At 68.8% G+C, this 54,032-nt stretch carries 59 protein-coding genes (2 of these 59 only partly in view); 26 read left to right on the plus strand and 33 right to left on the minus strand.

The features are described 5' to 3' along the window. A protein-coding gene (locus JTJ31_RS00520) for an ABC transporter ATP-binding protein (RefSeq protein ID WP_207536640.1) crosses the window boundary here: on the plus strand, positions 1-832 show its 3' portion. 167 nt of this gene lie to the left of the window's left edge; the window shows 832 of its 999 coding nt (coding positions 168-999); its start codon lies off the left edge, out of view; it ends in the stop codon at positions 830-832. 10 nt (positions 833-842) lie between these two features. Here the strand turns inward: JTJ31_RS00520 and JTJ31_RS00525 are convergent, their stop codons facing one another. Beyond that, positions 843-1,802 carry a Bug family tripartite tricarboxylate transporter substrate binding protein gene (locus tag JTJ31_RS00525; RefSeq protein WP_207536641.1) on the minus strand — a complete coding sequence of 320 codons (960 nt, stop codon included), beginning with the start codon at positions 1,800-1,802 and terminating at the stop codon, positions 843-845. A gap of 89 nt (positions 1,803-1,891) precedes the next feature. On the opposite strand from JTJ31_RS00525, the gene JTJ31_RS00530 reads away from it, so the two are divergent. Genes JTJ31_RS00530 through folK form a run of 3 tightly spaced genes read left to right on the plus strand, consistent with a single transcriptional unit; the run spans position 1,892 to position 3,592 of the window. Next, positions 1,892-2,554 (plus strand): sulfite oxidase-like oxidoreductase, encoded by a 663-nt coding sequence (locus JTJ31_RS00530; RefSeq protein ID WP_207536642.1) that lies wholly within the window; start codon positions 1,892-1,894, stop codon positions 2,552-2,554. Continuing rightward, complete coding sequence (locus JTJ31_RS00535) at positions 2,547-3,104, plus strand: glutathione peroxidase (protein WP_207536643.1); 558 nt, start codon at positions 2,547-2,549, stop codon at positions 3,102-3,104. Before JTJ31_RS00530 ends, JTJ31_RS00535 begins: the two co-directional genes overlap by 8 nt. Further along, positions 3,101-3,592 (plus strand): 2-amino-4-hydroxy-6-hydroxymethyldihydropteridine diphosphokinase, encoded by a 492-nt coding sequence (folK, locus tag JTJ31_RS00540; protein ID WP_207536644.1) that lies wholly within the window; start codon positions 3,101-3,103, stop codon positions 3,590-3,592. The genes JTJ31_RS00535 and folK overlap by 4 nt, the downstream gene beginning before the upstream one ends. On the opposite strand, the gene pip is transcribed toward folK, so the two are convergent. Next, complete coding sequence (pip, locus tag JTJ31_RS00545) at positions 3,589-4,536, minus strand: prolyl aminopeptidase (protein WP_207536645.1); 948 nt, start codon at positions 4,534-4,536, stop codon at positions 3,589-3,591. The two genes, folK and pip, sit on opposite strands and share 4 nt — an antisense overlap. A gap of 153 nt (positions 4,537-4,689) precedes the next feature. On the opposite strand from pip, the gene JTJ31_RS00550 reads away from it, so the two are divergent. Beyond that, positions 4,690-5,382 (plus strand): hypothetical protein, encoded by a 693-nt coding sequence (locus JTJ31_RS00550; protein WP_328805615.1) that lies wholly within the window; start codon positions 4,690-4,692, stop codon positions 5,380-5,382. On the opposite strand, the gene JTJ31_RS00555 is transcribed toward JTJ31_RS00550, so the two are convergent. Continuing rightward, complete coding sequence (locus tag JTJ31_RS00555) at positions 5,383-6,057, minus strand: GntR family transcriptional regulator (protein ID WP_207536647.1); 675 nt, start codon at positions 6,055-6,057, stop codon at positions 5,383-5,385. Positions 6,058-6,146: 89 nt separating this feature from the next. Here JTJ31_RS00555 and tcuA point away from each other — a divergent pair, with 89 nt between their 5' ends. From tcuA to JTJ31_RS24925, 4 genes are all read left to right on the plus strand, one after another. Next, positions 6,147-7,541, plus strand: coding sequence for an FAD-dependent tricarballylate dehydrogenase TcuA (gene tcuA / locus JTJ31_RS00560; RefSeq protein WP_207536648.1), 1,395 nt, complete (start codon positions 6,147-6,149; stop codon positions 7,539-7,541). A gap of 35 nt (positions 7,542-7,576) precedes the next feature. Further along, positions 7,577-8,740 carry a tricarballylate utilization 4Fe-4S protein TcuB gene (tcuB, locus tag JTJ31_RS00565; RefSeq protein ID WP_207536649.1) on the plus strand — a complete coding sequence of 388 codons (1,164 nt, stop codon included), beginning with the start codon at positions 7,577-7,579 and terminating at the stop codon, positions 8,738-8,740. Then, complete coding sequence (locus tag JTJ31_RS00570) at positions 8,737-9,696, plus strand: Bug family tripartite tricarboxylate transporter substrate binding protein (protein ID WP_207536650.1); 960 nt, start codon at positions 8,737-8,739, stop codon at positions 9,694-9,696. Before tcuB ends, JTJ31_RS00570 begins: the two co-directional genes overlap by 4 nt. Positions 9,697-9,864: 168 nt before the next feature. After that, positions 9,865-10,176, plus strand: a complete 312-nt coding sequence (locus JTJ31_RS24925) for a septal ring lytic transglycosylase RlpA family protein (RefSeq protein ID WP_328805617.1) — start codon at positions 9,865-9,867, stop codon at positions 10,174-10,176. Here JTJ31_RS24925 and JTJ31_RS00580 read toward each other — a convergent pair. The 3 genes from JTJ31_RS00580 to JTJ31_RS00590 are packed head-to-tail and all read right to left on the minus strand — an operon-like array spanning position 10,170 to position 14,059. Next, positions 10,170-11,279, minus strand: a complete 1,110-nt coding sequence (locus tag JTJ31_RS00580; RefSeq protein ID WP_207536652.1) for an S-(hydroxymethyl)glutathione dehydrogenase/class III alcohol dehydrogenase — start codon at positions 11,277-11,279, stop codon at positions 10,170-10,172. The two genes, JTJ31_RS24925 and JTJ31_RS00580, sit on opposite strands and share 7 nt — an antisense overlap. Positions 11,280-11,290: 11 nt before the next feature. Beyond that, a complete protein-coding gene (locus JTJ31_RS00585) occupies positions 11,291-12,247 on the minus strand; it encodes a Bug family tripartite tricarboxylate transporter substrate binding protein (RefSeq protein ID WP_207536653.1) in 957 nt (318 codons plus the stop codon). A gap of 3 nt (positions 12,248-12,250) precedes the next feature. Continuing rightward, positions 12,251-14,059: a CocE/NonD family hydrolase gene (locus JTJ31_RS00590; protein ID WP_207536654.1), complete on the minus strand. Its 1,809-nt coding sequence runs from the start codon at positions 14,057-14,059 to the stop codon at positions 12,251-12,253. Between the two features lie 88 nt (positions 14,060-14,147). Between JTJ31_RS00590 and JTJ31_RS00595 the strand changes: the two genes are divergently transcribed. Both JTJ31_RS00595 and JTJ31_RS00600 read left to right on the plus strand, forming a co-directional pair. Further along, positions 14,148-15,107 (plus strand): Bug family tripartite tricarboxylate transporter substrate binding protein, encoded by a 960-nt coding sequence (locus JTJ31_RS00595; RefSeq protein WP_207536655.1) that lies wholly within the window; start codon positions 14,148-14,150, stop codon positions 15,105-15,107. A gap of 154 nt (positions 15,108-15,261) precedes the next feature. After that, positions 15,262-16,254: a TAXI family TRAP transporter solute-binding subunit gene (locus JTJ31_RS00600; protein ID WP_207536656.1), complete on the plus strand. Its 993-nt coding sequence runs from the start codon at positions 15,262-15,264 to the stop codon at positions 16,252-16,254. Between the two features lie 67 nt (positions 16,255-16,321). On the opposite strand, the gene JTJ31_RS00605 is transcribed toward JTJ31_RS00600, so the two are convergent. From JTJ31_RS00605 to JTJ31_RS00620, 4 genes are all read right to left on the minus strand, one after another. Next, a complete protein-coding gene (locus JTJ31_RS00605) occupies positions 16,322-18,328 on the minus strand; it encodes a TRAP transporter permease (protein ID WP_207536657.1) in 2,007 nt (668 codons plus the stop codon). A gap of 80 nt (positions 18,329-18,408) precedes the next feature. After that, on the minus strand, positions 18,409-19,077 hold the full coding sequence (locus tag JTJ31_RS00610) for an amino acid ABC transporter permease (protein WP_207536658.1): 669 nt from the start codon (positions 19,075-19,077) through the stop codon (positions 18,409-18,411). Continuing rightward, positions 19,067-19,732, minus strand: a complete 666-nt coding sequence (locus JTJ31_RS00615) for an amino acid ABC transporter permease (protein WP_328805618.1) — start codon at positions 19,730-19,732, stop codon at positions 19,067-19,069. The genes JTJ31_RS00610 and JTJ31_RS00615 overlap by 11 nt, the downstream gene beginning before the upstream one ends. Beyond that, entirely contained in the window at positions 19,729-20,568 is an 840-nt protein-coding gene (locus JTJ31_RS00620) for a transporter substrate-binding domain-containing protein (RefSeq protein WP_207536659.1), read from the minus strand. Before JTJ31_RS00620 ends, JTJ31_RS00615 begins: the two co-directional genes overlap by 4 nt. A gap of 157 nt (positions 20,569-20,725) precedes the next feature. On the opposite strand from JTJ31_RS00620, the gene JTJ31_RS00625 reads away from it, so the two are divergent. Next, positions 20,726-20,935, plus strand: coding sequence for a hypothetical protein (locus JTJ31_RS00625; protein WP_207536660.1), 210 nt, complete (start codon positions 20,726-20,728; stop codon positions 20,933-20,935). 7 nt (positions 20,936-20,942) lie between these two features. Here the strand turns inward: JTJ31_RS00625 and mtnA are convergent, their stop codons facing one another. Then, positions 20,943-22,025 carry an S-methyl-5-thioribose-1-phosphate isomerase gene (gene mtnA, locus JTJ31_RS00630; protein ID WP_207536661.1) on the minus strand — a complete coding sequence of 361 codons (1,083 nt, stop codon included), beginning with the start codon at positions 22,023-22,025 and terminating at the stop codon, positions 20,943-20,945. A gap of 123 nt (positions 22,026-22,148) precedes the next feature. Here mtnA and JTJ31_RS00635 point away from each other — a divergent pair, with 123 nt between their 5' ends. Beyond that, positions 22,149-22,754: a LysE family translocator gene (locus tag JTJ31_RS00635; protein WP_207536662.1), complete on the plus strand. Its 606-nt coding sequence runs from the start codon at positions 22,149-22,151 to the stop codon at positions 22,752-22,754. On the opposite strand, the gene JTJ31_RS00640 is transcribed toward JTJ31_RS00635, so the two are convergent. Both JTJ31_RS00640 and JTJ31_RS00645 read right to left on the minus strand, forming a co-directional pair. After that, positions 22,755-23,231, minus strand: a complete 477-nt coding sequence (locus JTJ31_RS00640; protein WP_408015375.1) for a UPF0262 family protein — start codon at positions 23,229-23,231, stop codon at positions 22,755-22,757. It abuts the gene before it with no gap. After that, a complete protein-coding gene (locus JTJ31_RS00645) occupies positions 23,228-23,644 on the minus strand; it encodes a DUF983 domain-containing protein (protein ID WP_236019751.1) in 417 nt (138 codons plus the stop codon). The genes JTJ31_RS00640 and JTJ31_RS00645 overlap by 4 nt, the downstream gene beginning before the upstream one ends. Positions 23,645-23,713: 69 nt before the next feature. Between JTJ31_RS00645 and JTJ31_RS00650 the strand changes: the two genes are divergently transcribed. The 6 genes from JTJ31_RS00650 to JTJ31_RS00675 all read left to right on the plus strand — a co-directional run bounded on the left by JTJ31_RS00650 (position 23,714) and on the right by JTJ31_RS00675 (position 27,849). Next, positions 23,714-24,370, plus strand: a complete 657-nt coding sequence (locus tag JTJ31_RS00650) for an aspartate/glutamate racemase family protein (protein ID WP_207536664.1) — start codon at positions 23,714-23,716, stop codon at positions 24,368-24,370. After that, positions 24,367-24,768, plus strand: a complete 402-nt coding sequence (locus JTJ31_RS00655) for a ketosteroid isomerase-related protein (protein WP_207536665.1) — start codon at positions 24,367-24,369, stop codon at positions 24,766-24,768. The genes JTJ31_RS00650 and JTJ31_RS00655 overlap by 4 nt, the downstream gene beginning before the upstream one ends. Before the next feature lie 58 nt (positions 24,769-24,826). Then, on the plus strand, positions 24,827-25,849 hold the full coding sequence (locus tag JTJ31_RS00660) for an AI-2E family transporter (protein ID WP_207536666.1): 1,023 nt from the start codon (positions 24,827-24,829) through the stop codon (positions 25,847-25,849). Positions 25,850-25,904: 55 nt separating this feature from the next. Continuing rightward, entirely contained in the window at positions 25,905-26,357 is a 453-nt protein-coding gene (locus JTJ31_RS00665) for a c-type cytochrome (RefSeq protein WP_207536667.1), read from the plus strand. A 140-nt stretch (positions 26,358-26,497) separates the two neighbouring features. Then, positions 26,498-27,493 carry a Vgb family protein gene (locus tag JTJ31_RS00670; protein ID WP_207536668.1) on the plus strand — a complete coding sequence of 332 codons (996 nt, stop codon included), beginning with the start codon at positions 26,498-26,500 and terminating at the stop codon, positions 27,491-27,493. Continuing rightward, positions 27,490-27,849, plus strand: coding sequence for a c-type cytochrome (locus JTJ31_RS00675; RefSeq protein ID WP_207536669.1), 360 nt, complete (start codon positions 27,490-27,492; stop codon positions 27,847-27,849). Before JTJ31_RS00670 ends, JTJ31_RS00675 begins: the two co-directional genes overlap by 4 nt. A 15-nt stretch (positions 27,850-27,864) precedes the next feature. On the opposite strand, the gene JTJ31_RS00680 is transcribed toward JTJ31_RS00675, so the two are convergent. After that, positions 27,865-28,368 carry a YciE/YciF ferroxidase family protein gene (locus JTJ31_RS00680; RefSeq protein ID WP_207536670.1) on the minus strand — a complete coding sequence of 168 codons (504 nt, stop codon included), beginning with the start codon at positions 28,366-28,368 and terminating at the stop codon, positions 27,865-27,867. Between the two features lie 173 nt (positions 28,369-28,541). Here JTJ31_RS00680 and JTJ31_RS00685 point away from each other — a divergent pair, with 173 nt between their 5' ends. Continuing rightward, the gene (locus JTJ31_RS00685) at positions 28,542-29,213 is read left to right on the plus strand and encodes an ImuA family protein (RefSeq protein ID WP_207536671.1); all 672 of its coding nucleotides are present in this window, start codon (positions 28,542-28,544) and stop codon (positions 29,211-29,213) included. A 6-nt stretch (positions 29,214-29,219) separates the two neighbouring features. Here JTJ31_RS00685 and JTJ31_RS00690 read toward each other — a convergent pair whose 3' ends face one another. The 3 genes from JTJ31_RS00690 to kaiC are packed head-to-tail and all read right to left on the minus strand — an operon-like array spanning position 29,220 to position 32,658. Continuing rightward, positions 29,220-30,671: a sensor histidine kinase gene (locus JTJ31_RS00690; protein ID WP_207536672.1), complete on the minus strand. Its 1,452-nt coding sequence runs from the start codon at positions 30,669-30,671 to the stop codon at positions 29,220-29,222. Positions 30,672-30,673: 2 nt separating this feature from the next. Beyond that, on the minus strand, positions 30,674-30,982 hold the full coding sequence (locus JTJ31_RS00695) for a circadian clock KaiB family protein (protein ID WP_207536673.1): 309 nt from the start codon (positions 30,980-30,982) through the stop codon (positions 30,674-30,676). After that, positions 30,979-32,658, minus strand: coding sequence for a circadian clock protein KaiC (gene kaiC, locus JTJ31_RS00700; RefSeq protein ID WP_236019752.1), 1,680 nt, complete (start codon positions 32,656-32,658; stop codon positions 30,979-30,981). Before kaiC ends, JTJ31_RS00695 begins: the two co-directional genes overlap by 4 nt. A 187-nt stretch (positions 32,659-32,845) precedes the next feature. On the opposite strand from kaiC, the gene mgtE reads away from it, so the two are divergent. After that, positions 32,846-34,147, plus strand: coding sequence for a magnesium transporter (mgtE, locus tag JTJ31_RS00705; RefSeq protein ID WP_207536674.1), 1,302 nt, complete (start codon positions 32,846-32,848; stop codon positions 34,145-34,147). Between the two features lie 6 nt (positions 34,148-34,153). On the opposite strand, the gene mnhG is transcribed toward mgtE, so the two are convergent. The 9 genes from mnhG to JTJ31_RS00750 form a co-directional block, all read right to left on the minus strand. Then, positions 34,154-34,510 carry a monovalent cation/H(+) antiporter subunit G gene (gene mnhG / locus JTJ31_RS00710; protein ID WP_207536675.1) on the minus strand — a complete coding sequence of 119 codons (357 nt, stop codon included), beginning with the start codon at positions 34,508-34,510 and terminating at the stop codon, positions 34,154-34,156. Beyond that, complete coding sequence (locus JTJ31_RS00715) at positions 34,507-34,788, minus strand: K+/H+ antiporter subunit F (RefSeq protein WP_207536676.1); 282 nt, start codon at positions 34,786-34,788, stop codon at positions 34,507-34,509. Before JTJ31_RS00715 ends, mnhG begins: the two co-directional genes overlap by 4 nt. Next, positions 34,785-35,273, minus strand: a complete 489-nt coding sequence (locus tag JTJ31_RS00720; protein ID WP_207536677.1) for a Na+/H+ antiporter subunit E — start codon at positions 35,271-35,273, stop codon at positions 34,785-34,787. Before JTJ31_RS00720 ends, JTJ31_RS00715 begins: the two co-directional genes overlap by 4 nt. After that, positions 35,270-36,886 (minus strand): monovalent cation/H+ antiporter subunit D, encoded by a 1,617-nt coding sequence (locus tag JTJ31_RS00725; protein WP_207536678.1) that lies wholly within the window; start codon positions 36,884-36,886, stop codon positions 35,270-35,272. The genes JTJ31_RS00720 and JTJ31_RS00725 overlap by 4 nt, the downstream gene beginning before the upstream one ends. Continuing rightward, positions 36,883-37,227, minus strand: a complete 345-nt coding sequence (locus JTJ31_RS00730; protein WP_207536679.1) for a Na+/H+ antiporter subunit C — start codon at positions 37,225-37,227, stop codon at positions 36,883-36,885. Before JTJ31_RS00730 ends, JTJ31_RS00725 begins: the two co-directional genes overlap by 4 nt. Further along, on the minus strand, positions 37,227-40,154 hold the full coding sequence (locus JTJ31_RS00735) for a monovalent cation/H+ antiporter subunit A (protein WP_207536680.1): 2,928 nt from the start codon (positions 40,152-40,154) through the stop codon (positions 37,227-37,229). The genes JTJ31_RS00730 and JTJ31_RS00735 overlap by 1 nt, the downstream gene beginning before the upstream one ends. Positions 40,155-40,182: 28 nt before the next feature. Further along, on the minus strand, positions 40,183-40,635 hold the full coding sequence (locus JTJ31_RS00740) for a PTS sugar transporter subunit IIA (RefSeq protein WP_207536681.1): 453 nt from the start codon (positions 40,633-40,635) through the stop codon (positions 40,183-40,185). A gap of 488 nt (positions 40,636-41,123) precedes the next feature. Then, on the minus strand, positions 41,124-42,065 hold the full coding sequence (locus JTJ31_RS00745) for an NAD(P)/FAD-dependent oxidoreductase (RefSeq protein WP_207536682.1): 942 nt from the start codon (positions 42,063-42,065) through the stop codon (positions 41,124-41,126). 49 nt (positions 42,066-42,114) lie between these two features. Next, on the minus strand, positions 42,115-43,161 hold the full coding sequence (locus JTJ31_RS00750) for a hydroxyacid dehydrogenase (protein WP_207536683.1): 1,047 nt from the start codon (positions 43,159-43,161) through the stop codon (positions 42,115-42,117). A 63-nt stretch (positions 43,162-43,224) separates the two neighbouring features. Between JTJ31_RS00750 and JTJ31_RS00755 the strand changes: the two genes are divergently transcribed. The 3 genes from JTJ31_RS00755 to JTJ31_RS00765 all read left to right on the plus strand — a co-directional run bounded on the left by JTJ31_RS00755 (position 43,225) and on the right by JTJ31_RS00765 (position 45,502). After that, positions 43,225-43,944 carry a PIG-L deacetylase family protein gene (locus JTJ31_RS00755; RefSeq protein ID WP_207536684.1) on the plus strand — a complete coding sequence of 240 codons (720 nt, stop codon included), beginning with the start codon at positions 43,225-43,227 and terminating at the stop codon, positions 43,942-43,944. Then, the gene (locus tag JTJ31_RS00760; protein WP_207536685.1) at positions 43,941-45,065 is read left to right on the plus strand and encodes a CaiB/BaiF CoA transferase family protein; all 1,125 of its coding nucleotides are present in this window, start codon (positions 43,941-43,943) and stop codon (positions 45,063-45,065) included. Before JTJ31_RS00755 ends, JTJ31_RS00760 begins: the two co-directional genes overlap by 4 nt. 62 nt (positions 45,066-45,127) lie before the next feature. Then, complete coding sequence (locus JTJ31_RS00765) at positions 45,128-45,502, plus strand: cupin domain-containing protein (RefSeq protein WP_207536686.1); 375 nt, start codon at positions 45,128-45,130, stop codon at positions 45,500-45,502. A gap of 4 nt (positions 45,503-45,506) precedes the next feature. Here JTJ31_RS00765 and pcaB read toward each other — a convergent pair whose 3' ends face one another. From pcaB to JTJ31_RS00795, 6 genes are read right to left on the minus strand one after another with little or no spacing between them, the layout of a single operon-like run. Beyond that, complete coding sequence (pcaB, locus tag JTJ31_RS00770; RefSeq protein WP_207536687.1) at positions 45,507-46,853, minus strand: 3-carboxy-cis,cis-muconate cycloisomerase; 1,347 nt, start codon at positions 46,851-46,853, stop codon at positions 45,507-45,509. Positions 46,854-46,857: 4 nt separating this feature from the next. Continuing rightward, on the minus strand, positions 46,858-47,391 hold the full coding sequence (pcaG, locus tag JTJ31_RS00775; protein WP_207536688.1) for a protocatechuate 3,4-dioxygenase subunit alpha: 534 nt from the start codon (positions 47,389-47,391) through the stop codon (positions 46,858-46,860). Beyond that, positions 47,388-48,098 carry a protocatechuate 3,4-dioxygenase subunit beta gene (gene pcaH / locus JTJ31_RS00780; protein WP_207536689.1) on the minus strand — a complete coding sequence of 237 codons (711 nt, stop codon included), beginning with the start codon at positions 48,096-48,098 and terminating at the stop codon, positions 47,388-47,390. Before pcaH ends, pcaG begins: the two co-directional genes overlap by 4 nt. 14 nt (positions 48,099-48,112) lie before the next feature. Next, a complete protein-coding gene (locus JTJ31_RS00785; RefSeq protein WP_207536690.1) occupies positions 48,113-49,435 on the minus strand; it encodes a TRAP transporter large permease in 1,323 nt (440 codons plus the stop codon). After that, positions 49,435-49,893 carry a TRAP transporter small permease gene (locus JTJ31_RS00790; protein WP_207536691.1) on the minus strand — a complete coding sequence of 153 codons (459 nt, stop codon included), beginning with the start codon at positions 49,891-49,893 and terminating at the stop codon, positions 49,435-49,437. Before JTJ31_RS00790 ends, JTJ31_RS00785 begins: the two co-directional genes overlap by 1 nt. A gap of 4 nt (positions 49,894-49,897) precedes the next feature. Beyond that, the gene (locus JTJ31_RS00795; protein WP_207536692.1) at positions 49,898-50,935 is read right to left on the minus strand and encodes a TRAP transporter substrate-binding protein; all 1,038 of its coding nucleotides are present in this window, start codon (positions 50,933-50,935) and stop codon (positions 49,898-49,900) included. A gap of 107 nt (positions 50,936-51,042) precedes the next feature. Here JTJ31_RS00795 and JTJ31_RS00800 point away from each other — a divergent pair, with 107 nt between their 5' ends. Further along, complete coding sequence (locus JTJ31_RS00800) at positions 51,043-51,918, plus strand: DMT family transporter (RefSeq protein ID WP_207536693.1); 876 nt, start codon at positions 51,043-51,045, stop codon at positions 51,916-51,918. Between the two features lie 33 nt (positions 51,919-51,951). Further along, positions 51,952-53,142, plus strand: coding sequence for an LLM class flavin-dependent oxidoreductase (locus JTJ31_RS00805; protein ID WP_207536694.1), 1,191 nt, complete (start codon positions 51,952-51,954; stop codon positions 53,140-53,142). A gap of 9 nt (positions 53,143-53,151) precedes the next feature. Here JTJ31_RS00805 and JTJ31_RS00810 read toward each other — a convergent pair whose 3' ends face one another. Further along, positions 53,152-54,032 carry the 3' end of a xanthine dehydrogenase family protein molybdopterin-binding subunit gene (locus JTJ31_RS00810; protein ID WP_207536695.1) on the minus strand. Its footprint extends 1,402 nt past the window's final position, so the window shows 881 of its 2,283 coding nt (coding positions 1,403-2,283); its start codon lies beyond the right edge, outside the window — the gene reads right to left on this strand; its stop codon occupies positions 53,152-53,154.

A 54,032-nucleotide genomic window follows, 5' to 3' on the forward strand; every position in this document is an offset into this window, starting at 1 on the left:
CCTTCCGCGCTTCGCCGAGGTGCAGGGCAGGGTGGAGGTGGCCGGGCAGGACGTGACGCGGATGAGCGAAGGAGAGCTCACCGATTTCCGCGGCCGCGACGTGGCGATGATCTTCCAGGAGCCGATGACGGCCATGGACCCGGTCTTCACCATCGGCCAGCAGATCGCGGAGACGGTGCGTCGGCACGAGCGCGTCTCGCGCGCGGCCGCCGAGGCGCGGGCCCTGGAATTGCTGGAGCTTGTGCAGATCCCCTCGGCCAAGCGCCGCCTTGCCGCCTATCCGCACGAATTGTCGGGCGGCCTGCGCCAGCGCGCGATGATCGCCGTGGCGCTGGCCTGCCGCCCCAAGCTGCTGCTGGCCGACGAGCCGACGACGGCGCTGGACGCCACGGTGCAGATCCAGGTGCTGCTGCTGCTGCGCGACCTGCAGAAGCGCTTCAACATGGGCGTGATCTTCGTCACCCACGACCTCGGCGTCGCCGGCGAGATCGCGGATCGCGTGGCGGTGATGTATGCAGGGCGCGTGGTGGAGGAGGGGCCTGTCTCCGGCCTCATGTCGGGGCCGCTGCATCCCTACGCTCAGGGGCTGCTCGGTGCCACGGTGCATCCGGGAATGCGCGGCAAGCGCCTCACCACCATTCCCGGCGCGCCGCCTGCGCTGGACCGGGAGCCCACCGCCTGCGCCTTCGCGCCCCGATGCGACCGGGCGCATGACGCCTGCCTTGCCGAAGTGCCAAGTCTGCGTGAGCCGGTGCCGGGCCGCCGCGCCCGCTGCGTACTGGTGCCCGACGCGCGAGCCGAAAGCCCCGGCCTGGTTCCGGCCGGGGTCTAGAAAAGGCGTCTTAGCTTTCGAACATGATGTTGCGCTCGCGGATGATGCGGCCCCATTTCGCCGCCTCCGCCTGCACATGGGCCCGCGCCACGGCTTCGTCCGACCCCCGCAGGAGGAAGCCTGCGCCAGATGCGCGTGCCTGCACGTCGGGCTGTGCGACCGCATGGGCTGCGACCTCGGTGAGCCGCGCGGCCACCGCGTCGGGCGTGCCGGCCGGTGCCCACCACATCACCCAGGAATAAGCCTCGAAGCCAGGCACGACGCTTTCACTGATGGTCGGCAGTTCGGGGAGGGTGGGGATCCGCTCCGCGGTCCCGACCGCCAGGGCCGGGATGGCGCGTTGCGCGATCAGGGCCTGGGCGGCCGGCAGGTCCAGGATCGTGAAATCCACGCGCCCCGCCTGAAGCTCCGTGAGCGAGGGTGCGGAGCCGCGGAAGGGAACGTGGGTGATCTCGGCCCCCGTCATGGCGCGATACAACTCGCCGGCGAGGTGCGCCGGGTTCCCAACCCCACCGGAAGCGAAGGTGAAGCGCCCCGGATTGGCCTGCACGACGCGATGCCATTCCTGCACCGTCTGCGCTGGGAAGCCCGGGCGCGTCACCAGCACGGTCGGCGTGATGGCGAGCATGGAAAGCGGCCGGAAATCCCGCACCGGGTCGTAGGGCGCCGGGTTCATCATGAAGGGTGCGGTGAGAGAGGAGATGACCGCAACCAGGATGGTGTGGCCGTCCGGTGCCTCGCGCGCCGCGATGGATGAGCCGACCGCGGCGCCCGCGCCAGTCCGGTTCTCCACCGTGACGGGCTGGCCAAGCGCCGCCTGGGCATGGGGCGCCATCAGCCGCGCCAGCAGGTCCGGGCTGCCCCCGGCCGGAAACGGGACGATGAGGCGGATGGGCCGGCTTGGCGCCCAGCGCCCTTGGGCAAGAGCAGGCGTGGCGAGCGGGGCGAGCAAAAGCGCGCGGCGATGCATGGTCCGGTCTCCGGGAAAGGCGACTGGCCGGTTGGCGTTCCCCGGCCCATATGTGCCATCGGAACCGAAGCCTGCAAGGATTGAATGCCATGGCGGAAGAGGACGGCGTGCGGCTCGAGGGCGAGGTGCGCGAGAAGCTGCTGCGCTCCAAGGAGCAATGGGCGAGGGAAGGGCGGTTGCTGACCGGCACCACCGGGGCTGACCGCCTGCCGCCCGGCCAGCGCCTGGTGACCGACTTCCCCGTACTCGACCTCGGCGTGCAGCCGGACGTGAAGCCGGAGCGCTGGCGCCTGCGGCTCGAGGGGCTGGTGGAGAACCGCCTGGCCCTGGCATGGGACGCCTTCATGGCGCTGCCGCAGCGCGACTTCGTAAACGACATCCATTGCGTCACGGCCTGGTCGCGCTACGACAACACGTGGCGCGGCGTGGCCAGCCGCGACCTGCTGGAGCTGGCGAAGCCGAAGCCCGAGGCGCGCTTCGTCGTCTTCCACTCCTATGACGGCTACACCACCAACGTCTCGCTCGACACCTTCGCGGCGGAGGATGTGCTGGTGGCGCATAGCTGGGCCGGAAAGCCCTTGGACCGCGTGCATGGTGGCCCGGCGCGCATCGTCATTCCGCGCTATTACTTCTGGAAGTCGGCCAAGTGGGTGACGCGCATCGAGTTCCTCGCCGAGGATCGCCCCGGCTTCTGGGAGGTGCGCGGCTACCACAACAGTGCCGACCCCTGGCTGGAGGAACGCTATGGTTGACCTGCTCCGCCGCACCGCCCTGCTCGTGTCGAGCTTCGTGGTGCCTGCCGTGAAGCAGGGGCAGGCTACGACCAGCGAGGAAGCCTGGGGCTTCTCCTTCGACGCGCTGGAAGGCGGGTCCCTCCCGCTGGAGCAGTTTCGCGGCCGTGTGCTGCTGGTGGTCAACACCGCCAGCTTTTGCGGCTTCACCCCGCAATACGCCGCCCTGCAACACCTGCACGAGCAGCACGAGGCGCGGGGCCTCACGGTGATCGGCGTGCCCTCCACCGATTTCGGCCAGGAAAGCACCGAGACCGCGAAGGTGCGCGAGTTCTGCGAGGCCCAGTTCAACATTTCCTTGCCGATGGCGGGGCTCACCCACGTTCGGGGCGCGGGCGCACATCCATTCTTTCGCTGGGCCGCTGCCCAGGCGGGGCCGGTGCGGTGGAACTTCCACAAATACCTCGTCGCAAGGGACGGGCGGCGCGTGACCGGCTTCACCACCCGCGTCGCGCCGGATTCTGCCGCGCTCACGCGCGCGCTCGACGAGGCTTTGGCAGCCTCCGCGTGATTTTGATCGGCATCGGCGCGAACCTTCCCGGCCCCGACGGAAGCCTGCCGCGTGCGACCTGCGAGGCCGCGACGGCGACGCTGCAGGCCTTGCCGGGGCTTCGTCTCGCCTGCCTTTCCGGGTGGTGGGAAAGCGCGCCGGTGCCGCCCATGGCGGGCGCACCCTGGTACGTGAACGGGGTGGCGCGTCTGGAAGGCAGGGTCGATCCGGCCGTCTTGCTGGCCACGCTGCATGGGATCGAGGCAGCGCATCACCGCCAGCGCCCCTATCCCAACGCCCCGCGCACGCTCGACCTTGACCTGCTGGACTGCAACGGCACCGTGTCTGACATCCCCGCGCTGCGCCTGCCGCATCCGCGCATGGCCGCTCGCGCCTTCGTGCTGCGCCCCCTGGCTGAGGTCGCGCCGGAATGGCGCCACCCCATTACCGGCGCCGGCTTGCCAGAATTGCTGGCGGCGCTGCCCCCACAGGAGATCCGGCGCCTCTAGCGCCGCCGGAACCGCTCCACCGCCGCCACCAGCGCCGTCCGGACTCCTGGCTCCAGCGCCGAATGCCCCGCATCGGGCACGATGGTCAGCCGGGCCCGCGGCCAGGCGGCGGCCAGGTCGAAGGCCGTCTCCGCTGGGCAGACCATGTCGTAGCGGCCCTGGATGATTTCCGCCGGGATCTCGGCGAGGGAATTCATCCCGGCGAGGAGGCCGCCTTCGCGCAGGAACAGCCCATGGGCGAAATAATGCGCCTCGATCCGCGCGAGGCCGAGGGCCGAGCGGTCCTGCGCGAAGCTGGCCACCGTCTCGGGCGAGGGGAGGAGGGTGGAACAGGACCCTTCGTAATGGCTCCAGGCCCGGGCGGCGGGCAGGTGGACCAGCGGGTCGGGGTCGGTCAGGCGCCGGAGGTATGAGCCGAGGATGTCGCCTCGCTCATGGGGCGGTAGGTGCTCGGCGAAGGCGGCCCAGGCATCTGGGAAGAAGCGCCGGAGCCCATGGAGGAACCAGTCCACCTCGGCAGGCCGCCCCAGGAACACGCCGCGCAGGACACAGCCCGTGACGCGCGAGGGATGCGCCTGGGCATAGGCGAGGGCGAGGGTGGACCCCCAGGAGCCGCCGAAAAGCAGCCACTTCTCCAGCCCGAGGAAGCGCCGCAACGTCTCGATATCCTCGACGAGGTGCGGGGTGGTGTTGGTCCGGAGCTCGCCCAGCGGGCGGGATCGGCCGGCACCGCGCTGATCGAAGATCACGAGGCGCCAGTGGGTCGGGTCGAAGAAACGGCGATGCACCGCCCCGGCCCCGGCCCCCGGCCCGCCATGCAGGAACAGCACCGGCTGGCCGCGCGGATTTCCCACCTGCTCCCAATACATGACATGCCCATCGCCGAGCGGCAGCAGCCCTGTCTCGAAGGGCGCGATGTCCGGAAAGAGGTCGCCGCGGGGCATGATTCCTTATCCCCTTCCAGCGCGCGGCATTCAATCCTTTGCCGACGCCTCTTCGCCTCGGCGGCAAGCGCGCCTAACTTGGGGAGGATGGCCCAGCAGCCCAATTCCGCACCGTCCCATGCCAGCCCGCCCCCGGGATCGGTGGCCTGCGGCGTGTGCGGCACAGAAAGCCGCCAGCCGGGCTTCAAGCCGGCCATGCCCGAGCAGGCTCCCGACCTTGACCTGCGCCCTGGCCAGCCGTTGCGCAGTTCGATGGCGCGGTGGCTCCAGCAATGCCCGCACTGCGGCTATTCCGCGCCCGAGATTGCCCAGGCTCACCCCGCCGCCGCCCAGGCCGTGGCGGCCGCGCATTTCCGGGCGCTGCTGAACGACCAGTCCATCCCGCCCCTGGCGCGGCGCTTCTTGGCCTGGGCTCTCATCCTGGAGGAGACGGGCGCGCTGCATGCCGCGGCCGAGGCGACGCTGCAGGCGGCCTGGGTGGCGGATGATCTTGCCAAGGCCGATTTCTCGCGCGCGTGGCGGCGGGAGGCGGTCGCGCTGTGGCGCTCGGGTCCGCCCCTCGATGCCGAGCAGACGGTGCGTGTGGTGGATAGCCTGCGCCGCGCCGGCATGCACGAGGACGCGGAGCAGACGGCGCGCCGCCTGCTGGAAACCGGCCCGGCCGAGGCGGTGGCCCAGGTGCTGACCCTGGAATTGCGGCTGATCGAGGCGCGGGACGAAAGGCGGCACAGCGCCGCCACCGCCCTGCCGCCACCTGCGCGCCGCCCGCATGTCTCGCATCAGCCCAGCGTCAAGCGGGGCGAGGGGATCCGGGCCTGGCTGCGTCGCCTGTTCGGGCGCGACTGATTACTCCTGCCCGGCGCCGGGTACGCCCAGGGTCCGCAACAGCCAAGCGAGGCGGTGCCGCTGCGCGGCACGCGCATGGGCCCGCGCCGCTTCCTCCGCCTGCGCCCCGTCGCGGGTCACCAGCGCCGCCAGGATGGCGCGATGCTCGGCATGGGCCGCTTCCGCCCGGCCGCCGAGGGTGAGGATGGAGGGCAGCAGCGCCAGATGCGCCGAAAGCTGCTCCAAGGTCCGCAGGAGGTAGCGGTTATGGGTGGCGAGGTAGATCATGCCGTGGAACCGCAGGTTCAGTTCTGCCAGCGCCTGCGCGTCGTTGAAGCTGCCCGGCTCGGTGTCCAGCAACTCCGTCATCGCGGCGAGTTCCGTGTCGCTTGCATGCTGCGCGGCGAGCCGTGCTGCGGCGCCTTCCATGATCTCGCGCATCACGTAGAGCTCTACAACCTGGGCATGGTCAGGCCGCGTCACGGACAGGCCGCGCCGGGTCTCATGCGTCAGCAGCCCCTCCGACTCAAGCCGGGCGATGGCCTGCCGCACCGGAGTGCGTGACACGCCGAATCGTGTGGCGAGGTCTGTCTCGGTGACCCGCATCCCAGGCGGCAGGGAGCCGTCGCGCAGCGCGGCGCGAATGGCGGAATAGGCGACCTCGCCCAGGTCGCGCGCGGGGGTCGTGCCGTCCATCGCCCTACCATAGGCAAGCATGGAGAAACTGCCCATCTGGACGCGCTGGATACAGCCGGATACAAAAGCGCGCATCGGGGGAGGCTGGAGTGGACTTCACCAAGGTTTGGGATGTTCTGGTAGTGGGCGGCGGCAATGCCGCGCTCTGCGCCGCCATCACCGCGCGCCGCATGGGCGCCAGCGTCGTCGTCGCGGAACACGCACCGAAGCCCATGCGGGGCGGCAACTCCCGCCACACCCGCAATGTCCGCGCCCTGCATCCGGCGCCCACCAATGTCCTGACCGAATCCTATCTAGAGGAGGAATACTGGGACGATCTGCTGCGCGTGACCGGCGGTCGCACGGATGAGGCGCTGGCCCGCATGACCATCCGCGCAAGCCAGCACGCCCCCGGCTTCCTGGAGGAGTGCGGCGTCGTCTTCCAGCCGAGCCTCTCGGGCACGCTGTCCCTGTCCCGCACCAATGCCTTCTTCCTGGGTGGTGGCAAGGCGCTGGTGAACGCCCTCTACCGCACCGCCGAGGCGATGGGCATTGAGATCCTCTACGATACCGAGGTGCAGCACATCGCGGTGGAGGAGGGCTTCGCGAAGGAGGCCATTGTCTCGTGGCGCGGCTTTCCGGAGCGCATCCGCTTCCGCACGGTGGTCGCCAGCAGCGGCGGCTTCCAGGCCAACCGCGAGTGGCTGCGCCGCTACTGGGGCGATGCCGCCGACAATTTCCAGATCCGCGGCACGCCCTTCGCCCAGGGCCGTGTCCTGAAGGACCTGCTGGGCCAGGGCGTGCAGGAGGTGGGCGATCCCACCCAGTTCCACGCCGTCGCCAACGATGCCCGCGCGCCGATGGAGGATGGCGGCCTCGCCATGCGCCTCGACTGCGTTCCTTTCTCCATCGTGGTGAACGAGGAGGTGGATCGCTTCTACGACGAGGGCGAGGATGTCTGGCCGAAGCGCTATGCCATCTGGGGTCGCCTGATCGCGCAGCAGCCCAACCAGCGCGCCTTCGCCATCACCGACTCCCAGGCGCTGATGGACTACCTGCCCAGCGTCTTCCCGCCCATCTTCGCCGGCACGATCCGCGAGCTGGCCGGCAAGCTGGGCCTGGACTCGGACAAGCTGGAACGCGTGGTGACCGAGTACAACGACGCCGTGCGCCCCGGGACCTTCAACGGCAAGGCGCTGGACGATTGCCGCACCGAGGGGCTGACGCCGCCGAAGTCCCACTGGGCGCGGCGTATCGAGAAGCCCCCCTTCCACGCCCATCCACTGCGGCCCGGCATCACCTTCACCTTCCTCGGCGTGAAGGTGAACGACCGCGCGCGGGTGATGATGGCCGACGGCAAGCCCTCGGCGAACATGTTCGCGAGCGGCGAGATCATGGCGGGCAACATCCTGGGCCAGGGTTACCTGGCTGGTTTCGGCATGGCGATCGGCACGGTGTTCGGCCGCATCGCAGGGGAAGAGGCGGCCCGTGCGGCGAGGAATTAGCCCCGCGCGGATGGCCGGATACTCGGAGGGCGAGAATGTCCCAAGCAACTGACGGCATCAACCTGACGGCCTATGCCGCGGGCGCCGATTCCGATGCCCCACCGCGCGTGGACTCCACGACGGTGGCCGAGGCACGGCGCCAGATGGAGATATGCAATGCCTGTCGCTACTGCGAGGGCTATTGCGCCGTCTTCCCGGCCATGGCGATGCGACGCGCCTTCTCCGAAGGCGACCTGACGCACCTCGCCAATCTCTGCCACAACTGCAAGGGCTGCTTCCACTCCTGCCAGTACGCGCCGCCGCACCCCTTCGGCGTGAACATCCCCGCGACCTTCGCGACGATCCGGCAGGAAAGCTACGCCGAGTACGCCGTGCCGCGCGCCATGGGTCGCCTCTTCGAGCGCAACGGCACGGTGGTGGCAGGCGTCTCGGCGCTGGCGCTGACCCTCGTGCTGGTTCTGGTCGTGGCGCTGCAGGACCCTGCCGTGCTGTGGTCGGCGCAGACGGGAACGGGCGCCTTCTTCCGCGTCATTCCCTATCCGGTGATGGTGAACCTGGCCTCGCTCACCTTCGGCTGGGCGATCGTGGCGATGATCCTATCCTCCTGGCGCTACTGGCGGGGCACCGCGCCGCGCAGCCGCCTGCCGCTTTCGGGCCCCGCAGTGGCGGAGGCGACGATGGATGTAGTGCTGCTCCGCAACCTCGGCGGCGGGGGGCATGGATGCAACGACCTGGATGACGGCTTCTCCCACACGCGCCGTTGGCTGCACCAGGCGATGGCGGGCGGCTTCATGCTTTGCTTTGCCGCCACCTGCGTCGGCACGGTGTATCACCACATGCTCGGCTGGTATTCGCCGCATTCCTTCTGGAGCCTGCCGGTGCAGCTGGGCACCTGGGGCGGCGTGCTGCTCTGCATCGGTTCGGCTGGGCTTCTCTACATCAAGGCGGTGACGGACCCGGCGCCGGTGGCGCGGCGGCTGTTGGGCGGCGAGGTGGCGATGCTCGCGCTTCTGTTCCTCATCGGCGCGACGGGGCTGCTGCTGCTGGTGGTGCGCCATACGGGCGCCATGGGGTTCACCCTTGCCCTGCATCTGGGGCTGGTCTTGGCTTTCTTCCTAGTGCTTCCTTATTCGAAGATGATGCACGCGCCGTTCCGGGCGCTGGCCCTGCTGCGCAACGCCATGGAGAAGCGCCGATGATCACGCGACGCCTGCTCGGGGCCTCCGCCCTCGCCGTTCCCGCCATCGCCAGCGCCCAGGCGCGCGCCCTGACCCTGGTGGTGCCCTATGCCGCCGGCGGCGGCACCGATATCGCGGCGCGGGAGTTTGCCGGCCTGTTCTCGCAGGAGCTGGGTGGGCAGAGCGTGATCGTGGAGAACCGCGCCGGTGGCGCCGGGCATGTCGGAGCGCTCGCGGTGCATCGCGCGCGGCCCGATGGCCAGACGCTGCTCTTCGCGGTTTCGACCAACGTGGTCATCAACCCGCACCTCCAGCGTGGCGACCGCGTGGATCTCGCGAATTCCCTGGAAGCGGTGGCGCAGACTTCCGCCTATCAGTACGTGCTGGTGGTTCATCCCTCGAACCCGGCCCGCACCCTTCAGGAATACGTAGACTGGGTGAAGCGGCAGCCGCGCGGCAGCGTCACTTTCTCCTCCTCCGGGGTGGGCGGAAACAACCACCTTGCTGGCGTGCTCTTCGCCGAGGCGGCGGGGATCGAGATGGAGCACGTCCCATATCGCGGTACGGCACCCGCGCTGATGGACGTGGTGGCGCGCAACATCACGCTGAACGTCTCCTCGCCGCCCCCCGCCATCACCCTGGTGCGCGAAGGCAGGCTGCGGGCGCTGGCCGTGACCGGCAACTCGCGCATGGCCGCCCTGCCGGACGTCCCAACCCTGCGCGAGATCATCCCGAACCTCGTCATCGAGGGGTGGCACGGCATCTTCGCTCCCGGAGGCACTCCGGCCCCGGCGCTCGACCGGCTGGAACAGGCGGCACGGCGCGCCATTGCCAGCCCGAGCTACGTTCAGCGCCTTGCGAATGAGGGGCTTGAGCCGCCGCCGGAGCGCCCCCGCGCCGCCTTTGCGGCCGCGGTGAAGGAGGAAAGTGCCTATTGGGCACGCAAGGTTCCGGAACTGGGAATCTCGCTGGACTGATACGTGGGGCCAATTTGCGCGTTTGCTTCGCCGGAATCATTCCGACGAAGGGATTGACCCATGCTGAAACCACCCCATTCGGCCCTGGCGGGTCTTTTGGTCCTGGGTCTTGCGGCTTGCCAGTCTGGAGAGCGACAGCGGGCTGACCAGCCCGCAGCCACTGGCCCGGTGCAACGCGGCCAAGGCTCCTACTATAGTCCGTTCCTGGCGGGGCGCCTGACTGCGAGCGGCGAGCCCTTCAACCCCAATTCCGACACGGCCGCCCATCCCACCTTGCCGCTCGGCACGGTGGCAGAGGTGCGGAACCTTCGCACCGGACGCGCGGAGCGCGTGACCATCCGCGACCGCGGTCCGTTCCGGCGCGGCCGCATCATCGATGTCAGCCCGCGCACGGCGGAACGTCTGGGCATGAAGGAGGATGGGACGGCCCCGGTCGAGGTTCGTCCCATTTCCATATCGGGGAGCGGCGCGCGTCAGTAGAGGACGACGGTGCGGATGCTTTCGCCGCGCTCCATCATGTCGAAGCCCTCGTTGATGCGCTCGAGCGGCAGGGTATGGGTGATGAGCGGGTCGATCTCGATCTTCCCGTCCATGTACCAGTCCACGATCTTCGGCACGTCGGTCCGACCCCTGGCGCCGCCGAAGGCCGAGCCCTGCCAGCGCCGGCCGGTCACGAGCTGGAAGGGGCGGGTGGCAATTTCGGCCCCTGCGGGGGCGACGCCAATGATGGTCGAAACGCCCCAGCCCTTATGCGCGCATTCCAGCGCCTGACGCATGAGGTTCACGTTGCCCACGCACTCGAAGGAATAGTCGGCCCCACCGCCCGTCAGCTCGACGATATGCGCGACGAGGTCGCCGCCGATCTCCTTCGGGTTCACGAAATGCGTCATGCCGAACTCGCGGCCCATCTGCTCGCGCTCGGGGTTCACGTCCACGCCGACGATCATGTTCGCGCCGACCATGCGCGCGCCCTGGATCACGTTCAGCCCGATGCCGCCCAGGCCGAAGACGACGACATTCGCGCCCGGCTCCACCTTCGCGGTGTAGATCACCGCGCCTACGCCGGTGGTGACGCCGCAGCCGATGTAGCAGATCTTGTCGAAGGGCGCGTCGGACCGGACCTTGGCCAGCGCGATCTCCGGCAGCACGGTGAAGTTCGAGAAGGTCGAGCAGCCCATGTAGTGCAGGATGGGCTGGCCCTTGTAGGAGAAGCGGCTCGTCCCGTCCGGCATCAGCCCGCGGCCTTGCGTGGTGCGGATGCGCTGGCAGAGGTTCGTCTTGGGGTTAAGGCAGTATTCGCACTCCCGGCATTCGGGAGTGTAGAGCGGGATGACATGGTCGCCCGGCTTCAGCGAGGAGACGCCCGGCCCGACTTCCCTCACCACGCCCGCGCCCTCATGACCGAGGATGGCGGGGAAGAGCCCCTCCGGGTCGGCGCCGGAGAGAGTGTACTTGTCGGTGTGGCACAGACCGGTAGCCATGATCTCCACCAGGACCTCGCCCGCGCGCGGGCCTTCCAGCTCCACTTCGACGATCTCAAGCGGCTTCTTCGCCTCGAAGGCGACGGCAGCACGTGTCTTCATGGAATTCCTCCTCAGCCGACGGTCAGGTTGCGACGCCGGATGAACTCACCCCAGAGCGCGCTTTCCCGGTCCAGCCGCGCCTGCATCTCTGCCGCCGATCCCTGGAGCGGGATCAGAAACTGGTCGCGCAGGCGGCGCTGCACCGTTTCGTCCCCCAACGCGCCGCGAATGGCGGCGTTCAGCGTCTCCACCGCCGGTGCGGGCATTCCGGCAACGCCCACCATAGCGAACCAGCCCGGCATGACCGGTGCGTCCAGCCCGGCCTCGGCCTGGGTCGGGAGATCGGGCATCTGCGGCACGCGCTCCGTCCCCACCACGGCCAGCGCATTCACCGCGCCGGACTGGATCTGCGGATAGGCCACGCCGAAGGTCGGGATCATCGCATCCACCTCGCCGGTGATGACAGCGGTCACGCCCTGCGCCGTGCCGGGGTAGGGCACATGCGTCATTCGCACGCCCGCGCGGTCGCACAGCATCTCCATCGCCAGATGCGTGGAATTGCCGTTGCCGGCGGAGGAAAAGGACAGGTCGCGCTGCTTCGCCGCCTCGATCAGCGCGGGCAGGGACGTGATGCTGCTGCGCTTGCTGGTGATCAGCACAAAGGGCGTGTCGGTGCAGGGTGCGATCATGGTGAAGTCGCGCGCCACGTCATAGGGCAGGGTGCGATAGAGATGCGGATTGAAGGCCAGTTGCGACACGCCGGTCAGAAGGATGGTCTGCCCGTCGTTGCGCGCCTGCTTCAGCGCATTGATCGCCACCGCGCCATTCGCGCCGGGCCGGTTCTCGACCACCACGGGCTGGCGCAGGGCGGAGGACATCGGATCCTGGATGATGCGCGCGACCATGTCGTTGGAGGAACCGGGAGCCTGCGGCAGCAACATCCGCACCGGGCCGGATGGGAAACCCTGCGCCCGCGTGACGGAAGGGGCGGCCAGGAGAGGCAGGGCGAGGAGAGTGCGTCGGTTCATGACTCATGCTCCGGAGCGGAGAGGTAGGTCCAGCGTGCTGCCCGCATGCAGCACGAAGCGCGGCGGTCGGCCATGCGGGGTCTGGATCATGTGATCCGCGTCGTGCCCCGCGACGGAGAGGCGCAGCTTGCTGCCCGCCTCGAAGCGCCAAGCGACCGGCAGCAAGGCTATGCGCACGCGCTCGACCTTTCCCGGCTCCATCGGCGCCGCGTCCTCGCGCCGGTAGCTGCGCCAGGGCCAGGCGCAGCGATAGGTCGGCGGCGGCTCGGCCTCCTTGCGATGCAGGAGGCGCAGCAGGCCTTCCGTGACGTAGCGCACCGTGCCGTCCGCCTGGACCTCCGACAGGTAGAGCAGCAGCGCCCCGTCCCGCTCGGAGCATTCCAGCTGGATATCGGCGATCACGTGCCCAGCGAGGTCCAGCGCCGCCTCGAGGGGCGCGGTGGTGAAGCCGGAGAGGGCTCCCTGCCGTCCGGTCCAATCGGCGTGATAGGTGGTGCTGTTGATGCCGGCGATGCGCTCGTAGCGCGTGCCGTCGCCGCTGCCCCACGCGAAATCCGCCTGGATTTCCGCGCGCAATGCACCCGGTTCGCGCTCCAGCACGGCCCCGTCACGCAGGTTCAGGCGCAGGGAGTTCGGCGCGGGCGGCCACGAATCCGATGCATGCCACGCCTCCTCGTGCATGGCGAAGTAATGGATCGGCGCTTCGTTCCGCAGCCCGGTGTCGCGCCCCATCAGATACTCGTCGAAGAAGCGCGTCACCTCATGGACCAGGACGAAGTCCGGCTCGACCGCATTGCGCCACGGCGAGACGTTGCATCGCGCCCCATGATCCCATGGGCCGAGAAGCAGATGGCGCGGGTTCCGCGACAGCGTCAGGTAGCGCGCGATGGCGGAGTTGGCGTAGCCCGCCCCATCCAGCCACCCGGACACGCAACACACCGCCACGTCGTCCGGAATGGTGGGGCTCGCCGCGTAGGGGCTGATATTGGCCGAGGAGAAACTTGGGTCGTGCGGCAACGCTTCCTCGCGGAAGCGGAGGTCGGCCATGAAGTCGGGCTGGCGGAAATTGCCCAGGTGCTCGTGCACCGCGGCGCGGCACAGCGATCCGTCCGCATCCTCGTCCACGGGCGCGGGGCCGCGCAAATCGGGGTTGGCGAAATACGCGAAGTTCTTGAGCAGGTCGCGCCGGTCATGGTCCATCGCCACCATCAGGTCGTCATAGACCTGCGCGAGGCGGTTCAGGTACAGCCCGCCCGGATAGTAATGGTCGGCCCAGGTGTCCCACACAGCGAAGAGCGGCGCGATCGCCTTCACCGCCGGATGTGCGGTGGAAGCCAGGAAGTCCGATGCCGCGCCAGGATAGGAAATCCCCGTCGCGCCGATGCGTCCATTCGACCAGGGCTGGGCCACCACCCAGTCGGCCAGTTCCTTCGCGTCGTCGCGCTCGCGCGGCGAGCGGAAGGAATCGCGCGTGCCGAAGGATGCGCCGGTGCCGCGCACATCCACCACGACCAGCGCGTAGCCACGCGGCACGAAGGCCTCGCGGAACTTTGCCGTGTTGGGGCATGCCTCGGCGGCGCTGCCCGGTTCCAGGCTGAAGCGTCGATAATAGGGCGTGAGCACCATGATGGCAGGGAAGGGGCCATCGCCCCCCTCGGGCAGCCACGCATCCACGGCGATCCGGCATCCGTCGCGCATGGTGACGTAGCGCGAGAGCGGCTTCGCCGGGACGCGGAACGGCACCTCCCTCCGGGCCCAATAGGCCGAAGGTGCTTCCTGCCATGCTGCGCTGCCCGTGTCCCGATCGCCCATGCTCTAATCCTGCTTCGTGAGGGGCGGAGATTGGCCCCGGTGCGGCTCTTCGCCAAGCTTGTCGCAGTGAATCACGGAGGAAACCACCATGCTCACCCGCCGCAGCCTGCCGGGGCTGCTTCTCGCCTCGCCCGCCCTGGCGCAAGCCTTCCCACAGCGCCCGATCCGCCTCGTCATTCCCTTCACCGCCGGGGGCTCGAACGACATCCTGGGACGCATCCTCGCAGAGGGCATGGCCACGCGGCTCGGCGTGCCGATCGTGGTGGAAAATCGCGGCGGCGCGGGCGGGGTGCTGGGCAATGATCTCGTCGCCAAGGCACCAGCCGACGGGCACACCATCCTGCTCGCCGGGTCGGGCTCCTTCGTCATCTCGGCACTGACGCATCCGCGGGTTCCTTACGACCCGGAGCGGGACTTCAGCCCCGTTGGGCTGATGGGCGCCTCACCGAACATCATTGCCGCTGACCCGCGGCTGGGCATCAACGACCTCGCCGCGCTGCGTGAGCGGGGGCGCAACGCCAATCCTTCGCTGACCTTCGGCACGGCAGGGGCGGGGACGACCGCGCATGCGCTGGGGGCGATGACTTCACTCACCCTCGGCATCCCGCTGGAGTTCGTGCATTACCGCGGCACGGCGCCCGCACTTCAGGACGTGCTGGCAGGGCGCGTCTCACTCATCAGCAATGCCGCCGCGCCCTTCATTCCCTTCCTATCCGCCGGAACACTGCGTGGGATTGCGGTCGCAGGACGCGGCCGCTCCAAGGTTGCACCCACGATTCCAACCAGCGTCGAGCAAGGCTTCCCCGACCTCGACAGCGCGACCTGGTACGGGCTCGTCGCGCCGGCCGGCACGCCCGACACCGTGCGAGCGCGCCTGCTGGAGGCGATGAACGCAACCCTGGCGGATGCTCCCACGGCCGCCCGCATCGAGGAGCAGGGCTGCGAGGTCGAAACCTCCCGGACGCCTGAGGAATTCGGCCGCTTCCTCGAGCGCGAGCGCCAGCGCTGGGGCGTGGTGGTGGAACGCGGCCGAATGCGCGAGGGGTGATGCGCTGCGCTCCTGCTTCGTAACGACTTGATTCAGCAAGAGGAGATTGCCCTTCTCCTCCGGTCTGGGCCAATTTGCCCAGGCCGGGCCCCCAAGGGGCGGGCGAGGGCGGCACAAGCCACCCCTTGTCATGACTGGGAGGAGTAAACCGCACATGCAGCGACGCATTCTGCTGGCCGGGGCCACGCTTGGCCTGACCGCGCCCGCCATCTTCGGCCGCGCCCACGCGCAGCCGCGCAATTCCAGCTGGCCGCGTGCCCTGAACATGGGCACCGCTGCGCCGGGTGGCACCTACGCTCTTTATGGACCTGTCTGGGGCCAGCTCGTGCAGGAAGCGACGGGCGTCAACATCTCCTATCGCACTACGCAGGGGCCGAATCAGAACATCGTGCTGGTGCAGCGCCGCGAGGTCGAGATCGGCATGGTGACGATGGGCGTGGCGCTCCAGGCCTGGAACGGCCAGGGCGACTGGACCCAGGGCAACCGCTTCCGCGAGATCCGGGCGCTCTTCCCCATGTACGACACGCCGTTCCACGGCATCTCACTGAAGCGCAGCGGCATCACGCAGATGTCCCAGCTGGCGGGCAAGAATATCGGCGTCGGGCCGCGCGGCGGCACGCCGGGCACCTACTTCCCGCTCATCATGAACACGCTTGGCTATCGCCCTGCCGCGATCCGCTATGGCTCGGGCAGCGACATGTCGGGGCAGCTGCAGGACGGGCTGCTGGATGCCTTCCTCTTCGCGTCCGGCGTGCCCATCCCCGCCTTCTCCGAGGCGGAGACGCAGGGCGAGGTAAACTTCCTCGACTACACGCAGGACGAGGTGCAGAAGCTCACCCAGACCTTCCCGGAGCTCTCGGCTTCGACGCTGCCGGCCAGCACCTACCGCACGGCGGGGCGCGAACTGCGCGTGGTCGGCATGTTCAACTTCGCCATCGGCCACCGCTCCCTGCCCGAGGATCTCGTCTACGAGATGGTGAGGTCCGTGCTGGGGCAGCAGCCGCGCCTGCAGCAATCCATCGCCGCCGCCGCGGAAACGACGGCCTCGAATGCGACCAAGAACAGCTTTTTGCCTTACCACCCCGGCGCGGCGCGCTACCTGCGCGAGGTCGGGCAAACCATCCCGGACAATCTCGTCCTCGCCTGAGGCGGAGAGGGGGTGCCACGGCGCCCCCGGCCCATTTGGCCGCCCTGGTTGAACCGGGGCGGCTTTTTCATGTCGGGCGAACTGCCGCCGGAACGATCTCTTCTGGATAGGTGCGCTTCTGCCAGAGCAGCAGAGCGATGCCGACGGCGATGCCGGTCACATCGGTGACCACCTCAGGCACCATCAGCAACAACCCCGCGGCGCCGGAAACGAAGCGCAGCGGCAGGGCGAGCGGCCCGTTCCACATCCAGCCTTCCGTCGCGCAGGCCAGCAGGAAGACGCCGCAGCACGCCGTCGCGAAGGCGACCAGGATGAGCAGAAGCGGCCCCTGCGCTAGCAGGGCAGGCGACATCCAGAACAGGTAGGGCACGATGAAGGTGGCGAGGCTGAGCTTCACCGCGATGACGCTGGTGCGCCACATATCTGCTCCGGCCATGGAGGCGGCGGCGAAGGAGGCCAGCGCGACCGGCGGCGTGATGGATGAGAGGACGGCAAAGTAGAAGATGAACATATGCGCCACCAGCGGCTCGACCCCGATGCGGATCAGCCCGGGTGCGACCACCGCGCCAGCGATTGCATAGGCAGCCGTCGTCGGCACCCCCATGCCCAGGATCACCGCCACCACCATGGCGAAGATCATGGCGAGAATTGAGGACGCGCCGGCCACCTCCAGCAGCATGGTTGCGAAGCGCCCACCCACACCCGTCACGCCGATCACCCCTGCCACGATACCAGCGGCGGCGCAGACGGCGATAAGCTGCATCACCTCCTTCATGCTGTTGTGCATCGTGGCGTAGATGGCCTGACCCGTCTCGACGAAGGTGGCGACCGTCGCGGCAAGGATGTTCTGCCTCTGCACCATCACGCGGTGGACGAGGGTGGTGCCGAACATGATCAGCAGCGTCGCGGCGATGCCCCAGGCGGCGGCGCGGAAGGGCGAGTAGCCCTGGAACAGCATCACCATCAGCAGCACCAGCGGTGCGGCCATGTAGAGGTGGCGGAGGATGTAGCTCCAGCGGGGAAGCTCCTCGCGCGGCAGGCCGCGAATGCCGAGCTTGCGGGCGTTCAGGTCGCAATGGATGTAGTTGGCGACATAGAAGAGCAGCGCCGGGATCAGACCGGCCAGGGCGATCTCCATGTAGGGAACGCCCAGCACCTCGGCCATGATGAAGGCGCCGGCACCCATCACCGGCGGCGTGATCTGGCCGCCCGTCGAGGAACTCGCCTCGATGGCAGCGGCGGTGGGGCGGTCGTATCCGACGCGGCGCATCATCGGAATGGTGAAGGCGCCCGAGGCCACCACGTTGGCGACGGCCGAGCCGGAAATGGCGCCGAACATGATGCCGGACAGCACCGTCACCTTCGCCGGCCCGCCGCGCAGCCGCCCGACCAGGGTGAGGGCCACGTCGTTGAAGTAGTCGCCGGCACGTGAGGTCTGCAGGAAGGTCGCGAAGACCACGAACATGATGATGAAGGACGCGCTGACCTGCACGATCGTGCCGAGCACGCCGTTGTTGTTGAACAGCTCCACCAGCGCCTGATCGAAGGCCACGCCGCGATGGTAGAGGATGCCTGGTAGCCAGGGTCCGACGAAGCAGTAGCCGATGAAGACGCAAGCGATCAGCGGCATGACGAGTCCCGCCGTCCGCCGCGTGAATTCGAGCACCAGGAGGATGCCGATCCCGGCCACCCAGAGATCGGTGGCGTTCGGCCCCATGAAGGATCGCATCTCGATCCCATCCGCATCCAGGATGTAGTGGAAGGGGATGGCGATGCTGGCGAGCACCAGCACCCAGTCAAGGAGCGGGACCCGCGTCGCTTGGCTGGTGGCGGCGCGCGGCGCGAAGAGTGTGAAGCCCAGCGCTGCGCCGAAGAAGACGTGGATGGCACGCGAGATGGTCGGGTCAACCGGCTCGACCAGCAGGATCCAGAGGTGGAAGCCGACGAAGGCCGCCGCCGCCGCGCGCCACGCCAAACCTATGAAGCCTGGGAGCTCGCGACGGGCGGTCGCGAACTCCATGTCGTCAACCGCGGTGTTCACCTCCGCGGTCGTCTTGAGGGTGTCCCCCTGCATCCCCTGCGCTCCCCGGCTATTTTCTTGAGCTGGCGCTTCCATAGACGGAAGGGGCGGCAACGAAAACCGTCTTGTGCGGCCTAGCGCCGGGAAGCGAGTTGCCGGTTTTCCAGCCGCGACAGCATCCGCACGAAGGGCCAGAGCAGGAGGAAGTAGATCACCGCCGCTGCGACGATGGGAGTGGCGTTGTAGGTCACGCTCTGCGCCTGCCGTGCCTGGAAGAGCAACTCGGGCAGGGCCACCACGGCGGCGAGCGAGGTCAGCTTCACCACCTCCAGCGTGTTTGACACGAGGTCGGGCAGCACGTTCCGCACTGCCTGTGGCAGCACGACGAGTGCCAGTGCATGCGGTCGGCTCAAGCCGAGGGAGCGCGCGGCCTCCATCTGCCCCTTGGGGACGGAGGCGATGCCGGCGCGGAGGATCTCCCCATAATAGGCCCCGGTGTTCAGGAAGAAGCCGGTCGCCACGGCCTGCCAGGCCGAGACCTCCACCCCCGCGAAGGGCAGCCCGGCATAGACCACCACCAGCAGCACCAGGGGTGGCAGGGCGCGGAACACGTCCACCCACACGGCGACGCCCCAGCGCAACCAGCGTCGCCGCGTCAGCGACAGCAGCGCCAGGATCAGCCCGCCCAGCAGGCCCAGCGGCACCACCAGCGCCGAGAGCAGCGCCGTCCGGCCCAAGCCATCCAGCAGGATGGGCCAGGCTTCCCGGAGGATCTCGGTGTTCAGGAAGGCGTCAGCGAACATGCCAGCGCCGCTCCACCCAGCGCCCCAGCACCACGACTGGCAGGAACAGCGCCAGATAGGCCAGCGCCGCCAGGGTGAGGGGAGTGGGATTGAAGGAGAAGGACACGCCCGCCTGCGCCGCGCCCAGGATCTCTGGCACGGCCACCACGCTGGCCAGCGCCGTGCCCTTGGTGATGGCGATGGTGCGGTTCACCAGGGGCGGGATCACGATGCGCACGGCCTGGGGCAGCACGACCAGGAAGAAGGTCGGCGCGAAGCGCAGCCCCAGGGCGCGCGATGCCTCCCACTGGCCCTTCGGCAGAGTGGTGATCCCTGCCCAGAAGATCTCCTCGGCGAAGGCCATCAGCACCAGCGACAGGGCGAGCCACGCCGCGACGAACCCGTTCAGCGCCATGCCGGCGGCCGGCAGCCCGAAATACAGCAGCACGATTACGACCAGCGGCGGCACGGCGCGGAACAGGTCCACCACGAAGATGATGAGCCAGTTCAGCGGCCGCACCCCCAGCGCCCGCAGCACCGCGAGGCCGAGCCCCGCGGCGAGCCCGGTGGCGATGACGCAGCCCGCCAGCACCACGGTCACTCCCATCCCCTCGATGATCTTCGGCCCGTGCTCGACCGCGACGCGGAGGTTCAGGAAGCTGTCAGCGAAGCTCACCCGCAGTTCGGATTCTGCGGCGTCGGGTCGTAGCCGGGCAGGTCGGGCGGGCCATAGCCGGGGAAGACGATGTTCTCGGCCTGGTCGGGGCCGGGGCGATCACCGAACCAGCGCTCGGAGATGCGGGCGATGAAGCCGTCGCGCTTCATGCAGGCCAGCACGTCCTCGACCTGGCGGCGCAGCTCCCCCGAGTCGCGGCGGAAGGGCGTGCCCCAGTGGAGCTGCGTCCCCGGCAGCACCCAGTCAGCCACGAATTGCGGCGTCCGCGACGCGGAGTAGCGCACGACCGTGTTGCCGGAGAGGTTGGCGTAGGCCCGGCCCGACAGCACAGCCTGGACCGCATCCGGCTGGGTGTCGAAGGCGAGCAGGGTGAGGTTCAGACGCTCCGCATTGTTGCGGACCCACGCCTCGTAGGGCGTGCCCTTGTTCACGCTGATCGCCTTGCCGCGCAGATCCTCCTCCGACCGGATGGGCGTCGTGCCGCGGCGGATCCCGAATTGCAGCGCGGTCCAGAGATAGCCTTCGGTGAAGAGCAGGTTCTCCGCGCGTTCCCGCGTCACGGTCGTGGGGGCGCATAGAAAGTCGTAGCGCCCGGCGTTCAAGGCTGGGATCAGCCCGCCGAAGCTGGCCGATTCGATCGTGATCTCACGGCCCATGCGGCGCGCGACCTCGCGGAACAGGTCGATCTGGAAGCCCTGAACGCCACCCTGGAGCGAGGGGAAAGCATGCGGGGCGAAGGTGCCGTCCACCCCGCATCGCAGCGGTGGCTGCGCCTGCTGTGCCATGGCGGTGGTGGAGAGCGTGGCGGCAAGAATGCCGGCGAGAAGAACTCGCATGCGTCGGCTCCTGTTCCGTGAAGGTTTGCGGTGCAGCGCAGCCTTCCATGCCGGTCTGATCTGCGCAACATGCAGGGATTGCGGCAGGGCCTACCACAGTCTCGCCCTGATTGGGGGTCAGGAATCGATCGTCACGGTTCTCAAGGAGTGACCGCCCATGCAACGTTTCGGCCTCGCCCTCACCCTTTCCGGCCTCGTCCTCGTGCTTGGCGTCGTTCTCATGGTCCTGTCCGGGGGCGCGAATGTCCTGCGTGCTTCGGCCTTCCTGCCGGCCGCCCTGGTGGCCTCGGGCGGCTCGCTGCTCGTGCTCGGCATGGTGCTGCTGGAGCGCGGGCGCGCCTCCGAAGTGGCGCGCATCCACGCTTGAAGCGCCGCTACCCCTTCTCGGGGTAGAGGTCCAGCAGCGCGGCCTCGTTAGCCGCGCAACGCCCGCGCTCGGTGATGAGCCCCGTCACCAGCCGCGCCGGCGTCACGTCGAAGGCGGGATTTGCCGCCTCGCTTCCTTCCGCCACCACCCGCACCGTCTCGATCCGCCCATCGGCGGTGCGGCCCGTCACCTCCGTCACCTCGCTGCCCGAACGTTCCTCGATCGGGATCTCGGCCACGCCGTCGCGCACCGTCATGTCGAGGGTCGAGTGGGGCAGGGCGACCCAGAAGGGCACCCCGTTGTCGCGCGCCGCCAACGCTTTGAGGTAGGTCCCGACCTTGTTGGCCACATCCCCCGTGCGCGTCACGCGGTCGGTGCCGACGATCACGATGTCCACATCTCCGTGCTGCATCAGGTGGCCACCGGCATTGTCCGAGACGACGGTGTGCTTCACCCCGTGCGCGCCCAGTTCGAAGGCAGTCAGCGCGGCGCCCTGGTTGCGGGGCCGCGTCTCATCCACCCACACATGCACGTCCAAGCCCTTGTCGTGGGCCATGTAGATCGGGGCCAGCGCCGTGCCCCAATCCACCGTGGCCAGCCATCCGGCGTTGCAGTGGGTCAGCACGTTCACCTTTCCCTTGCGGGCTGCGATCTCCTCCAGCAGCGGCAATCCATTCTCGCCGATGCGGCGGCATGTTTCCGCGTCGTCATCGGCGATCTCGGCCGCCTCGGCATAAGCGGCCTCGGCGCGCTCGGAGGGAGGAAGATTGTGCAGGCGCGACTTCTGCCGCTCCAGCGCCCAGCGCAGGTTGATGGCGGTCGGACGGGTCTCGGCCAACTCACGCAGCACTTCGTCCAGCTGTGACGGATCCTCGCGCATCGCCAGCGCGACGCCATAGGCTGCGACGGCACCGATCAGCGGCGCGCCGCGCACCTGCATGGTGCGGATGGCATGCGCGGCCTCCCGCCAAGTTGTGAGGCGCAGGGGCGCGACCTCCCAGGGCAGGCGGGTCTGGTCGAAGATGCGGACGGACCAGCCATCCTCGCGGTCCAGCCAGACAGAGCGATAGGAAACGCCGTTGATCTTCATGCGCCGACCCTCGTGATGTCGCTGCCGCATACCGGGTCCGCGGCGACCACCCAAGGGGCGTGGTTGCAGTGGACTGACCAGTTGGGGCAGCATTGCTGTCCTATATGGAGTGAGGAGGATCTCATGGAAGGCGCTGGCTGGCTTGCTGCCGTCACTGGCTTCGCCTTCGCCATGGCGGCTACGCCGGGGCCGAACAACGCGATGGTCACGGCCTCCGGCGCCAATTGGGGCTTCCGCCGCACCGTGCCGCATATCCTCGGCATTTCGCTGGGCTTTCCATTCATGTTCCTCGCCGTCGCGCTGGGCGCCGGAGAGGCCTTGCGCCTCCTGCCCTGGCTGAACGGCGTCCTACGCTGGGTCGGAGCCGCCTATCTTCTGTGGCTCGCCTGGCGCATCGCCACGGCTGTGCCCGCAACAGGCAAGGAGGCGCACGGGCGCCCCTTCTCCTTCCTGCAGGCCGCGCTGTTCCAGTGGGTGAACCCGAAGGCTTGGATGATCGCCCTGGGTGGCATCGCCGCCTATGCGACCGGCGAGGGCAGCGCCTTCCTGGTGCAGGCCGCGCTGCTCACGGCGATCTTCACAGCGGTGACCCTGCCGGTGGTAGCATTTTGGACCCTGGCCGGGGTCGGCGCCGCGCGCTTCCTGCGCAGCGAGGCAGCGCTTCGACGCTTCAACCTGGCGATGGCGCTGCTGCTGGTGCTGTCGCTCGTGCCAGTGCTGTGGTCGTAGTCAGACCCGCGCGTGCAACGCCGCGATCAGGGTGAAGAGGCGCCGGGCCGTCTCGAAATCCACCGCGATCCGGCCTTCCAGTCGGGCTTGCAGCAACTCCGCTGCCTCGTTGTGCAGGCCACGCCGCCCCATGTCGATGGCCTGGACGCGGGCATCCATCGCGCCTTCCGTCACCGCCTGCTCGTGGCTCTCCACCAGCATGTGGTAGTCCTTGATCATCCGTCGGAACGGCCCGAGCACGAGGATGATCGCCCTCAGAGGCTGGTCCTCTCCGTCACGGATATCGAGGATCAGGCGCCCCTCCCGCACCATCAGGTGCAGGCCGAACGGGCCGGGACCGAGCCCTGTCGGATCGAAGCGGTTGCCCGCCAGCAAATCCTCGACCGCCTGCCGCCGGTCCGCCTCGGCATAGGCGGAAGGGGGCGGCGGCGCGCCCGGCAGTTCGATGCGAACCAGACAGGGTTGCGCCACGCTCAGCCTTCCAGGCCGAGCCGCACCATCAGCCCGACCGTCGCGCCCTTGACGGGGCGCAGAAGCAGGGTGGTGAGGATGGCGAAAAGCGGCAATCCGACCAAGAGATAGAACCAGAAAGGTGGCTCCTGCGCGCGCTCCAGCCAGAAGATCGGCGGCACAAGGAGGTGGCCGACCAGGAAGATGGTGAAATAGGGCGGTGCGTCGTCCGCGCGCAGGCGGCCCAGCGGCGCTTGGCATACCTCGCAGCGGTCGACGACGCGCAGGAAACCCTTGAAGACCTTGCCTTCGCCGCAGATGGGGCAGCGATTGAGCGCGCCGCGCCACATGGATTGGGCAAGCGGCAGGCGAGGCCAGGGGTACGGCAGGGGAGCGCCCGCCTCGTGGGGCAGGTGCTCAGCGGGGTGACTGTCGGGCATGTTGCGCTGCACAATGCTACCTTTCGGGCCGGCGTGGCAAGAACGGGCAACGCCTGCCATGCTCTGGTGATGGCCCGGCGCATCCTCTTCATCAATCCCAACGCATCGTCCGCCTGCACGGCGGGCATCGCGGACGCAATCGCACCTTTCGGCCCAGGGCTGGAGGTGACCTCGCTGGAAGATGGCCCTCCCGCCATCGTCACCTGGCGCGACTGGTTCCGCGTCGCGGAGCCCTTGTGCCGCGTCATCGAGACGACGCCGGCCGACGCCTATGTGATCGCCTGCGTGAGCGACCCCGGCCTGGAAGCGGCGCGCACGGTCACGGACCGGCCGGTGCTGGGCATGTTTCGTTGCGCCGTCGCCGCAGCGCTGGCCCGTGCCGAGCGCTTCGGCGTGATCGGCTTCACCTCAGCCTCCCTGCCGCGCCATCGCCGCATCCTCGCGGGCATGGGGGTGGAGGCGCGCATGGCGGGTTGGGTGCCGCTCAACCTGCCGATGGAGGCGCTCACCGACCCTGTCGCGCCGCAACGCCGCATCGCGGAAGCCGCGCGGCGCCTCGCCGATGAAGGGGCCGAGGTGGTGATCCTGGGCTGCGCCGGCATGGCCGGCCACGTCGCCGTGGCGCGGGAGGCGGCCGGCGTTCCGGTGATCGAGCCGTGCCGCGCCGCCGCCGCCGCGGCGGTGCTTGCCGCGATGGAGGAGGAGATGGCACCTCTCTCGGCATGACCACCGAGATCTTGATCCGCGACTACTACGCAGCCTTCAACCGCGGCGACTGGGAGGCGATGCTCTCCCTCCTCACCGAGGACGTGGCGCATGACGTGAACCAGGGCACGCGGGAGACAGGCCGCGACGCCTTTCGCACATTCCTTGGCCGCATGGAGCGCGCCTATCGGGAGTGCGTCGAGGATCTCGTCGTCATGACCTCGTCCGACGGGGCGCGCGCGGCGGCGGAGTTCACCATCCACGGTCAATACCTGACGACCGATGAGGGCCTGCCCGCAGCGCGTGGCCAGCGCTACGTCCTGCCTGTCGGCGCCTTCTTCGAATTCCGGGACCGACGCATCGCCCGCGTCACGAACTACTACAACCTCGCCGACTGGCTGCAACAGGTCGGCGGCTGAAGGGGCGCAACCTTCCCGATCCTGGCGGCTTCACGCTTCGATGCAGGGAAGCGATGCGATGCCGGACCGAAGCGATGATGAGCGGAACTTTCTCCGCCGAGTGCTGATCGTCGCAGGCGTCGTGGTTCTTCTGCTCACCTTCTGGGCGGTGCGCGAGGCGCTGCTGATCGGCTTCGCCTCGCTCCTCGTCGCCGTGCTGCTCAGCGCCTGTGCCGAGCTCATCTGCAAGTATACCGGGCTGCGGCGGCGCTGGGCGCTGATCATCTCGGCCCTGCTCATCGTCGCATTCCTGGGACTTTGCGGCCTCCTTGTCGGATCCCAGCTTGCGAGTCAGGTGACGCAGCTCATCACCGGTTTGCCGCGTGCGCTTGCCGAGGTGGAGAGCCGTCTTGGCATCGAGCTTCCAAGCGGCACTGATGCCTTGCCAGAGAACATCCTGGGCCAGGTCGCCGGCTTTGGGCGCGCGTTGGTGGATGCGACGACGGCGCTCATCCTCGCCGTGGTGGGCGGCGGGTTTCTGGCCGCGGACCCGGAGCGCTACCGTGCCGGTGTCGTGAAGCTGTTCCCCAAGGACCAGACCGCGCGCGTGGAAGACATGCTCGACACGCTCAGCACCGTGCTGCGCCGCTACCTGCTCGCGACACTCGTGGCGATGGTCATCATCGGCACGGCGGCGGGGCTTGCCTGCTGGTGGATCGGCCTGCCCGCACCGCTCGCGCTCGGGCTTTTCGCGGGGGTTGCGCAGTTCGTGCCGGTGATCGGCGCCGTGGTGGGAGCAGTCCCTGCGGTAATGCTGGCTGCGGCACAGGGGGGATCCGTCCTGCTCTGGACAATCGGCGCCTTCGTGGTGATCCAGCAGGTCGAAACCAACATGATCACCCCGGTGGTCGAGGAGCGGCTGGTGAACATCCCGGCCTTTGTCCTGCTCATCGGCATCGTGGCCGCCGGGGCCGTGTTCGGCCTGCCGGGGGTGGTGCTGGCGGCGCCCATCACCGTGGTCTGCTACGTCGCCGTCCAGAAGCTTTGGGTGCGCGAAACCCTGGAGCGCCAGGTCGAGGTGGCGGGCGAGGGCGAGGCGTGAGCGCAACCCCACGCTGGGGCTGATGTTGCCGGAGGGACAGGCCCGGAGCCACCGATTGCGCGCGCTGACCTTGCCCCTGCTGCTGGCGCTGATCGCCTGCGACGCCGAGCCCCCGCCGGAGCTTCGCGTGGCGGGCGGCGATGCCGATGCCGGTCGCGTCGTCGTCGCGGAGCATGGCTGCGGCGCTTGTCACGTCATTCCCGGCGTGCGCGGGGCCGTATCCTGGGCCGGGCCGCCGCTCGCGGAGTGGTCGCGGCGCGGCTGGCTCGCCGGGCGCTTCCCCAACCGGCCCGACACGCTGGTGGCCTGGCTGCTGGACCCGCAGGCCATGTCGCCCGGCACCGCAATGCCCAATCTGGGCCTGACCGAAGCCCAGGCGCGTGACGCTGCGGCCTTCCTGCTCTCGATTGGCGCCGGGCAGGCACAACGCATGCCGGCGGGAATGCCGCTCGGCCCCGGTGAGGGCGGGCCGCGCCCCGACGCGCGCATCCGCCCGCGCGACGGCTGAGCGGTCCCCAGAAAAAAGAGAACCCCCCGGGCCGGTTCCGCTTCACGCCCCGGCAAGCGGCACCTTATCTTCCTGGCCGCTCGCCGTGTGAAAACGGATCCGGAACGCGGCGCAACGTGATTCAGGCAATGGAGGCCAGGATGAAGCGTCGCTCCCTTTTCGGACTTGGTGCCGCGCTGGTGGCTCTTCCGGCCGGTGCCGTACCCAACGGCTTCCGCGTCACCTACTTCAACGCGGCCGCGCCCGGTGGCGGGCGCGTCGGCTCGCGCGACGTCACTGCCGCGGGCGACGGGACCATGTGGTTCTGCGGCCAGCGCAACGGAACGCTGAACCGGCTCGACCCACGCGACGGCTCCATCCGCGTGGTGGGTCTGCGCGTCCGCGGGGCGGAGCGCGCGGCGCCCCATGGGGTGGTGCGCGGGCCTGACGGCGCCGCCTGGGTGACGGAGGGCGGTCAGAACGCGATCGCCCGCGTGGATCCCTCGGACCATCGCGTGCAGCTCTGGAACCTTCCCGAGCGCTTCGCCAATGCGAACCTCAACACCGGCGTGTTCGACGACCGCGGCACCTATTGGTTCACGGGGCAGAACGGCGTGGTCGGCCGCTTCGTCCCGGCGACGGAGCGCATGGATGTCTGGGAGGCGCCGCGCGGGCCTGGCGCCTATGGCATCACCAAGACGCCGCAGGGCGGCATCTGGTACGTCTCGCTGGCGGGCAACCACCTCGCGCAGATCGAGGACCTGGAGACGGCGCGCATCCGCATCCTGGAGCCCCCGACACCGAACCAGGGCGCGCGGCGCGTCTGGAGCGACAGCCAGGGCCGGCTGTGGATCAGCGAATGGAATAGCGGCAACGTCTCGGTGCATGACCCGCGCGACGGGTCCTGGCGCCAGTGGCGCCTGCCTGGCGAGCGGCCGCGCGCCTATTCGGTCTGGGTGGATCCATCGGACAAGGTCTGGCTGACCGACTTCCCGGCCAACGCCATCGTGCGCTTCGACCCCGCCAACGAGTCCTTCCTGTCCTTCCCCTCCGACCGGCCGGGCGCGAACGTGCGACAGATGGATGGGATCGAGGGCGAGGCCTGGGGTGGCGAAAGCGGCACCGACCGGATCGTGCGAATCCAGTACGGTCTGTGAGGGCGCTGGCCCTACTGGTGTTGCTGGCGCATCCGGCCATGGCGCAGGAGGGGGCGGCGCTGTTCCGCCGCCACTGCGCGTCCTGTCATGACGTCACGCCGGGCGCGCCCTTGGGCGCAGGACCGAACCTCGCAGGTCTTGCTGCGCGGGGCGTCGCTGGAGATGCGCGGTTCGATTATTCACCCACCCTTCGGGCAGGCCGGGAGGCGGGACGGCGCTGGGACGCGGCGTCGCTCGCTTCGTTCCTCGCCGATCCGGACGAGGCCTTCCCCGGCACCTGGATGAGTCCGGCCGGGCCAGCGACGGCGCCGCAGCGCGACGCCATCGCCCGTTTCCTGCTGGGGGAGGGGGGCTAGCCCCCCTCCGTCGCTTCAGGCAGCCTTGCGGTTCACCCGGCTCTCGGCCACCGCCGTCAGCTTCTTGTCCGCGGCATATTCCTCATCGAGATTCTGCTGCAGGACGCTGGCGCAGTCATGGCGGCCAAGCTGCTTGGCGAAGGCGATCAGCGTGCCGTAGCGGGTGATCTCGTAATGCTCCACCGCCTGGGCGGAGGAGATGATGGCGGCGTCGATCACGTCCTGGTCGGACACGTCGCCCAGGATGTCCTTTGCCTCGGAAATGATGCCGTCCATGGCGGCGCAGGTCGTGCCCTTCACTTCCTGGCCATGCATCTGGAAGACCTGCTCCAGACGCTTGATCTGGTTCTGCGTCTCCGTGAGGTGCTGTTCCAGCCCCTGCTTGAGCTGTGAGTCACCGGCCTTGGAGATCATGGTCGGCAGGTTCTTCGCGATCTGCTGTTCGGCATAATAGATGTCCTGCAGCGTGTGCACGAACAGGTCGTCGAGGGTCTTGATCGGCTTCGAGAACAGGCCCATGGCGTGGCATCCTTATGCTGATGGTAACGGCTCGCCGTCGCGGAAGGAACGCGTTGCGCCGGGGGCGGTTTATCCAACGATAAGTTCTTGATCCGTTCTGAGGTGCGTGTCAGCGTCGCCGGCCTATGCCCGATTCGCCCGCTCCTCAGGAATCCTCTCTCGATCCGCGTGGGATGGACCGCGCCGCGGTGCTGGCCGCGCTGCGCGCCCGCGTCGCCCGGCACAACCTGGCACCTGAAGCTGGCGAGATCCCTCTGGCACCCGGCCTTCCCGGCATCGCCCGCGCGGCGGTGCATGAGATCCGCGCCACGGCGATCGGTTCCGGGACCGCGTTCAGCGCGATGGTGCTGGGACGCAGCGGGGGCACAGTGCTTTGGATCTCCGATGATCTGCTGCTCGCGCCCTGGCCCCCTGGCCTCGCCGCCCTCGGCCTAACGCCGGACCGGCTGGTGCTGGCGCAGGCGTCGCGTCCCATGGATGCACTCTGGGCGATGGAGGAGGCCCTGCGAAGCCCGGCGATCTCCGGGGTGTTGCTGCTGGGTGGGGCGGAGCCGGATTTGTCCGCGCAGCGGCGCCTGCAGCTTGCGGCCGCAGCGGGGGGCGGCGTCGGCCTCATCCTGCGGACGGAGGAGGAGCCGCCGCTGGCCGGCACGGCATCGCGGTGGCGCGTCGGCGGCATCGCCGGGATCGGTGGTCTTGCCGATCCGCGCTGGTCGCTGGAATTGCTGCGCGTCCGTGCAGGACGGCCCGCAGGCCCCTGGGCCGTGACTTGGCGCGCCTCCTCGGGCGAGATCGAACTGGACGAGGAGACGACGGCGGCGCTGCGCCAAACGAAAGCGGGCTAGCGCCTGTCAGCCCAGGCTTTCGGCGGTGAGGAGCATGCGGCAAGTCACGCCTTCCGGGCGGTATTCCACTGTCGTGCCGCCGCCGGCGAACTGACCGAGGCCGCGGGCGATCACCGTCTCGCCAAAGCCGCGTCGCGCGGGCGGGCGGACCGGCGGGCCTCCCGCTTCCTCCCAAAGGATCTCGAGCCCGCCATCCTGGAGACGCTGCCCAAGGATGGAGACGCGCCCGCTCTCGTTCGAGAGGGCGCCGTACTTCACGGCGTTGGTCACGAGTTCATGGAAGACGAGGCCGAGCGCGACCGCTGCGTCGCGCGACACCTCAACCTCCAGCCCCTGCATCGAGATGCGGGCGGAAAGGGCGGACACGTAGGGCGCCACCTCGGCGGCGATGAGTTGCTGCAAGGACAGGCCCGACAGCACCTTGCCTGCCAGGAGGTCCTGCGTCGCGGCGAGGGCCGAGAGTCGCTGGGTGAAGCGCTCCGCGAAGTCCTGCAGCCCCGTCGCGCCTTCCAGAGTGCGTGCGCTGATGGAGAGCACGAGGGCCAGCATGTTCTTCATGCGGTGGTCCAGCTCGCGCATCAGCAGTTCCTGGCGCTTCTCCAGTGCCCGCCGCTCCGACACGTCCATCAGCGTGACGATGCAGCCGCCCACCGCGCCGCCCGCCTTCCGAAGCGGCGAGACGCTGAGCAGGATGTCGCGCGTGCGCTGCGCCGTGCGGAGCGTCGCCTCCATCGCACGCGCCGCGCCGCCACGCAGCGCGACGGCCACGAGGTCGCCCGCATCCATCGCCCCGGCGCCCGGCGCGAAGGCGAGGGGGAAGGCTTCGCTGAAAGGTCGGCCCAGCGGGGAGACGCCCAGCATCTGCGTGGCGGCCGGGCTGGCATGGGAGACGATGCCTTGCGCGTCGCACACCGCCACCGCCTCTATCGCGGAGGCCATGATGGCGCGGCCGATGCGTTCGCTCTCCTCCCTCGCCACGGCATCCAGGCGTTGGGTGATATCGGTGAAGGTCAGGGCATGGCCTTCGCCATAGGGAAGGGGAAGGGGCGCCGCCGTGACCAGGAGGTGGCGCTGCCTCCCGTCAAGTTGCAGCGTTACCTCGGCGCTGCGCCGGCAGTTCTGTTCTGGCGCCAGCAGATCGCGCAGCGCCGCCCCCGCGACGCCCAGCGTCTCGAGCAAGCCCTGGCTCTCCAACATTCCTGCCGGGACGCCAAGCAGCCCCGGCAGCGCGGCATTGACGTAGAGGAGGCGGCCATCCGCATCCAGCGCCGCCGCGCCCAGCTCCATGGATTCCATGAAGGCGCGATAGGTCTCGTCACCGCCGACGAGATGGAAGACCTGCTCCCGTTCGACGCTCCGAACCACCAGCGCGTCCACCTCGCCCTCGCGGATGGCGCGCAACGTGTCCTCCGCCTCGGCTAGGCGGCGGCGCAGCTCGGACAGCTCGGGAGCGGACACGCTCAGCCCTCCCGATCCACCTGGAGGCTCACCAGCACCTTCTGCGTGTCTGACAGGTCGCCGATGATCTTCTGGATCGGCACCGGCAATTGCCGCACCAGCGTCGGGATTGCGACGATGTTGTGCTCCCGCGCCAGATGCGGCGAGACGCGAAGGTCCACCACCTCGATCGCATAGGAATCGCTACCGAGATGCTCCGCGCAGATCCGCTCCAGGTTGCGGATGGCGGCGACGGATTTCGGCGTCTGCCCCGCTACATAGAGGGTCAGCCGCAGGATGCCTGCGCCGTCCTCGTCCTGATTGCCCGTCATTGCCGCCCCGTCCTGCGCCGCGCCTGCGCCATGTCCTGCCGGTCCTGGTCCATCGCACCGCGCAGGACACGTTCCGCTTCCAGCGAGTTCTCGTGTTCCAGCGTGTCCATCTCGAGTTCCGCCTGCAGAGCGGCCACCTGCGCCTCGGTGCGCCGCTGCCGCAGGGCTAGCTTGCGCTGCTCGATCTCCACCGCCGCGCGGCGCGCCGCTTCATCGCGCCGCGCCCGCGCCTCTTCCGCCCGGCGAGCCGAGCCGGTGAGGGCGCCGTGTTCGCCCAGATAGGGATCGAGCAGGCGGATGCCCTCGGAGTCCATCACGAACTCGCGCACCTGATTGGAATGAGCGATACCGCGCGCCTTCAGCAGATAAAGCTCGCGGTTGAATTCGCCGCTCGCCTCGCGATTCAGCAGCAGGATCCAGCCATCCATCAGCGAGGACAGCCCGGCATCCGTCTCCGCGCGCCCTTGCTCATGCGCGAGGTGAGAGAACACGCCGGTGATTCCATTCGACTTCAGGAAGTCGATGATCCGCAGCAGCATGGACTGCACCTCGAGCGGATCGCCGGCATCGAGGAAGGCCGAGATCGGATCGAGCGCCACGATGGAGGGGCGGAAGCGCACCACCTCGCGCAGGATCACGGCGAGATGCATTTCAAGGCTGTAGAAGGTCGGGCGGGCGGCCAGCATCCGCAGCAGGCCGCTCTCCACGCAGGGGCCGAGATCGATCCCGACGGAGCGCATGTTGCGGATCGTCTGCGGGCCCGACTCCTCGAAGGAGATGTAGAGCGCCCTTTCCCCGGCCCGGCACGCGGCGGCCAGGAACGAAGCGACGATCGTGCTCTTGCCCGAGCCCGCGACGCCGGTCAGCAGGATGGAGGAGCCGCGATGGAAGCCGCCCCCCTCCATCATCGCGTCCAGGTCCGGAATGCCGCTAGCGATGCGATCCTCCGACACCTTGTGCTGGAGCCCGACCGAGGAGACGGGCAGGACGCTGAAGCCGTCCGTGTCGATCAGGAACGGATATTCATTGGTTCCGTGGGCCGAGCCACGATACTTCACGATCCGGAGGCGCCGGGTGGAGACCTGGTTGTTGACGCGGTGGTCCAGCAGGATCACGCAATCGGAGACATATTCCTCCAGGCCCTGCCGCGTCAGCGCGCCGTCGCCGCGCTCGCCGGTGATGACGGCGGTCAGGCCCTTCTGCTTCAGCCAGTCGAAGAGGCGCCGGATCTCAGCACGCAGGATCGCCTGGTTGGTGAAGGCGGAAAACAGGCTCTCCACCGTGTCGAGCACGATGCGCTTCGCGCCGACGGAATCGACCGCCAGCTCCAGCCGCAGGAACAGCCCCTCGAGGTCGTAATCGCCTGCCTCGGCCAGTTGTGAGGGGTCGAGGGCGATATGCTCGAAGGCGACCCGCCCCTCGGCGACCAGCTCATCCAGAGCGAAGCCCAGCGAGGCGACATTGTCGACGATGTCCTCGGGCCGCTCCTCGAAGGTGACGAAGACGCCCGGTTCGTCGAACTCACGCGCCCCGTTGATGAGGAAGGTCGAGGCGAAAAGCGTCTTGCCGCACCCGGCGGAGCCGCAGACGAGCGTCGGCCGGCCGGCGGGAAGCCCACCCAGCGTCAACTCGTCAAAACCCTCGACCCCCGTCGGCGCCTTCCGGATCCCCGCCATCCCTGCCTCTGTCGGCTCTTCTTCATCGGTTATGACAGCAAATCGGGCGAGGGCAATGCTCTCGTAGATCATGGATGCCAAGACAGGCTTTTGGCCTGGGTCTCCGGCACCAAGGGCCAGGAAACCCGGCACCCCGCGCTGCCCTTGAAAGGCCGCGCGGGCCGCCGCGCCGACCGACGGAGAACGCATGATCAGCGCGACCCTCCCGCCCAGTGCGGCCGAGGCCTTACACCCGGCCGACCTTGCGACCCTCCTGGAGAAGCGGGCGCCGGCGACGGCTTGGGAAACCCTTACGACCTTGCCTCTCCCCCGGCGCGCCGAGACCTTCGGATACCTTTCCCCGGCCTGCCAAGCCGCGTTGGCGGGTGTCAGCCCGACTCCGGCCCTGGCGGAACTCCTGACCGCCATGGACGCGGATGAGCGGGCCGATCTTTGGGGACGTCTGCCCGAAGAGGCGCGCGAGGCCGTGGGCCGCGCCCTTGCCGCGGCGGAGCGCGAGGACATCCGGCGCCTTGCTTCCTATCCACCCGGCACGGCCGGCGCGGTGATGACCAGCGAATACGCGGTGCTCTCGCCCGGACTTTCGGCGCGAGACGCGATAGAGGCGCTGCGTGGCCAGGCGGCGACGAAGGAAACCATCCTCGTCGCCTATGTGCTTTCCCCCGAGCGCCGCCTGCTGGGGACCGTGTCTCTGGAAGATCTGGTCCTGTCGCCCGCCACGCTCAGCGCCGCGGCCCTGATGCGGCCGGACCCGCCCTCCGTAGGAGCGGAGGAGCCGGCGTCCCACGCCGCGCGCGTCGTGCAGCATTACGACCTCCCCGCCGTGCCGGTGCTGGACGCGACCGGGGCCATGGTCGGCATCGTGACCGCCGACGACGCCATGGACGTGGCCGAAGCCGAGGCGACGGAGGATTTCGAGAAGTCGAGCGGCACCGGGGCGGGACTTGTCGCCGAGATGGGGCGCGCCAGCGTGCCGCTTCTCTACAGCAAGCGCGTCGGATGGCTGGTCGCGCTGGTCTTCGCCAATATCCTTTCCGGTGCCGGGATCGCCGCCTTCGAGGAGACAATCAGCGCCAACCTTGCCTTGGTGTTCTTCCTGCCTCTGCTGATCGCCAGCGCGGGCAATGCCGGTGCCCAGGCGGCGACGCTCACCGTGCGCGCCATGGCGACGGGAGAGGTCCGCATGGCGGATTGGGGCCGCCTGATCTCGCGCGAGGCGCTGGTGGCACTCGCCCTCGGCGTCACCATGGCAGTGGCGGTGGCAGGAATCGGCATATGGCGGGGCGGGGCGGAGATCGCGCTGGTAGTGGCGCTGACCATGGTGCTGGTGGTGCTGGCGGGCAGCCTGGTCGGGCTGTCCTTGCCCTTCCTGCTGGACCGATTGCATCTCGATCCGGCTTCGGCCAGCGCGCCGCTCGTCACCTCGCTCGCCGACATCGCGGGGGTGATGATCTATTTCAGCATCGCCTCCGTGGTGCTGAGTAGCTGAACCCGGTCAGGGCGCACCGTGGGTTCCGGGCGGCGGCACGTCGTCCCGGCCTTCGCGCCGATCGCGATACAGCGCCGCGCGTGCCAGCAGCATCAGCGTGACCGGCGTCGTCACGCTGATGAAGACAGCAATCAGGATCTCAAGCAGGACGGGGCGCGATCTGGTCACCGCGAAGTAGAGAATCGAGGCCAGCAGGGTACAGAACATCCCCATCGTCGTGCCGAGCGTGGGAGCATGGACCCGCGCGTAGAAACTTTTCAGACGCAGCAAGCCGATGCAGCCGGAGAGTGTGAGCCCCGCGCCGAGCAGCAGCAGCACCGATACCGGAAGCGCGGCCCAAAGCGGCAGGTCGGAATCGTTCATTCGATGACCTCGCCGCGCATGAGGAACTTTGACAGCGCCGCTGTCGAAACGAAGCCCAGGAGGGCGATCACCAGCGCCGCCTCGAAATAGAGCGCGCTGCTGGTGCGGATGCCGAACACCAGAAGCAGCATGGCCGCGTTGACGTAGAGCGTGTCGAGGCCAAGGATGCGGTCCTGCGCGCGCGGTCCCGCCAGGATGCGCCAGGCGGCGCAGCCCATTGCGAGCGCGAGCATCGCCTGCGCCAGGAAGACCGACCATTCGAGCAGCGTAGCGCTCATGTGAGAATTTCCATCAACCGACGCTCATAGCGGTTCTTGATGATGCCGACCCATTCCGCCTCGTCGATCAGGTCGAGGACGTGCAGAAGCATGGAATCATCCGCGGAATCATACTCAACCCAGACTGTTCCCGGCGTGGCCGTGATGATGAAGGCCAGCGCTGTCAGGCCGATCGGATCGCGCATCTCGAGCGGGATGCGGACGAAGCCGGAAGAAATGGCGCGCGGACGTGGCGCCAGCACGATGCGCGCGACGGCAAAGTTGGACCGCACGATCTCTACCAGCACCACTCGAACCAGTTCGAAGAGCACGCCGAAGCGTCGCAGCCGCAGCCGTGGCGGCTGCACCTCCCGCAGGAGCCAGGATCCGAGGATCGCGATCACGACGCCCAGGATCAGCGAGCCGGGCGAGAAATCCCCGACCAGCAGCAGCCACGCGATCAGCAGCGCCAACGCGGCCAGCGGGTGCGGAAGGATGCGCCTCATGGCGACCGCTCGGCAGGAGCGCCGCTGGATGGCAGCACGCCCTCGATATAGCTGCGCGGCGCATGCAGCGCACTGGCCGTCTCGCTCATGTACTGCATTGCGGGTCCGCCAAGGACCGTGAGGCCAAGGGCAAGGGCAAGAAGCGCCACGATCGGTCCTGCCTCCAGGGCCGCTACGCGAGGCGGCGAGGTGGGCGGCGATGTCCAGAAGGCCTCGATCCCCGCCCGCAAGAGTGCGATGAGCGTCGCGAGGCCGGACAGGATGAGCGCCGCGAGCAACAGCCAGGTCAATGGCGGCAGCCCGCCCGACGCAGCCGCCAGCAACGGCGCCAGGATGGCGAACTTCGCCAGGAAGCCGGAGAGTGGCGGCAGCCCCGCCAGCAGCAGCGCGCAGCACAGGAAGGCGCCGCCCAGCACGGCCATGGCGCCAGGGATGGGCGCATCCACCGCTTGCATATCCTCCGGATCGGTCTCCTCCCGCTGCGTCCCGAAGGCTTCGCGCGTCACGGCCAGCACGTCGGCGCCGACCTCGCGCCCTCGCTCCACCAGCTCGACGAGGAGGAAGAAGGCACCGATCGCAAGGACCGAGCTGACGAGGTAGTAGAGCGCGCCCGCCGTCACGCCTGGAAGTCCTGCGCCGATCGCCGCCAGAAGCGTGCCGGAGGAGACGAGCACGCTTGCCCCTGCCAGCCGCGAGAAGTCCTGCGTCGCCAGCACGGCGATCGAGCCGAATGCGATGGTGGCGAGGCCACCCGCCATGAGCCAAGTCCCGCCGAAGCCGGCCGAATGGGCGGCCCCGTCGCCGAACAGCATCAGCCAGAGCCGCAGGATCGCGCAGATGCCGACCTTGCTGAGGATCGATAGGACCGCGGCCGAGGGGGCGCCCGCTGCCGCATAGGTGCCCGGCAGCCAGAAGCCCAGCGGCCACATCGCCGCCTTCACCAGGAAGGCAAGGCCCAGCACGGCTGCCCCCGCCTCCACCAATGCGCGGTCCTCCGCGGCGACAGCAGGAATGCGCATGGCGAGATCCGCCATGCTGAGCGTCCCGCCCACCCCATACAGGACGCTGACGCCGATCAGGAACAGCAGCGAGGCGACGAGGTTGACCGCGATGTAGTGCAGCCCAGCGCGGACACGCGCCGGACCCGAGCCGTGCAGCGCGAGCCCGTAGGAGGCGGCGAGCATCACCTCGAAGAACACGAAGAGGTTGAACAGGTCGCCGGTGAGGAAAGCGCCGTTCAGCCCCATGAGCTGGAATTGCAGCAACGGATGGAAATGCGCCCCCGCCCCCTGCCATCGTGCGAGGGAAAAGACCAGGGCCGCGAGGCCCAGCACCGCCACCAGCGCCACCATCATCGCGGAGAGCCGGTCCAGCACCAGCACGATGGCGAAGAAGGACGGCCAGTTGCCTAGACGGTAGACGCGCACCGCGTCGCCCGGACTATCCGCCACGCCCACTAGCACGATTGCCACCGCCAGCAGCATTACGGCGGAAGCAAGGGCGATTCCCGCACGCAGCTTGCGCCGCCGCTCGCTCAGCAGCACCAGCACCGTCCCGGCTAGGAGCGGCAGGACGATGGGCGCGATGACGAGGTGGTCCGTCCAATTCGTCACCGGTCGCGTTCCCGCCCGTCCACATGGTCGGTGCCGGTCAGGCCGCGCGAGGCCAGCAGCACGACAAGGAAAAGTGCCGTGGTCGCAAAGCCGATGACGATAGCTGTCAGCACCAACGCCTGGGGTAGGGGGTCTGCGTACTCCAGAAGGTTGCCCGCCCCTCCTTGCGGCAGGATGGGCGGCTGTCCCGTCCTGAGCCCGCCCGTCGAGAAGATGAACAGGTTCACCGCGTAGGAGAGCAATGACAGCCCGATGATCACCTGGAAGGTGCGCGGCCGCAGCAGCAGCCACACACCCGAGCCGGTGAGCACGCCAATGCCGAGGGCGACGATCAGTTCCATCAGAGCGCCTCCGGCGTGGCGCCGCGGGCGGCCCGCGCTTCCTCCACGCGCTGCCCGCGCACCGACTGGTGCGCCAGCGCGATGAGCATCAGCACGACCGCCCCCACCACCAGGGCAAAGACACCGATGTCGAACAGCAGCGCGCTGGACATAGGCGCCTTCCCGATCAGCGGGATCTCCGCATAATCGTAGTAGGATGTAAGGAAGGGTTTCCCGAACGCCCAGGCCGCCAGCCCAGTCAGCAAAGCCAAAAGCAGGCCGGACCCCATCCACCACAGCGGCAGCACGCGCAGCCGCGCCTCCGTCCACTGCGCCCCGCCGATCATGTATTGGAGGATGATGGCAATGGATGCGGTGATCCCGGCTGCGAAACCGCCGCCCGGCAGATTGTGTCCACGCAGGAGCAGATAGAGGGCCACCACCGCGATGACGGGAAAGAGCAGGCGCGACACCACCGAGGGGATCAGAAGCCAATCCTCGACCGTCGCTCCCTCGCGCCGTGCTGGATGGGCCGCGTCGAAGGCGGCCTGAAGGCGCTGCTGCTCCGGCACCTCGATGCTGTCCGGGGCTGGGCGGAAGCGGCGCAACAGCGCGTAGACCGTCAGCGCGACGATGCTCACCACCACGATCTCGCCCAAGGTGTCGAAGCCACGGAAATCCACCAGGATCACATTCACCACGTTGGTCCCGCCACCCTCCAGATAGGAACGCTCCAGGAAGTGCCGGGCCAAGAGGTCGGGCGGGGTGCGCGTCATCACCAGAAAGGCGAGCCCCGCCATGCCGAACCCCGCCCCCACGGCGAGGCCGAGATCACGCAATCGCCGCGCCACCGAGACCACCTCTGCCTCCTCGCCTCCCACCCCTTCGAAACGCTTGGGCAGCCAGCGCAGCCCCAGCAGCAGCAGCACCGTCGTCACAATTTCCACGAGGAGTTGTGTGAGGGCGAGGTCAGGCGCCGAGAACCAGACGAAGGTGACGCAGACGACGAGGCCTGCCCCGCCCATCAGGATCAGCGCAGCGAGACGGTGATACTTTGCCTGCCAGGCCGCGCCGATGGAGCAGGCCGCGCCCACGAGCCATACCAGGGCGATGATCGGGTCGATCGCGTGCGGCGCCATATTGCCAGGCCCGACGCCGCGAACGAGCGCTGCCCCGCCGCCGGCCAGCAGTGCGACGAGCAGGATCAGGCGAAGCTGAGGCTGCAGGTTGCGCGTGCCCAGCAACCTTTCGCCCGTGCGCGCGAGACGCCATGAGAGCGTGACCATGGCGCGCTCGAAGATGCGCCGGCCATCCAGGCGCCGCACCAAGGGCGGCCCCTCCGGCCCGCTCCTCAGCCATTTCTGCAGGCCCATGTAGAGCGCCACTCCCCCGCCCATGGCGATCAAGCTCATCATCAGCGGCAGGTTGAAGCCGTGCCACACGGCGAGGCTGTAGGGCGGAATCTCCGGCCCCAGCACCGAACGCGCCGCGAGGTCGAGGAAGGGGCCGATCGTGGCAGCGGGCAATATGCCCACCATGATGCAGGCCAGCACCAAGATCTCCACCGGGAAGCGCATCCAGGCGGGCGGCTCATGCGGCGTGCGCGGCAGGTCCACAGGATCCGGCCCGAAGAAGGTGCCGTGGATGAAGCGCAGCGAATAGGCGACGCTAAAGGCACTCGCCACCATCGCCGCGAGGGGCAGGGCTGCCAGGAGGGCGGGCACGGGCGCCTGTGCGGTCAACGCCTCCTCGAAGAACATCTCCTTGGAGATGAAGCCGTTGAGCAACGGCACGCCGGCCATCGCCGCAGCCGCCACCAGGGCGAGACGGCCCGTGAAGGGCATCGTGCGGTTCAGCCCCGAGAGGCGGCGGATGTCGCGCGTTCCCGTCTCATGGTCGATGATGCCCGCGGCCATGAAGAGCGACGCCTTGAAGGTGGCGTGGTTCATCAGATGGAAGATCGCCGCGACCATGGCGAGATCGCTGTTGAGCCCCAGCAGCAGGGTGATGAGCCCAAGATGGCTGATGGTGGAATAGGCAAGCAGACCCTTCAGGTCATGCTGGAAGATCGCGACATAGGCGCCGAGCACCAGCGTCACCAGCCCGGCTGAGCCGACCATCCAGAACCACGCATCCGTTCCTGCCAGTACGGGCCAGAGCCGCGCCATGAGGAAGATGCCCGCCTTCACCAGCGTCGCCGAATGCAGATAGGCCGAAACGGGCGTCGGCGCCGCCATCGCGTGCGGGAGCCAGAAATGGAAGGGGAACTGTGCGCTCTTGGTCAATGCGCCGAGCAGGATCAGCACCAGCGCGGGCAGATAGAGTGCGTGCTCGCGAATCTGTGGCCCGGCGGCCAGCACCACGTCCAGGTCGTAGCTTCCAGCCATCTGACCCAGCAGCAGCATCCCCGCAAGCAGGCATAGCCCGCCCGTCGCCGTCACGGTCAGCGCCATGCGCGCACCATCCCGCGCCGCCGGGGTATGAGACCAGTAACCGATGAGCAGGAAGGAAAAGAGGCTGGTCAGTTCCCAGAAGAAGGCGATCTGGATCAGGTTCCCCGACAAGACCAGCCCCGTCATCGCCCCCATGAAGGCCAGAAGGAAGGCGAAGAAGCGCGGGACCGGGTCCTCCTCGGCCATGTAGTAGCGCGCATAGACGACGATCAGCGAGCCGATGCCGTAGATCAGCCCGGTAAAGAGCCAGGCAAACCCATCCATCCGCAGTTTGAAGGACAGGCCGAGCGTCGGGATCCAGGCGGACTCCGTTCGCAGCACCTCATGCGCCGAAATCGTCGAATAGGCGGCCCAGACCAGGGCAAGGCTCGACAACGCCACGGCCCCCGCAAGGCGGGCGGCGGCCAGCCGCGCCTGGGTGGGCAGCATCACGGTGATCGCCGCCCCGGCGAAGGGCATGGCGACAAGCATCAGCAGCAGGGCGGTCTCCGTCATGCCTTGCTGGCTCCGGGCCGCTCAGCCCTCATGCCTCGCCTGCTTGCAGGAGGGTGGTCACTTCCTCGGGCGTGGCTGCGGAACGCAGGCGACGGAGTACCTGTGGGTCGCGGAGAGAGCGGCACACCTCGGACAAGGTGGGAAGGAAGCCATCCGCCTCCGCTTCGGGCCAAAGGACGAGGATCACGAGATCCACTGGCTCCTCGTCCCGCGCCTCGTAGCCGATCGGCCGCCGCAAGCGGAGGAAGCGCATCACCGGGCGGTCCATCCCGGTCAGGCGCGCATGGGGCAGGGCCACGCCGCGGCCCAAGGCCGTTGACCCCAGCTTCTCCCGCGAGGTCAGCGCCTCCAGGATCTCGGTTTCCGGCAGGCCAGCCTCGGGCGCCACCGTCGCCGCAAGCGTCTGGAGCAGGTCCCGCTTCCCGTCGGTCGGGAAGTCCAGGATCACGTCCTGCGCAGTCAATCTTTCAGCGATCGGCATGCTCTCCCCTCCGTAACCACCCTTCCACGCTTCGGGAGCGCAATGTGTAAGCGCCGTCGAGGATGCGTGAATGGAAGGCAGTCCCAACACATTACGCGATCCCGCGCAATTCGTTGGGCGGAAGCCAACCCCTTCCACCCGCGCAACGGCAGGGTCGGTTTATTCGATGCATTGTTGGAAGCCTGGCCTTTGGCAAAGATCCATAACTGGAGTGCTTGGCCCGCGATCGAATGACCGGTCTGCGAGACGCGGCGGTGACCGGCGCCTTTGAGTAGGTGACGATCAGTCGCGGCAACTGGGCCATCCGGCTGCGAGGGCCGGCGGACATCGGCGCGCCACTCCCAACTTTGCCTGAGAGGTGGTGTCATCGCGAATGCGACGCGGGCTTCGCGGAAGCGGTAACTGCGCCGGGGTGACGTTGGGCTCGCGGGTGGCTTCAATGCCGGGGAAGAAACAGGATGGATGCAGCGCGCCGCTGGAAAGCCGCGTCACGCCTCGCCCTTGGGCTCGTCCTCAGTCGGCAACTCGCAGCGATTGTGGATATGCGTAGCGGCGATGGCCGCGTGGCCCATCCCCACGACGATCTGGTCCAGGCCGCGCACGATGGAGCCGGCGGCGTAGAGGCCGGGTACGGTGGTCTGGTTGTGCTCATCCACCAGGAGCGCGCCCTCCTCGTCGTGTTCGGCACCAAGGGCGAGGGCCAGGTCGCTGCGCCAGCGCAGGCCGAGGGCGGAATAGAGCACTTCGAAGCGATGCTCGCCGCCCGCGCGCAGCGCGGCGATGCGGTCGCCCTCCATTTCCAGCGCTTCGACGGGATCCTCTACGATCCGCACCCCGTATTGCTCGGCCTCCGCACGGCGCTCGGGGTCGAGGTCCAGCTTGCGGCCCAGGGTGAGTAGCGTGACACGTTGGGAGTAGGTGCGGGCGATGAAGATTGCCTCGCCCAGCCCGCGGTCTCCGGGCCCGATCACCGCGATGTCCCTGCCGCGTGCCTCGAACCCGTCGCAGATCGGGCAGTAGCGGACAAGGCCACGCTGAATCGCGTCGGGCAGGCCGGGAAGGTCCGGCTCGATATCCACCGCCCCGGTGGCGAGGAGGACGCGCCGCGCGCGGATCTGCCGCGCGTCGCCCTCTGGTGTTTCCGCCATAACGATGAACCCGTCCTGCTCGCGCTGGATGGCGGAAACGGTGGCGCGCTCAGCTTCGACGCCGTAGCGCGCGAGGTGGCCGCGCAGCGTGTCCAGCATCTCGGGGCCCGGCATGCCCTCCGCGAAGAAGGGAATGTTGTGGCTCACGGGGATCCACGCGGCGCGCGGATGCCCGGCATCCAGCAGACGGAAGCGCCGCCGGAACCGGGCCAGGTAGAGGGCGGCGGTCATTCCCGCCGGCCCGCCCCCAACGATCACGCAATCGAGTCTTGCCTCCGCCATCCGCGCCTCCCCTGCAAGGGGCGCAAGCGCGCGGCGGGGCGGGGCGGTTTCACACCCCCGGCGTCAATCCCATCTCCTCCGCGAGGCGCTGGCGGAAGCGGGGCAGCACCTCGGGATTGACGATGCGCGGCGGCAGCCGCCCGGCCGCGAGGTCCGAGAAGGCGAGGGCGGCGATGCGGGTGATGTTCGCGCGGCTTTCCTGCGTCACCCCGGCCGTGTGCTGGCTGGCGATGACGGCCGGGTGGTACAGCAGGGGATGATCCACTGGGGGCGGCTCCAGCTCCCAGACATCCAATCCCGCCGAGGCGATGTGGCCTGAATCCAGCGCAGACAGCAGTGCCGCCTCGTCATGGATGGAGCCGCGCGCCGTGGTGACGAAGACGGCGCCGCGCTTCATCGCCGCGAATTGCGCCGCCCCGATCATCCCGCGTGTCTCGCGCGTCAGGGGGCAGTGCAGGCTGACCACGTCGGACTCGGCCAGCAGGGTCGGCAGGTCCACCTTGCGGGCACCGCGCTCGGCCAGGGTCGCCTCGTCCAGGGCAGGGTCAGTCGCCAGGATCTTGCATCCGAAGGCGTCGCGCAGCATGCGGGACACCAGCGTGCCGACATGGCCGCATCCGACCAGTCCCACGGTGCGACAGGACAGCTCCCGCCCCATCAGCGCCGCACGGTCGCGCGCCTGCCCGGCCTTCATCGCCGCATGGGCCTCGGGCATCCGCTTCAGGCAGGCGAGCATCATGCCCACCGCGTGCTCCGCCACGCCGCGCGCATTGCCGCCGGACTGGTTCACCAAGAGGACACCGGCCTCCGTACAGGCATCGGGGTCCAGCGGGTCGTAGCCGGCGCCGTAGGATGCCGCCATCAGCAGGCGCGGCAGCTTCGCCAGCAACTCGCGGTGGACATGCAGGGGCTGCGGCAATTCGTCGCGCGCCGCCATGACATAGTAGCCCTGGCAGGTGGCGAGCAGGGCGACCTGCTCGTCCAGCGGCATCTCCAGCGGCACGCGGATGATTTCGAGGCGCGGATCCTCCGCGCAGGTCTCAAGGAAGGCGGGGTGCGGCACGAAGCCGACATAGCCGATACGGAACGGGTTCATCCCCCCAGGCTTGCGCGGCTTGGGCCCGAGGGCAATCCTGCCGCCGCAAGCAAGAAGGGGAGCATGCCCATGCCGGGTGTCCTGGTCGTCACCGCCCATCCGGGGGATTTCGTCTGGCGTGCGGGCGGCGCCATCGCGCTGCACGCCGCGCGCGGCGATTCGGTGCACATTGTCTGTCTTTCCTTCGGCGAGCGGGGCGAGAGCCAGGGCGAATGGGCCAAGCCCGGAGCGACGCTGGAAAAGGTAAAGGCCGCCCGGAAGGTCGAGGCGGAAGCCGCGGCCGGCATACTGGGCGCGACCATCGAGTTCCATGACGCAGGAGACTACCCGCTGGTGACCACACCGGAGATGCTCGACCGCGTGACGGACACGTTCCGCTCGGTGAAGCCCGACGTGGTGCTGACCCATGCAGACGAGGACCCCTACAACCTCGACCACCCCACCGCGAACCGCCTGGCCCGCGCGGCGCGCATCGTGGCGCAGGCGGCGGGGCACAAGCCCGGCCCGGACGCGGTCTATCGCGCGCCGCAGCTCTACATGTTCGAGCCTCACCAGACCGAGATGTGCCGCTTCCGCCCCGACGTGATCCTCAACATCGACAGCGCCTGGGAGACGAAGCGCCGCGCCTTCGAATGCCTGCCGACCCAGACCCATCTCTGGACCTATTACGAGCGTGTGGCGCTGAACCGGGGACAGCAGGGCGCACGCAACTCGGGCCGCAAGATGACCTATGGCGAGGCGTATCAGCGCGGCTTTCCGGAAGCCCTCGACGCCCTGCGATGAGCGGTCCTCTTGCCGGCATCCGCGTCCTCGACCTGACGACGGTCCTTCTCGGCCCCTACGCCACGCAGATCCTCGCAGAATACGGGGCCGAGGTGATCAAGCTGGAGCCGCCCGAGGGCGACGTGGTGCGCCAGATCGGCCCGGAGCGGCATGCAGGGATGGGGGCGATGTTTCTCACCCTCAACCGTGGCAAGAAGGGGGTCATGCTCGACCTCAAGCGGCCCGAGGCGCGGGAGGAGGCGCGGCGCATCGCGGCCTCGGTGGACGTGGTGGTGACCAATATTCGCCCCGCCGCCATGCGTCGCCTGGGGATGGACGCGGCGACGCTGCGCGCATCCAACAAGGCCCTGGTCTATTGCGGCATTGTCGGCTTCGGGCAGTCCGGCCCCTATGCAGCGCGCCCGGCCTATGACGACCTGATCCAGGGCATCGCCGGCATTCCTATGCTGGCGCAGCGCCAGACCGGCGAGGCGCGCTACGCTCCGCTTGCTTTGGCCGACCGCGTGACAGGGTTGCACGCGCTCTCGGCCATCCTTGCCGCGCTGGTGGAGCGTGGACGAACGGGCGAGGGGCAGGAGATCGAGGTGCCGATGTTCGAGACCATGGCCTCCTTCGTGTTGGGCGACCACCTCGGCGGCATGGTCTTCGATCCCCCGATGGACGGGGGCGGCTATGCGCGCCTCCTCAGCCCCGACCGCAAGCCCTACGCGACGAAGGACGGCTTCATCTGCGCCATGATCTACAGTGACGGTCAGTGGCGCCGCTTCTTCGAGGCGATCGGCCAGGAGGAGCGATTCGCCAGCGACCCACGCATGACGAACCACGCCGCCCGGACCCGACACATCGACGCGATCTACGCCGAGCTGGCCGCCATCTTCAGCACCCGCACCACCGCCGAGTGGCTCGCGCTGCTGGAGGCGGCCGACCTGCCTTGTGCGCCCGCCCACACGCTGGAATCGCTGCGCGACGATCCGCACCTCGCCGCTGTTGGCTTCTTCACGAAGGAGGAGCACCCGACGGAGGGAAGCCTGACCCGTGTGGCTCCGCCGGTGCGTTTCGGCAATCACGAACGCAACATCCCCCGCCCCGCGCCGCGCCTCGGCGAGGACAACAAGGCGTAGCCGCGATGGACAGCGCGTCACAGCTGAGGCAGGAACCCGGCATCCGACAGGAGGAAAAATCCATGAGCCAGCGCGAGGAGTTCCACAACCTCGACGACACGACGCAGGGCATCGCGCGCGAGCTTGCACCCGGTGTGACGACGCGCATCTTCCCGGGCGAGCAGGCGATGCTCTCCGTCGTTTCCATTGCCCCCAATGGCGAGGGCACCATGCACTCGCACCCCGAGGAGCAGTGGGGCGTGCTGCTGGAAGGCTCGGCGGTCCGAATCCAGGGTGGCGAGGAGATCCCGGTGAAGCAGGGCGATTTCTGGCGCACCCCCGGCGGCGTCCCGCACACGATGCGCGCGGGACCGGAAGGCTGCCGGGTGCTCGACATCTTCGCCCCGCCGCGCGACGCCTACCGCAAGGCCGGCAAGGGCTTCGCCTCGGCGACCTGAGGCATCACCCCATCCGGCGCAGCACCTGGTCCACGAAGGCTCCGGCGCTGCCCAGGTAATTGGCCGGGTCGCACAACTCTGCGATCCGGTCGCGCTCGATGCGCGATGCCACCTCCGGCTCCTCCTCCAGCGCCTGCGCCAGGGGGATGCCGCGGGCGATGGCGGTGTCGCAAGCGCGGTTCACCACATGATGCGCCTCGCCGCGCCCCAGCACGGGAGCGAGGCCCATCATCACCTGCTCCCCCGCGATGAGCCCGCCTGTGGCGTCCAAGTTCCGCCGCATCCGCGCCGGGTCCACTACCAGCCCCTCGGCCAGGAAGCGCGCCTGGGCCAGCGCCCCGTGGGCGAGGTTGAAGCATTGGCCGATCGCCAGCGCCTCGGCCTGCCAGGGACCTGTGCCGCGCTCCAGGTCCTGCGCCATCGCCGCCAGCACCTGCGGTACCAGCGCATGCACGCCGCGCGACTGCGCCAGGATGTACTCGCAGGCGATGGGGTTGCGCTTCTGCGGCATGGTGGAGGAACCGCCGCGCCCGAAGACATGCGGCTCGTTCACCTCGCCCAGCTCCGTCTGCATCATCAGCATGACGTCGGTGGCGATCTTCGACAGCGCGCCGCAAAGCAGACCCAGGAAGCAAATTGCCTCGCCGATGCCATCGCGCGCGACGTGCCAGGGGATGTCCGGAAGGGCGAGTCCGAGTTCCTTCGCCAGCTCGCGCTGGACGGCAAGGCCCTGGTCGCCCAGCGAGGCCAGCGTGCCCGCCGCGCCGCCGAATTGCAGCCGCTCCACGCGCGGTCGCATCTGGTCCAGCCGCTCCACCATCGTCAGCAGCGGCGCGAGCCACACCGCGACCTTGTAGCCGAAGGTGACGGGCAGGGCGTGCTGGAGATGGGTGCGGCCCGCCATCAGCGTGTCGCGATGCTCGCGCGCCATGCGGGAGAACCCGGCATTGGTGGCCAGAAGTTCGGCGCGGATGAGGCCCAGCCCCTCCCGCATCTGCAGCACCACGGCCGTGTCCATGATGTCCTGGGTCGTGGCGCCCCAATGGGTCCAGCGCCCGGCCGCCTCGCCCGCCAGGGCGGTCAGCTGCTTCACCAGCCCGACCACGGGGTAGCCGGTGTTGCGCGTCGCGGCGCCCAGCGCCTTGAGGTCCAGCCGGTCCACATCGGCGGCACGGGTAATGGCCTCGGCCGCCTCGGCAGGAACGATGCCGAGCCGCGCCTGGGCACGGGCCAGCGCGGCCTCAACCTCCAACATGCGTCGGAGGAAGGCGCGCTCGCCCATCGCGTCGCGCATGGCATCGGTGCCGTAGAGGACGCCCAGCACGGGCGAGTCGGCGGGATTCACGGGCATGGTGTCAGATATCCAGAAAGACGGTTTCGCCATCGCCGCGCAGGCGGATGTCCAGCACCCACTCGCCGGCCGCGCCCGGCTTGGCAATGAGCGTGCCGCGACGTTCCTCCGGCACCAGGGCCAACAAGGGGTCGGAATGGTTCAGCGCCTCGCCGGCGAAATAGGCGCGGGTGGTGAGGTGGCGCAGCAGGCCCCGCGCGAAGATCTGCAGCTGGATGTGCGGCGCCTGGGTGGCGTTGCCGCGACCCGGAACCGGGCCGGGCTTCACGGTGCGGAAGCGGAAGCGTCCGGCTTCGTCAGTTCGGGCGCGGCCGAAGCCGTGGAAGGCGCCGTCGTAGCGTCCCTCCGGGTCGGCCTGCCAGATCTCGATCTGCGCGTCCGTCACCGGGGCGCCGGCGCCATCGGTGATGCGGCCGGTCAGGGTGACTGCCTCGCCCTCCATTCCCGCATTGGGCCCACCTTCGCGCAGCAAGTCGTCCCAGCCCTCGTACTCCAGCAGATGCCAGTAGGGGCCGACGGTCTGGTGCGCGGTGCTCATGCGTGGCCGTCCTCGAAGGGCGTTGCGTCGCGGCCGCGCAGGACGATGTCGAAGCGGTAGCCCAGCGCGTATTCGGGCACGGTCAGGTCTAGCTCGAAGCGGCTGACGAGCCGCTCCCGCGCCACCGCATTGGGGATGGTGTTGAAGATCGGGTCCAGGGCCAGGAGCGGGTCGCCGGGGAAGTACATCTGCGTGATCAGGCGCTGCGCCGACCCGGCGCCATGCACGCCGAAATGAATGTGGTTCGGCCGCCAGGCATTGTGATGGTTGCCCCAAGGATAGGCGCCGGGCTTGATCGTCTCGAAGCGGTACTCGCCATTCCCGTCCGTGAAGAGGCGGCCTCGGCCGAGGAAGTTCGGGTCAAGCGGCGCGTCGTGCTGGTCGCCCGGATGGTCGTAGCGCCCGGCGGCATTGGCCTGCCAGATTTCGATCATCGCATTCGCCACCGGCCGCCCATCCTCCTCGGTCAGCCTGCCGGCGACGATGATCCGCTCGCCCAGGGCCGGCCGCCCTTCCAGCCGCGAGAGGTCGAGGCGCGTCGGGTAATGCGCCGGATCGAAGCGGGGCGCAGAAGCCTCCGTCACTGTGATTGGCGCACGGATCGGCGCCAGCAGGGGTGCGCGGCCCTGGGTGGAGCGGTAGGAAGGCGCATGCAGCGGCGGCTGGTGGGTTGGGTCGTCGCGACGGAAGGGCAGGGGATCGGCCATGGAAGTGGCTCCTCTCACGTCAGGGCGCGCACCAGCCAAAGGCTGATGGCGGGAAACAGGACCAGCAGGCCCAGGCGCAGCAGGTCGGACACAAGATAGGGCAAGACGCCGCGATAGGTGTGAGCGATCGGCACTTCCCGCGCGATGGAGGCGATGACGAAGACATTGAGCCCGATGGGCGGCGCCGTCAGCCCGATCCCCACCACCACCAGGACCAGGATCCCGAACCAGATCGCCGTCTCCTCCGTCGTCAGCCCGAAATCGAGGGCGGTGATGACGGGAAAGAACACCGGCAGGGTCAGCAGGATCATCGCCAGCTCATCCATGACGGCGCCGAGCACGATGTATGTGACCAGCAGCAGCAGCAGCACGCCATAGGGCGGGAAGCCCTGATCCGTCACCCACAGCGCCAGGAGGTCCGGCGCCTGCGATAGGGCAAGAAAGGCATTGAACACCTCTGCGCCCAGCAGGATGGCGAAGATCATCGCCGTCGTCTCGGCGGTGCCGAGCAGTGCCTCGCGAAGCTCCGCCCCGCGCAGCGTTCCGCGAAGCACGCCCACGAGCAGCACGGCGATGCAGCCGATGGCGGCGCTTTCCGTCGGCGTGAACACCCCGCCATAGATGCCGCCCACCACCACGATGGCGATGCCCAGCACGGGAATGACGTTGCGGAAGGCCCGCGCGCGCTCCCCAGCCTCCAGCGGTGGCGTGGCTGGGCCGAGCGCCGGGTTCAGCCGCATCCAGATCGCGATTGTGACCATGTAGAGCAGCGTTGTGATCAGCCCGGGGATCAGCGCCGCCATGAAAAGCTTGGCGATGTTCTGCTCGGTCGAGATCGCATAGACGACCAGGATCACCGAGGGCGGTATCAGGATGCCGAGCGTTCCGCCCACCGCGATGGTGCCTGTCGCAAAGCCTGGATCGTAGCCATAGCGCCGCAACTCGGGCAGTGCCGCGCGCCCGAATGTCGCGGTCGTGGCGACGGAAGAGCCGCAGACTGCCCCGAAGGCCGCCGAGGCGCCGATCACCCCCATCGCCATCCCGCCCGGGCGCCGTCCCATCACCGCATTTGCCGCGTTGAACAGGTCGCGCGCCAGCCCGCCCCGCTCCGCCAGCGCGCCCATCAAGATGAAGAGCGGGATGACCGAAAGCGTGTAGTTGGCGAAGAGGTGATAGGGCGTGGTCTTGAGGTAGTTGAACAGTGCCGCCCAGTCGAGGATGTGGACATAGCCCAGCGCCCCAACGAGCAGCATGGCGAGGGCAATCGGCGCCCGCAGCGCGATCAGGCCGAGCAGCGCCGCGAAGCCGGTCGCAGCGAGGACGAATTCCGGCGCCATCAGCCCCGTGCCAGCCGCAAGGCGATCAGGAGCGCGGCCAGTCCAGTCAGTGCGAAACAGACCGCCCCCACCGCCACCGCCCACCAATAAGGCAGGGCGAGCAACCCGATGGTGCGCGTGCCCGAGGCCCAGGTGTCCAGCGCTCCGCGTGCCATGCGCTCCGCGATCAGGAGAGTCACGGCGGCCCATACCAATGACCAGAATGCATCCACCCAATCACTGAGGCGCGACGGCAGCCAGGTGGTGAAACTGTCCACGATGATGTTGGCGCGGCGATAGGTGCCCCAGGCGAGGAAGCCCAACACCGCGAGGCCGGAGCCGAGCGAGACGAGCTCGAAATCGCCGCGCACCGGCTGGCTGGTCAGCCAACGCAACACGACGGAGACGCAGGTGAGCGCTGCCGCGGAAAGCAGCGCGACGCCGCCAGCAAGGGCCAGGAGCGACGCCGCGCGGCGCATCGCCTCAGGAGACGCCCTGGCCGTGCTGCGCGATCAACGCCCGCGTCCGTTCCAGCAGCGTGGCGCCGTTGATGTTGCGCTCGCCCATGGCGCGTACCCAGTTATCCACGACCGGTTGGGTCTGGCGCATCCAGCGCGTGCGCTCCTCCTCCGACAATTCCACGATCTGGTTGCCGCGGCGCCGCACCTGCTGCTCGACAGCAGGACCCTGTTCGTCCCAGACCTTCGCCGCCATTGCCGCCGCGACCTGGCCGCTATTCGCGTCCACCACGCGCTTGAGTTCCGCTGACAGACCTTCATAGCGGGCCTTGTTCATCGCAAGCACGAAGGAGGCGGTGTAGAAGGTGGGGGATCCGGGGAATTCAGTATGGTTTCTCACCATCTCCTGCAGGCGGATGGAGGGCACGACTTCCCACGGCACCACGGCGCCATCGATGACGCCAGAGGACATCGCCTCCGGCACCTGCGGCACGGGCATCCCGACGGGCGCGGCGCCGAGGGCGCGAAGGGCCTCGCCGGCCTGGCGCGTCGGGAAGCGCAGCTTCAGCCCGTTCATGTCCTCCAGCCGCTTCACCTCGCGCCGCGCATGGATCACGCCCGCGTCATGCGCCCAGGCGCAAAGGATCTGCGTGTCCGCAAACTCGTTGCGGAAGACGGCGTCGTGCAGTTCCTGCACCACGCGCGCATTCACGCTGGCGCGGCGATGCGCGACGAAGGGAAGCTCGATTACCTCGATGGAGGGGAAGCGACCGGGCGTGTTGCCCGGCAGCGTCCAGATGATGTCCACCACGCCGTCCCGGGCTTGGTCGTAAAGCTGCGGCGGGGCGCCGCCCAGCTGCATCGCTGGGAAGATCTGCACACGCAGCCGCCCGCCCGACTCAGTCCCCACCTTCTGTGCCCAGGGCTGCAGGAAGTGCCGATGCACATTCGAAACCGCCGGCAGGAAATGATGCAGCCGCAGCGTCACCTCCTGCGCGGAGGCAGGGTGGACCAACGCCGGCGCGGCCAGCGTGCCGAGAAGCAAGGTGCGGCGTGGGGTCATTGAACGGCGTGGCTCCCTGACGTTTCGTTGGTTCCCTCGCTTATGCGGCGGGACCCCGCTTCCTTTCAAGCAGGACCTCTGAAATCCTCACCGGGATGGAGAAAGGCGTGAAGGAAGCGAAGCCGGCCTGGCTGCCCCTGGCGCCCTTCCTGTTCGTGCTGCTCTGGTCGGGCGGCTTCACCGCGGTGAAGGCGGCGTTGCCCTATGCCGAGGCACTGACCCTCCAGGCAGTGCGGTATGTCTGCGTCGTGGCGATCCTCCTGCCGCTCTGGCTGGTCCTGCGCCCGCCCGTGCCGGACCGGGCGACGCTGACCCACCTGGTCCGCATGGGGCTCGTGGTGCAGTTCGGCTACTTCGCCGCGATGAATCTGGGCCAGCAATTCGGCATGGGGCCGGGGGCTATCGCCCTCATCATCGGATTGCAGCCGGTGGTGGTGGCGCTGCTGGCGCCTGCCGTCGCGGGGGACCCGCCCGTGGGGGCACGGGGCTGGGCGGGGCTCGTCCTGGGGCTGCTCGGCGCTGCCATGGTGATCCTGTCCGGGTCCGGCATCAGCGCGGGAGGGTGGCTTGGCCTGTTCTTTTCCGTGCTGGCGCTTGTGCTGATGGCCGCGGGCGCGCTGATGGAGCGGCGCGGCGGCCGGCCCTGCGACCTCGTCACAGCGAACCTCGTGATGTGCGGGGTTGCGCTGGTGGCGACCCTACCGATGGCATGGGGCGTGGAGGCGATGCGGGTGCGCTGGACATGGGAGTTCGTTGCGGCGCTCGCCTATCTCGTGCTGGTGAATTCGCTGATCTCGCTGTCGCTGCTGTTCCTGATGCTGCGCCATGGCGAGGCGGCGCGCGCCTCCAGCGTCTTCTTCCTGGTGCCGCCCGTCGCGGCCGCCATCGCCTGGGTGGTGCTGGGGGCGGCCATGACCCCGCTGGCCATGGCGGGGACGGCAGTGGCGGCGGTGGGGGTCGCCCTCGTGGTCGCCCGGCGCTAGGTTTTTCCGAAGGAACCTCCAGGGATAAGCGCAATGCCCCATGCCGGCCTGAAGTTCGGCATCTTCCTCGCCCCGTTTCACCGGCTGGGCGACAATCCGACCCTTGCCCTCGCACGCGACCTGGAGCTGATCGAGCGCCTGGATGCGCTCGGCTATGACGAGGCCTGGATCGGCGAGCACCATTCTGCCGGCTGGGAAACCATCGCCAGCCCCGAGATCATGATCGGCGCGGCGCTGGAGCGGACACGCCTCATCCACCTGGGGTCCGGTGTCACCAGCCTGCCCTATCACCATCCCTTCCTGGTGGCGCAGCGCTTCGTCCAGCTCGACCACATGTCGCGCGGGCGGGTGATGCTGGGGTGCGGGCCGGGCGCCCTCGTCTCCGACGCGACGATGATGGGCATCGAGGCGAAGGACCAGCGCCGCCGCATGGAGGAGGCGCTCACCGCGATCGTCGCCCTGCTGCGCTGTGACGGCCCGGTGACGATGAAGACCGAGTGGTTCGAGCTGCGCGACGCGCGCCTTCACCTCGCTCCCTATACGCACCCGCGCTTTCCGGTCAGCGTCGCCTCCTCGACCACCCCATCCGGTGCGCTGGCGGCGGCGCGGCATGGGCTCGGCCTCATCTCGCTCGGCGCTGGGCTGCCGGGCGGGCCGGAGAAGTTGGCCGAGCAATGGCGCATGGCCGAGGAGGAAGCGGCGAAGCATGGCAAGACGATGAACCGGGCCGATTGGCGCCTCGTCGTCAACCTGCACGTGGCCGAGGACGACGCCACCGCCATGGATCAGGTACGGGTCGGCGAGCGGCTGGAAACCGTGACCTATTTCGGCGAGACGCTGGGCCGCCCACCCACGCGCACAGAGGACCCGTTGGGGGACGGGCTGCGCGCTGGCACCACGCTGGTCGGCAGCCCGAAGACGGTGGCAGCGGGAATCGAGCGCCTCATCGGCTTCACCGAGGGCGGCGCGGGCGGCATCCTGTTCCGGTCGCACGAATGGGCGGACCGGCGGCAGACGCTGAACAGCTACGAACTATTCGCCCGCTGGGTGATGCCGCGCTTCCAGAACTCGCTGCTCCAGCCGCAGGCCAGCCGCGAATGGTGCGTCGCCAATCGCGAGGGCATCTTTGCCCCCAACATCGCGGCGCTTCGCCAAGCCTTCACCGATGCCGGCAAGCCAGTCCCGGAGGTGGCCCGGCTGAAGCTATGGGACAGCAAGTCCTAGGGGCGCGGCTCAGGCCGCGCTCCGCTCGCGCAGGGCGCGCCACACGCTTTCCGGCGTCAGCGGCATGTCGACATGGCTGACGCCTAGCGCATCGCACACTGCACCGACGATGGCGGGCGGTGCGCCACAGGCCCCGCCTTCTCCGGCGCCCTTCACGCCGAGGTCGTTGGACGGGCAGGGCACCACGTTCAGCCCGACCACGAGTTCAGGCACGTCGCCTGCGCGCGGCAGCGCATAGTCCTGGAAGGAGGCGGAAAGGAACTGCCCGCTTTCTCCCTCATAGGCCGTGCGCTCCAGCACCGCCTGTCCGATGCCAGCGACGATGCCGCCGTGGCACTGTCCGTGCACGAGCATGGGGTTCAGCGGCACACCCACATCGTCCACCGCCGCATAACGCACCACCGCGACCTCGCCCGTGTCGGGGTCGACCTCCACTTCCGCAAGGTGGCAGCCATTGGGGAAGTTGCACTCCGTGTCGCGCTTGTAGGTCAGCGCCTCGTCCAGCGAGCCGCCGCGCGCCAGCTCGCCCCAGGTGATGCGGCGATCCGTGCCGGCGATGCGGAACCCCTCCGGCCCGTGCTCCAGATCGGCCTCCGCCGCCTCCAGCCGCTCGGACGCGATGCGGCGCGCCTTTTCCAGCACGCGCTCCGAGGCGCGTGCCACCGCTACGCCGCCCATCTGCGAGGAACGCGACCCGCCCGTGCCACCGCCGGTGGGAACGACGTCGGAATCCCCCTGCACCAGCCGCACCTTGTCGAAGGGGATGCCGAGCCGCGCATGCAACACCTGGGCAAAAGCCGTCTCGTGGCCCTGGCCGTGGCTGAAGGTGCCGACATGAACCAGCGCCTCGCCTGTTTCGGTGATGCGGACCCGCGCCCATTCGGCGGGCT

It is taken from the genome of Sabulicella rubraurantiaca (assembly GCF_017355885.1).
In the GTDB taxonomy this organism is placed as follows: Bacteria; Pseudomonadota; Alphaproteobacteria; order Acetobacterales; family Acetobacteraceae; genus Roseococcus; species Roseococcus rubraurantiacus.

Bases quoted from the DNA above. Each gene is read 5' to 3' on its own strand.
- JTJ31_RS00750 (WP_207536683.1), bottom strand. From the start codon at position 43,161: ATGAACCCGTTCCGTATCGGCTATGTCGGCTTCGTGCCGCACCCCGCC.
- JTJ31_RS00585 (WP_207536653.1), bottom strand. From the start codon at position 12,247: ATGAACCGACGCACTCTCCTCGCCCTGCCTCTCCTGGCCGCCCCTTCC.
- JTJ31_RS00650 (WP_207536664.1), top strand. From the start codon at position 23,714: ATGGCCCGGCGCATCCTCTTCATCAATCCCAACGCATCGTCCGCCTGC.
- JTJ31_RS00765 (WP_207536686.1), top strand. From the start codon at position 45,128: ATGAGCCAGCGCGAGGAGTTCCACAACCTCGACGACACGACGCAGGGC.
- JTJ31_RS00525 (WP_207536641.1), bottom strand. From the start codon at position 1,802: ATGCATCGCCGCGCGCTTTTGCTCGCCCCGCTCGCCACGCCTGCTCTT.
- pcaH (WP_207536689.1), bottom strand. From the start codon at position 48,098: ATGGCCGATCCCCTGCCCTTCCGTCGCGACGACCCAACCCACCAGCCG.
- JTJ31_RS00645 (WP_236019751.1), bottom strand. From the start codon at position 23,644: ATGCCCGACAGTCACCCCGCTGAGCACCTGCCCCACGAGGCGGGCGCT.
- pcaG (WP_207536688.1), bottom strand. From the start codon at position 47,391: ATGAGCACCGCGCACCAGACCGTCGGCCCCTACTGGCATCTGCTGGAG.
- JTJ31_RS00535 (WP_207536643.1), top strand. From the start codon at position 2,547: ATGGTTGACCTGCTCCGCCGCACCGCCCTGCTCGTGTCGAGCTTCGTG.
- JTJ31_RS00660 (WP_207536666.1), top strand. From the start codon at position 24,827: ATGCCGGACCGAAGCGATGATGAGCGGAACTTTCTCCGCCGAGTGCTG.
- JTJ31_RS00570 (WP_207536650.1), top strand. From the start codon at position 8,737: ATGATCACGCGACGCCTGCTCGGGGCCTCCGCCCTCGCCGTTCCCGCC.
- kaiC (WP_236019752.1), bottom strand. From the start codon at position 32,658: ATGGCGGGGATCCGGAAGGCGCCGACGGGGGTCGAGGGTTTTGACGAG.
- JTJ31_RS00720 (WP_207536677.1), bottom strand. From the start codon at position 35,273: ATGAGGCGCATCCTTCCGCACCCGCTGGCCGCGTTGGCGCTGCTGATC.
- JTJ31_RS00740 (WP_207536681.1), bottom strand. From the start codon at position 40,635: ATGCCGATCGCTGAAAGATTGACTGCGCAGGACGTGATCCTGGACTTC.
- mnhG (WP_207536675.1), bottom strand. From the start codon at position 34,510: ATGAACGATTCCGACCTGCCGCTTTGGGCCGCGCTTCCGGTATCGGTG.
- JTJ31_RS00595 (WP_207536655.1), top strand. From the start codon at position 14,148: ATGCTCACCCGCCGCAGCCTGCCGGGGCTGCTTCTCGCCTCGCCCGCC.
- JTJ31_RS00620 (WP_207536659.1), bottom strand. From the start codon at position 20,568: ATGCGAGTTCTTCTCGCCGGCATTCTTGCCGCCACGCTCTCCACCACC.
- JTJ31_RS00695 (WP_207536673.1), bottom strand. From the start codon at position 30,982: ATGACGGGCAATCAGGACGAGGACGGCGCAGGCATCCTGCGGCTGACC.
- JTJ31_RS00680 (WP_207536670.1), bottom strand. From the start codon at position 28,368: ATGGGCCTGTTCTCGAAGCCGATCAAGACCCTCGACGACCTGTTCGTG.
- mtnA (WP_207536661.1), bottom strand. From the start codon at position 22,025: ATGAAGATCAACGGCGTTTCCTATCGCTCTGTCTGGCTGGACCGCGAG.
- JTJ31_RS00715 (WP_207536676.1), bottom strand. From the start codon at position 34,788: ATGAGCGCTACGCTGCTCGAATGGTCGGTCTTCCTGGCGCAGGCGATG.
- JTJ31_RS00610 (WP_207536658.1), bottom strand. From the start codon at position 19,077: ATGTTCGCTGACGCCTTCCTGAACACCGAGATCCTCCGGGAAGCCTGG.
- JTJ31_RS00785 (WP_207536690.1), bottom strand. From the start codon at position 49,435: ATGGCGCCGGAATTCGTCCTCGCTGCGACCGGCTTCGCGGCGCTGCTC.
- JTJ31_RS00555 (WP_207536647.1), bottom strand. From the start codon at position 6,057: ATGGACGGCACGACCCCCGCGCGCGACCTGGGCGAGGTCGCCTATTCC.
- JTJ31_RS00655 (WP_207536665.1), top strand. From the start codon at position 24,367: ATGACCACCGAGATCTTGATCCGCGACTACTACGCAGCCTTCAACCGC.
- JTJ31_RS00580 (WP_207536652.1), bottom strand. From the start codon at position 11,279: ATGAAGACACGTGCTGCCGTCGCCTTCGAGGCGAAGAAGCCGCTTGAG.
- JTJ31_RS00760 (WP_207536685.1), top strand. From the start codon at position 43,941: ATGAGCGGTCCTCTTGCCGGCATCCGCGTCCTCGACCTGACGACGGTC.
- JTJ31_RS00735 (WP_207536680.1), bottom strand. From the start codon at position 40,154: ATGACGGAGACCGCCCTGCTGCTGATGCTTGTCGCCATGCCCTTCGCC.
- JTJ31_RS00685 (WP_207536671.1), top strand. From the start codon at position 28,542: ATGGACCGCGCCGCGGTGCTGGCCGCGCTGCGCGCCCGCGTCGCCCGG.
- JTJ31_RS00790 (WP_207536691.1), bottom strand. From the start codon at position 49,893: ATGCGCCGCGCGGCGTCGCTCCTGGCCCTTGCTGGCGGCGTCGCGCTG.
- mgtE (WP_207536674.1), top strand. From the start codon at position 32,846: ATGATCAGCGCGACCCTCCCGCCCAGTGCGGCCGAGGCCTTACACCCG.
- JTJ31_RS00605 (WP_207536657.1), bottom strand. From the start codon at position 18,328: ATGCAGGGGGACACCCTCAAGACGACCGCGGAGGTGAACACCGCGGTT.
- JTJ31_RS00600 (WP_207536656.1), top strand. From the start codon at position 15,262: ATGCAGCGACGCATTCTGCTGGCCGGGGCCACGCTTGGCCTGACCGCG.
- tcuB (WP_207536649.1), top strand. From the start codon at position 7,577: ATGTCCCAAGCAACTGACGGCATCAACCTGACGGCCTATGCCGCGGGC.
- JTJ31_RS00625 (WP_207536660.1), top strand. From the start codon at position 20,726: ATGCAACGTTTCGGCCTCGCCCTCACCCTTTCCGGCCTCGTCCTCGTG.
- JTJ31_RS00755 (WP_207536684.1), top strand. From the start codon at position 43,225: ATGCCCATGCCGGGTGTCCTGGTCGTCACCGCCCATCCGGGGGATTTC.
- JTJ31_RS00745 (WP_207536682.1), bottom strand. From the start codon at position 42,065: ATGGCGGAGGCAAGACTCGATTGCGTGATCGTTGGGGGCGGGCCGGCG.
- JTJ31_RS00530 (WP_207536642.1), top strand. From the start codon at position 1,892: ATGGCGGAAGAGGACGGCGTGCGGCTCGAGGGCGAGGTGCGCGAGAAG.
- JTJ31_RS00590 (WP_207536654.1), bottom strand. From the start codon at position 14,059: ATGGGCGATCGGGACACGGGCAGCGCAGCATGGCAGGAAGCACCTTCG.
- JTJ31_RS00730 (WP_207536679.1), bottom strand. From the start codon at position 37,227: ATGGAACTGATCGTCGCCCTCGGCATTGGCGTGCTCACCGGCTCGGGT.
- pcaB (WP_207536687.1), bottom strand. From the start codon at position 46,853: ATGCCCGTGAATCCCGCCGACTCGCCCGTGCTGGGCGTCCTCTACGGC.
- pip (WP_207536645.1), bottom strand. From the start codon at position 4,536: ATGCCCCGCGGCGACCTCTTTCCGGACATCGCGCCCTTCGAGACAGGG.
- JTJ31_RS00805 (WP_207536694.1), top strand. From the start codon at position 51,952: ATGCCCCATGCCGGCCTGAAGTTCGGCATCTTCCTCGCCCCGTTTCAC.
- JTJ31_RS00670 (WP_207536668.1), top strand. From the start codon at position 26,498: ATGAAGCGTCGCTCCCTTTTCGGACTTGGTGCCGCGCTGGTGGCTCTT.
- JTJ31_RS00635 (WP_207536662.1), top strand. From the start codon at position 22,149: ATGGAAGGCGCTGGCTGGCTTGCTGCCGTCACTGGCTTCGCCTTCGCC.
- JTJ31_RS00795 (WP_207536692.1), bottom strand. From the start codon at position 50,935: ATGACCCCACGCCGCACCTTGCTTCTCGGCACGCTGGCCGCGCCGGCG.